The sequence below is a fragment of the Lysinibacillus sp. CD3-6 genome, from assembly GCF_006351725.2.
In the GTDB taxonomy this organism is placed as follows: domain Bacteria; phylum Bacillota; class Bacilli; order Bacillales_A; family Planococcaceae; genus Lysinibacillus.
Genome location: NZ_CP085880.1, coordinates 2998424 through 3056094, shown reverse-complemented (window position 1 = coordinate 3056094; position 57671 = coordinate 2998424). Strand labels below are relative to the sequence as shown.

The window sequence follows — 57671 nt, the reverse complement described above, 5'->3', positions numbered from 1 at the left end:
TATGAAAAGGGCCTGGTATAAAGAGAAAGGTTCAGCTGCACATCATATTGTAGCTGGAGATGATGCAAGGGCACAACCTGCAAGGGATATCTTATCTCATTATAAAATCGATGTAAATTCAGCTGACAATGGTATTTATTTGAAACACATTGATCCTAATAGTAAACAACCTGGCGCATATCATAGGGTGATTCATACAAATAAATATTATGAAGATGTAAACAAACGAATAATCAGTGCTAGTAAAGCGGGAGGAAAATCCGCCGTTGAAAAAGAGTTAGAGCAAATTAGAAATGAATTATTATTTGACAAGAAGGTGTATTAATATTGAATATTTATGAAATTAAAAGTGACCATGATGTTTTTAAATTTTTTGTATTTAAACCAGGAAGTACTTCTAACTATTTAAATTTTGAAGGTCAAAAATTAGGAGATAGTTGGGTTCCTTTAGAGTTAGAAATTTTTGAAGAGAAGGGGAAGAAAAAAGATAAACGATTTGAAGATTTTGATGCTTCTTGCTATTATGATGGTATCTTAATCGTGAATAATAACCTAAAAGTGATATTTGAGAATAATTTTAATAAAAAAATAGAAGTTTTGCCAGTTAATACAGATACAGGACAATATTATTATATAAATGTGATGAATAAAATTAAATCTATTAAAAATGTAGATAAAATGTCTTTAGATGAAATAATGGAAATGGTAAGAAATAACACTTATATATTCGATATCCACATCGTAAAAAATCAAGATATATTTAGAGATACTAAAATGTCAGCAAGTTATTTTGTTACAGAATCTTTTATAAATCTAATGAATAATAATCAAATCAAAGGATTACGTTATGAGAAAGTTGGACATGCAGAATAGTATAAATTGCATTGTTTTTTAATTATGAAACGAAAAAGTATGTAAAATAAAGGGTGTTACTTAATTTTCTATACTCCCTGGTCAATAAGTTTAACAAAAACTATGCACTGAAGAACTATACAATGCAATCAAATTAATTACTATTGTAATTGATGAGATGACAGTAGTTGGAAATCTATAGCAAGAGGATTACATCTGATGGTTAAAACATAATACACGAAAGATAGTATCGACCTGAATGGGGTTAGTAACAAAGGATGCTACCATATTGGCATCTACACTCACGTCAACTGCATATGATCTTTAATGATGAGAAGTGATTTTTAAAATTGATAAGTGGCAATAAATCCTTAAAATAAGGGTCTATTGCCACTTATTTTTAAGCTTGTAATTAAGAAACAAGTATTTACAAAATGTTTCTGTTATAAGATTTAACTTATAAACAAAGACAAGAAGATCTTTCAATTATGACGCACAAAGTAGGTGGAAAGAGAAGTGTTCTAGTGAAAAAACAATGAGATCATGTAGGATGGGAATACTATCCTACATGAATGGGTTGAATGTAGCTATTACTAGTAAACATACATCTTTAAGCACAGATAATAGTAATAATAGTCTTATAACTTGGATTTTCAATGAAGGTACATTTGTTCCTTCTGCAAAAATTACAAGTGAAGGGATTTATAGTATTATTAGTGATTATCTAGGTACACCTTCTGAAGCCTACGATTCTGACGGTAATAAGGTTTGGTCCAATGAGTTAGATATTTATGGTCAATCAAAAGAGTTTACCTGTGACAAGGATTTTATACCATTCCGATATCAAGGGCAATACGACGATGAAGAAACTGGCCTTTACTACAACAGATTTAGATATTACTTACCAATTGAGAGTATGTATACGCAAAAGGATCCAATTTGGCTTAATGGTGGTTTTGTCTTATATGGATATGTACAAGATACAAATAACTCAATAGATATTTTTGGTCTTTCTTGTACTAAAGAGTTAAGAAAAAATATGAACAAAGCTAATCGTGAGTTAAGAAAGAATGAAGGGTACATGAAACGTGCTTGGTATAAATATAAAGGTTCCGCAGCTCATCATATTGTAGCGGGGGATCATTCAAATCCAGATGCTCAAAGAGCTAGTGATATCTTGGAAAGCCTTAAGATTAATGTAAATAGTGCAGATAATGGGATTTATTTAAAACATGTGGATCCAAATAGTATACAACCTGGTGCTTATCATAGAATAATCCATACTAATGATTATTTTAGAAATGTTGCTGATAGGTTGGAAGCAGCTGAACGTTTTGGTGGAGCAAAGGCGAGAGAAGCAGTATTAGCTGAACTGGAGAATATTAGGACTGATTTATTATTTAAAGTCAAAATTTGGTGAAGGGAGTTTTGTTAATGAATGTATATAGATTTGTAAATGATGATGATTTTAAAGATTTAACCTTTTTGGATAAGGATTATGTTCGTCGATTTTCAACTTTTACAGGACAAAAGATTACTCTAGATTGGAATGAAGAGATATTTGGTATTTTAGAAGATAAACTTAATAGAGGGAAATTGTTAGATTTTGATTCACGTTGTTATGGATCTACATTAATAGTAAAAAAGAAATTTGAAAAGCTTTTTATTGATGAATTTTCCGAAATTATAGAAACCTTCTCGATAAAAATCCAAGGTATTTCAGAGGAATATATATATATATATATATATATAAATGTAACAAATGTTGTAACAGCAATTAATTTTGATGGATTAGATATGCAAGAATCTCTTGCAATGTTGCGAGGTGAAAACATCAGATTTAATATAGAAAAAATAGAAAATGAAACTATATTTAGAGATACTAGAATTAATAACTTTTATTTCTGTACACAAAATTTTAAAGATTTTATTAGGAAAAATAGCATTAATGGATTACGTTTTATGAAAGTAGGGACAGGAGAAGATGTATAGTCTCTTTACATCTTTTTTAAATAAGTTATAGATGGGTGGATTTTAATTGTTTGCTCAATGTATTCCTTTTGATGATAATGTGAGAGGTAGAATAGGTGGTAATCCTCCAAAATTGATTGAAGAACAAATACCAGATGATTACAGGTTTTATGCAACTCTAGTTCATTCAGAAAAGGAGGATGTTATGCTTTCTATTATTATCCATAAAGATTTTGATACTTTATTGGAAAATAATATTTATCCTTCAATAGAAGTAAGGGTTATAGAGCATAAATACTCCGAAATTGGAAGCAATCCTGATAAAAGTATTTTAGATTTAGGGATGAACTCAATCAGCGATTATTCGGAAAACCAAGGGAATAATTTTTTGTTTATTAAAGTTTTTGGTGAACCACGTCTTATTCAACCTAAAAGTTATTATTTTGAAGAGTTAGGAAATAAAAATTATTCCTTTTTTCTGCAAATAGAAGAGGAAGGCTATATTGATAATATGGATTATGTGTTTATGTACGGTGCATTATATTTATATAAACATAATGAAACAGGACAGGTCATTGCTGGTTTCTGGCAATGCTCTTAAACAACCTATCTTATATGAAAACGAAGAAAATTAATAACCTACTTTGACAAAAAAAACTTAAAATTTTAAAATTTTAATATAGGAGGTTGTTACAAATGAAGAAAAAAATAAATTTTATTATGGCTTTCTTTTTAATAGCAATGGTCTCACTATATTTTTTTAATGAATACAAGACAAAAAATCTTGTACAAGATTTTTTCGATACAGATTCTTTAGCAGAAGAAACCCATGATATTAGTATAATAGATACTGAGCGCAACGTTAAAACTATCAAGAAAGATAGTACGGTATTCACAAATTTCATAAATTCACTTGAACAACTAGAAATAAAACGAACTAGCTCAAATTTTACTTACACAGGGTTCTCTCTGATTATTTATCACAACAACGATTTGCATGTTATTTATCTCAGTGAAAACGGACTATTAACTTTTAATCACAACAATTATGAAATACAAAATAAACAGGCATTTGACAAATTCTTTGAAATAGTGAAAAGCACCCAATAAAGGGTGCTTTTTTTACAAAGGAATAGAACCACCACTTGATGTAATAACTAAATTCAATAGAAACATAAGTTTTATTATCAATGAAAATTCGTAATAGTTTAGTTATTTGATCATAGCCTTCTTCTGCTACTCGTAAGACTTCATTTTTTTCCCACTCATTCGCACTTGTTAATGCAGATACAAGAAGGGATGGAATAGCTGTATAAGCTGATTTATTAAAAACCTTTTCTAAAGCAGCAGTAGCTAGTCCACCTAGGAATGTTGTTGTTGCTGCCGATGAAACCTTACCGTTCCAATAATTGATGAATGCCTCTTGAGCTCGATGCATATCAGTAACATTTGCTCGAGAAATAGAAGTAGTTACATTGTACTCATAACGTGAATATTTAGCTGTTGCCATAATTAACTTCCTCCATTTTAATAATAGATTTTGTTTTGTTAGCACTAACACTCTATAAAGGGAAATTTTTATTAGATTTACAACTTCTTTTTTTAAAAAATTTATGTATAAGCTCATACATTTTGACTTTATATAACAATAGAATTTATGTATTAGTAACGAGAACAAACTCTTGATAAGAATTTTAAATGCATCAACTTTAGAAAATAACTGAAATGAAGTACTAGAATTTCCTTTAGCAATTGCTGATAAATAAGTGTTAGATTTAAAGCAGGTTCTTTCTGCCAGGATGCAATCCAAATAAAGAAATAGCATTAAAGTGAGGGAGGTAAATAATGGATATATGTAATAATAAAGAAATCGAATTGAAGAGATCAGAGCTATCGAAACACTTTACAGATTATTCAAATGATATTTATCAACATTATCTTAAGTTAAAGAGCACGATTACTAATTGGTCGTATTCTTTAGGTGTTACTGAAGATTTAATGCCATATGAGGAATTAATCCCTTCAGTTATTTCTACGAAAAAAGGGAAGCCTCTCCCAAAACCTAGTAGGGCTAACTTTGAGTCGAAAAATTTAGTTACCTATGGCATGGATCTTGAAGGTAATGTTCTTTTAGAGAGTAGAAAATATAATAAAGATATCGCGAAATTTGGAGAAAACATTAGATATGTAGATTTTATAAACGGCGAAAAAGTAATTGTTAATGCGCATATTTATGAGTCTAATCCTTCTAGCTCTAGATTAACTTCTCTTTGCCATGTTTTTGAGAAAAAAGGGTTAGTGTACTATGTTTCTATTACACCACCCCATAACTGGTATGTTAGAGTGGATTACATGCAAGATAATAAAATCGAAAAAATATCAACATACGCTACAAGTTGGTATAAACAAATGGATTACAGCCTTTATTATGATGACAGCTCCATGTTATCAAAAATAATGATTGATGAGCATTTACATTGGGAAAATCGAAAATAAGTCCTAATAGTTTGCGAGACTAACTACGGTTCCACTTGGAGGAAATAAATGATTTTAAATTTTAAGTCGACACCTTTAATCACTAGAACAGGAAGAAACATTGAGGCATATGAAATCCATAGTCATTTTCAAACTATCATACCTTCAAGAATGATTGAGTTTTGGAAATCGTATAGTGAAGTTTCATTTGAAAACGGAGTAAATATTTATGGCCTTGATATCGCAATTGAAAGAAATAGGTTGTATGAAGTAAGTACTTATGCACCAGAATATATTTTAATAGGGGATGATGGAGGGGGGCAAGGATTGTTTATAAAGAAGAATGGCGACTTAAACGTTTACTATCAAGATTTGGGGGCTTTGTCATTGACATTTTATTCTTTAAATATTGATTTTTTAAGTTGGCTAGAAAATGATCCTGTAATAGATGAAGATAATTGGACTTCAGACGAACTTGATTTGATAGATAAGGTAAAAGTTTATGTTGTCAGAAAACCAATTGAAGCAAATAAATTTATGATGGAAATAAGAAAACTTTTTAATTTGAAACTTTCGATTCGCGATATGAGAGAAAAATTGAATAGTTTACCTTATTTGATGATCCAAGATATCACACTTATGAAGTATGGCCAAACAATTGAGGGTTTAAATCAAAAATACAATTGTTTAGAGGTTCGCAATTCAAAGAATGTTATTTTAATTAGTCCAGAAATAAATTAGCAAGTAAAGATTGAGTTAATATCGAGCAATGTATAAAGTGAAATGATATTAATTTTATGGTAAAATTAGGATGAAATTTCAGGGCATATGTAAAGAAAACGCTAAATAACGCTTTCATTACATATGTTTTTATTTATTAAAAAGGCTTTTGTAATGGGCTTGGAAAGTATTAAAGCGTGTTATGCTCATAGATCGCGTCAAATGAGGCAGCTAATCAAAAAAACGAGGAGATAGAATTATTTATGAAACAACTAGAAAATTCAGTATTAAAATTCATACAGGCAATGGATGAATATCCAAAAGAAGAAGCTCCAGTTAACAAAAATGGTGGAGTACGATATAGGACAAAATTAGCAAATCTTCATGTCGATGAAAAAATCTCTCTTTCTCCGGAATTAATATTCTTTTATCAACATTGTGAAATAATTTGTAAAATCCGTCCTGATGGCTATCAATTAGATTGTACAGATATTGATTTAGGGAATAGCCTACTTTATTTGTATCCAGCAGATAAATTGGTTCGAAGGCAAGAAGGATTTCGATGGATTGGAACCGAAAAAAGAGATAATCCGAATTGGGATCCCAATTGGCTGGTAGTTGCTGATAAGGATGATGATCCAATTGTAGTAGTCATAAACCAAGAAAATTCACCTGTTTTTGCAAGTTATGAAACAAGTCCTTTATTTCCAATTGCAGATTCTTTTTCGGCCTTTCTAGATGCACTTGCGGTGACATTAGAAATAATACATAAAAAATTCAAAGGAGAAATAATGGATGAAGAAACTTTCGATATCTACGATGATTTTATTGATATGTTAAAGTCATCTTTGAGTAGTATTTTGAAAAAAGAGGAATACGCTGATAATTTTATTGATTACTTATATGGTTAATAAATTATAAATAAATTGTCTAATCCATTTTGATAGAAGAAACTAACCAAAATTAATGCACATGTAAGAAGGTTTTTTACATGTGCTTAATATTTATAGTCATTCAGTTAAGTGATGTACTCGGTTCCTAATTTTAAAAGTGTCCGATTTTTAATGCCAAAACACATGTAGTGATTTCATTACATGTGTTTTTTTATTAAAAATAAAAACTGCATGTGGTAAAACTTTTTACATGAGAAACAAAAGGAAATTTATACAAAAATCATGTTTATAAGGAGGGCAGCAGGTTACTTAAGTATTATTTTTTCTAAATTATGTTGAATAATAGGAGGGAAAATAATATGGTTAAAAGAAATAATGGTAATAAGTGTAATTTTGTGTATTTGGTTTAGTAATTACAACATACATGTCTGTCCAGATACAACATCCTGATTGAGGATTATTAGAAACAAAAACTATTGGGATATATAGGCTCATCAAAGTATTCCATAAATCAAAAATTGGATTCGAAAAAATACATAAGCATTCCAAAAAGTGTAGTGAGGTTGATTATAAAGTCCATTGTTTGATACATACGGACAACCTAAAAAGTGAGTTATAAAAAGGCATTGGTATCCAAATTTTCTTGTTGTGCCGACAAGGATGAAGTCCCAATTGTAAGTGTAACAAACAAAGAGAATAGCATTGTTAATAAAGGAAGTGAATTATTTTGAATAATACGTTATTAAATATTGAGGAAATAAGGATAATTTTAGATAGAGATTTTATTCCTTTAGAGTCCTTTGTTACAGGGTTAAGATTAAAGAAACAAGTTGAAATGGAAACAAATGTTGAGCAGATAGAGCGGAGACTTAAGGTGAAACTCCCTGTTGATTTTGTTAATTTAATTTTAAATTACGATTTTGGGGATTTTAGTATTTTAGGTGTACATTTTGGTAGTAATACAAATTATATAGATAAGCTAATAAGTTACCATGAACATTTATCTAATGAAGAAATAAAGAATTTTTCCAATCAATTTATAACTATAGCTATGGGAGATTACTTTACATTTATTATGGATGTTAATTGTGGGAGTATTTACGTTTATGGCTCAGAGACATCATTTAATAAAAAAATAAAAGTGGCTGAAACTTTCACAAAACTAATTCAAACATTAGGAACAGCGTATTTTCATAGTTCTCAAAACACCCAAACTGAGTTTTTAGATATTGTAATAAAGAAATTTGACGAAGAATGCATAAACTTTTGGAAAGAAATCATTAATTAAACACTATGTTAAGCAGTTGTGGCAGTAACTAAAAGTAGAGATTTTTTTCATATTCCACTACTAGAAGATGAGGATGGTTGTACATATACAACATCTATTGGAGCAAAAGATAGAAGGATAGACTATTCCGAGGAATTCGAGAATTTTCTTCTATTTCATATCCCTTTTGCAGATAATGATTTTTGGATTGATATTCAAACAGGTGAAACCAAATATATAGATTATGAAGAAAGTTACGATCCTGATGATGATGCAATTTTTGTAAATGATGAAGAAATGAAAACATTATGCAAGTACCTTCCTATTGCGAAATCGAAAGTGAATTTTGCCCCAATTGAGCAACGAATTATAGAAAACGTGAAAAAAATTATGTGTATCTTGAAAATCCAGGTGAAAATAAAGCAAAAGTAATTCTAGCATTAAAAAAAGAAACAGGACTTTCATTTGAGGAAATACGAAACCGATTAGATAGTAATAAGTTTCTAATAGCTGAGCGGTATGGTGAAAATACTAAAGTTTTAGCTGATTATTTTATTTCTGTGGGGGCGATTGTAAAAATAGAACAAAAGTAAAATATATTAGCACATTCAACTTTAAACGATTGGGGTAACATTATGAAATACTTTATGTTAGTCAATGATAGAGATATTTCTCCCATTTATTTAGATGGGGTTTTGCACGAAAGCTTTACTGAAGATAAATATGCAGAAGGAATGAACTATGAATGGAATCGACCATTTATTGAACAAGTGAAGTTTCCAAAAGATCTTTGGTTAATAACGAGAAGCAAAGTTCAATTTGATTATTATGAAAATTTCTTCGGTCATATAATTTCTGGGGAGTTTTTATCTTCAATGGAACAAGTGAATGCATTACAGGATTATGTTATAGCTAATTTGGAAGTGGTGAGTACTAAAGGTAAACCAAAAGTAAATGGTTTATTTTTCTTTATAAAATGTATTAGACGACAATCATTAGTAGATTATGAAAGCTCTAAGTTTCTTACAAGAAAAGTGCCAAGCAATGCAAAATTAAAAGTTGATGGAAGTTTTGTTGATAAGTATATAAATTTGGTGTTAAAAGACACTGATTGTGATGTATTTCAATTAAATGATTTAAAACTGGGAAGATACTTGTTTTGTTCGCAAAGATTTAAATCATTGTGTGAAGAGGATGCTATTAAAGGTATTCAATTTATAGATTTAGAGTCAGTGCCTAACTATCTACAATCTATAGTGTAAGTAAGGAAAATATTCTATTAACGACATCATTTGTAAGGGGGAAATACCCATTGAAAAATAAAAATGAAATATTAATAGAACGAAAAGAAAGTATTATATATCAGTTAGACAGGAATTTGGATTTTGGTAATGGATGGATTGGTGGAAATGCGCCAGCTTTTTTTGATGATAAAAGTGACCTACTTAGTAAAAGTGGAAAGGATTATCAATTCTATCTGTGCTTTGTAAATCCTCTAGATAAAAATAACATGATATCTATCTTTATACCAAGTGAATATGAAAATCGTGTTTCAAACAATATTTATCCAAACTGTTCATTGTATATGTTTGAGCATCCGATTTCGAAAGAAAGTTTGGATTCAACTTATACTGAAGTTGGAATAGTTAAACACTATATTTCAGAAGGAATCATGGTTAGTGAAGAACAAGCATTTGAAACACCTTTTTTTATTAAATTTGGAGGTAAACCCTTTCATATCCAAGAGGAGAAGTACTATTACACAGAATTAAGAAAAGATGGATATAGTTTTTTCTGTCAAATTGACGAGGATGGTTATCCAGGTGGATTATTCCATTCAAGCACAAGCTTACCGTTTGGCTTTGGGGCTGTATATTTGTATGCAAACATAATAGAGGATTCTATTAAAAATCCCATAGTAGGATACTGGCAATATTCTTAGGGAAGGTGTTAATAATGGCAGAGAGAAGTTTAAATAGAAAAGAGCTCATAGAATTGGTAACTAAGATAATGAATGCTGAAGGTAAGAATGAAGAGGAAAATAATCAGTTATTAGTAAGGCTTCTTGATAACGTACTGGATCCAGAAGTAGCTAATTACATTTTCTACGATGATTTACTCCCAGAAGAAGTAGTTGATAAAGTATTGAGTTATAAGCCCATTCAATTATAAGGCTATTCATTGAAATGTCAGGATTTTTTTTTAGAAGAAAATCCTAAAATGTGATTCGTGCAATTTAAAAGGAAGTGACTTTACTAAATATTCTTATCAAATAGTAGAAAGAGGAAGATATGGTGGAAAAAATTTTGGATACTGCAAGTTACGGAATTTGTTTATTTTCCTTAGACGTATTAGGAGATTTTTTGAAAAAAGAAAAAGTGAGGTCGAAAAAACTTTTAAAAAATTTTCAGGATAATCATAAACGTTATTTAACTTCCCTAGCAGAAGGGATTTGGATTCCTGTCTTACCAATAGATTCTATTGAATACGTAATCAAAGTTGAAAATTTTAATCAGTCGTTTGACAATGAATGGGATGAAAAACTAGTCCATCATAGCTTCAATATTGAAATTAAAGATTCTTTATGGATTGTTGATATTGGTTCGTTTTATACATTCGATAATAATAAATATTTAGATCAAGATAAAGTATCATATCAAACGTTAGATGGAGAGACATTGTATTCTGGATTTAAATATAAAGTTTCTTCTGGGAAATATTTAGTATCCATAAAGGGCTATGCACGTAAGAAAAGATTAGAATATCCTCATCCGAATTTTGGGTATTTATTTACACTTGTTAAAGTAAGTTTAATGATCCACGTGAAGATGAAATATATAACTTTAATGTGGCGAATATGGATTAATTCTTGCAAAAAACCTATTTTAGCATTTTAAAAGCATAGCAGCAAGAATCCTAATAATTGGAGATTTTTGCGACACATTTCTGTAGAATATTTATTCATGTTTTCAATGTTATGGGCAGGTTAAATTGGCAAAATATTATTCAATACGTTAGAGATAGGGGTAAATATTTTGAATAATTTTATGATTTTAAATGACAAACTTACGTCACCTACTTTCTTAGATGGGGTAATACATGAACATTTTGATGAAACAAAGTATTACGAAGGAATGGGTTATAATTGGAATCGTCATTTTTTTAACAAAGATGAATTTCCTAAAGAGTTGTGGCTGATAACAACAAGTAAAATTGAATTTGACTATTATGAAAGTTTTTTAGGTCATATTGTTGAAGAACAGTTCTTAAATCTAATGGTTGAGTCGAAATCGCAACAAGAGTACGTCTTAGCAAAACTAAATATAGTTAACACCAAGGGAAAGGCAAAAGTAAAGAAAAACAAAAACTATTATTTTATTAAATATTACGATGGTATTTCATTAGTGGATTATGAGAGATCGGAGTTTATCTCTAGAGATGTACCTAAAAATAAAATTTTTAAATCGGAAGGTTCCTTTGTTGAAAAATATCAGAAAATAGTTTTCAAAAATACTGATTTTGATGTCTTTCGTTTAAAAGATCTAAGATTAAGTTCATACATATTTTGTTCAGAAAAATTTAAGCAACAATGCATTGCACTAAAATTAAAAGGTTTGAAATTTATTGAATTAAATGACGTGGCAAAACATATTAACGCTCATTTGGCAACAAATATAGAAAAAAGAGAACGGGTGATAATTGGAACTCCTCTGAGTTAGAAATGTTCAGAGAGAAAGGAAAGAAGGAGGAATTTGATGCACCTTGTTATACGTGGTGTTCTAGAAAAAGTACAAGGTGGGAATACGTTACAATCTAAACTGACAGGACAAGACTACATTGTTAAGGGGGGGTTACAAGATGAGTTATTTTAGATTATTGACATCGTATGAACGAGATGTATATTTCTTTTTTTCTGATGAAAATCCATACAATCGATTTGATTTGGAAAAAGGTATGTCTTATGCTCAGAATGAAAAATTACGTTACGTGGTCGATAGGTTTGATTCTTATTTAGATAAGTATGATATTTTACCAACAGTGGGTGGCAAGTTAGTAAGCGCAAAGCTAAAAAAGCTAATAGAAAGCTTAGGTTCAGATTGTGAGTTTATTCCTGCAATTATCAAATCTACAGAAACGGGAGAAATAAACGATTCCTTTTTTGTTATGAATGTATTAAATGTAATTCCTTGTTTAGACTATAAAAAGTCAGATTACGAACCATTAGTTAAATCTATACCTAATGGGCCAATTAGTTTAAATTATATTGCTCTTATTCCAGAATCCCTAAATAGCTATCATGTCGTAAGAATGAAAGAATCAAAAGAAGAGATAGTAGTAGATAGAGTTTTCGTGGATGCGTGCAAAAAAGAAAAAATTAAAGGTGTCTTGTTAGTTAAAGAAGGAAATGTACGTAGTCCAGAATTTGTTGAACTTAGATAACAATGAGGCTGATGTGTATAAATCTTCATATGGAACACATTACTTCAGTAAATTGTAGTAAATTTGATTTTTTTTCATACTTAAAAGAGTAGCATCAAACTTTCATAATCAAAATCAAAGGAGGAACCATTGTGAAAAAACTTGATTCGGAATTCAAATATTTATCGGATATGTACGAAGATTCTTATTATCCATCGTTTTTAGTAGATAAAATTAAATCAAACATTATTAAAGTAGTTCATTTTATTGAAGATGGCAATCATTCGGTTGAGGAGGTTCAGGAAAAGTTAGATGAAATGACTGTAGCAATCAATGAACTACAGGATGAGTTTTATCAAAATGATAGTGAAATTGAAACTGTTGCACGAGATTCTATCGCAATAACCGTAGAAGAAATTTTACAATATTTTGAGGTTGATATAGATATTGAAGAAGCTTTAAGAGAAAGAGATTGGTGAAAAACTTATAAATTCCATTGTTAGAAATAATTTGATCAACCGATATACTTGTAGGTATATGAAGGGGGTGCTATGTTGGATAACATTTTAACTGTCTCAAGTTATGGTATTTGTTTATTTTCTTTAGATATATTAAAAGACTTTTTAATCAAAGAAAAAGTTAGGTCAAAAAGGATATTAAAGAATTTTCAAGATAATCATAATCGATATTTAAATGCACTTACTGAGGGTGTTTGGACCCCTTTTGTCCTAATTAATTCTATAAAATATGTTATCAAACTTGGTAACTATAAAGAGTCGTTTGGCGATGAATGGGAAGAAAAATTTGTTTATCATGGCTTCAATATTGAAGTAAAGGATTCATTATGGATTGGTAGTATAGGTTTATTTTATGATTTCGACATTAACAAATTTTTAGGGAATGATGACGTTTCATATCAAACGTTAGATGGAATAACCTTATATTCTGGTTTTAAATATGAGGTTCCCACTGGTAAATACTTAGTGTCTATAAAGGGCTATGCACGTAGAAAGAAATTAGATTATCCTAATGCAAATTTTGGTTATTTATTTACTCTTGATAAAGTGAATGATTTTGAAGGTTTTAATGATCCGCGTGAAGATGGAAAATATAACTTTAATGTGGCGAATATGCATGTTTAAGGGTAGCACCTCTATCTCGGGTGTATTTAAACCTTAGCTTTATAGCAACGAGTCATAAAAACTGAGTATTTATCCAGATATAGGGGTGAACCATAGTTTATGAAAGAATTTTTTGATGCGTTTGGAAAAAGATTGGTCAAGGCAGTCAGAAACGACTTTAAAAAATTGTCAAAAAATATTGGGGACGAGAGAATATATGCTGTTTGTTTGGTAACTGACAGTAATGCTATGACACTATTTTTAGCGATAAATACATATGAAAAGGTTGAAACAAAATATCAAAAATACCTGCAGGGAAAGTCAGTGCAGTTAAAAGACGAAATTTTATACAAAACTGTTAAATGGATTCCTGCTGAATGGGAATATGATGATAGTGATCTTGAGCAGAGCGAGATAGAATTAGTTTCAGACTATTTGGCTGAGAAAAGAGAGGCTATTGAAGAAAGTAACTTTATGCAGTTTGAAGAGAAACTTTATGAAACAATGACTGAAACATTACTTACATTACAAGATGAAAGATGGTTTTGTTCCAAACATGACGACATAACAGTGTTTATTTCTATTTCTGATGATGACAGAGCAGAAATGGTTGAGAATTATTCTGCTGGTTTGTTGAACTCAGAAAATATAAAAAATAAATTTGTGAGTAGATGGAATTGAAGGAGAAATGGAAAAGTTAATTTCCACTGTTTCGTAAATCTAGAGCTTCAATGATAATTATGACTGAAATTTTTGATAAGGATAAAATAATTTTTTCTTTGAAAGAAGGAATAATCAATGAAATTTTCTTTTATTAAAAATAATACTAACCTTCAGTTTACCCCAATAAATAGTGGTGAAGTTGAACAAGTGGAAGAGGACCTAGACATTGCATTTCCAAATGAACTAAAGGTTTTTTTGAAGGAGATTGGTTATGGTTCATTTATAGGTGAAGAAGAACTAGACGAAAATTGTATATTAAGTCCATCTTTGATTAGAGATTTTCGTTTAAGAAAAGGCTATTTTGAGACTTATCCAAATTACGATGAAAAAAATAAATTAATCTTCTTTATTGGATGGGAATCAGTGCCTTTTTCAATTGAATTAACAGAAGAAGAACATAGTCCTATTTATAATAACCAAAAACAGGTTGCAAATTCTCTTGAAGAATTTCTATTGAATATTAGTGAAGTTCCCGAATACTACCAGCCTGATTAGTATATAGGTTTCTACATCATTAAATTTTTTTAAGTAAATAAGAAAACTTAAAGGAAATTAATCCACTTTGTACATTTTAATGTTTTTGACTGAAGAGGGGCTCCTACTAAACAGATTGCATAATATCTTCGTTTAGTAGGGGGTCCCTCTAACTAATGCTAAAGAATTTGTTGAAAAGCGAACCTAGTGAATGAAATATCAATATATTACTATTTAGTAATGTTTAATAAGGAGTATTTACACCTTTTAGAAATATTCAATAAAACGAAAGAAATTATTGAAATATGACCGATATACATAATAGATGTATGAAGGAGGTATAAAATTGAATAAAAAATTATTTATCACAGTAGCAGCTATTCCTGCAGTTCTTATTGTCCCAACAATTGCGGGAGCGGCGGAATCAGAAGTGACAGTGACAGGTCAAAATATGGTGAATGAAGTTTTAAAAGCTTCAATAGAAAATTTACCAGCCAATACAATTGTTAAAGGTTACCAATGGTATTATGTTGAAAAGACTTCGGGCGAAAATGGAACGACAAATGTTACGAATAAACCGATTTCTGGTGCAACTACTTCATCATTCACAGTACCAGTAGATGCTGCAGGGAAAACAATTTTTGTAGAAGCAATCACAACGACAGATAATAGATATAAAAGTGCAACACGAACTATAAATACACTACAACTTGCGATTACAAAACCAGAATTCTTAATTGCTTCAAAATATATCGTACCTGGCGAAGAAGTAAAAGTGACAGTCGATGTTACTGATAGTGCAGGAGCAAAATTACAAAGTAGTCAAATTACATATAGCTACCAATGGTTTTATAAAGTTGGTGATTCTTTCACAATTATTGATGGAGCAACTAGCGGTACATATACAGTTCCAAAAAATGCATTAGAAGAAAATATAAAAGATATTATGGTTAGGGTAAAAGCAAAAGTTGGTCCTGCAATTGTAGAATCAGATTTTTCTGATGAGATTACTGTATCCAATGAACCAACTAACACAATGATTAATGAGATTAAAACGTTGCTTAAAAATGACCATCAATATAATATCTCAAGTCTAGCTTCATTTAAAGCGGATGTTACAGCGTTAGAGGCGAAGTACCAGGCCTTAACAGCACCTGCAAAGGCCAATGTGACAAATTATGATGTTTTAAAGCGAGCTATAGCTGATATAGAGACATTGAGTAAGTTAAATGAGAAAGTAGATAAAGTGAGTGAGGTTGAAGAAAAGAACCTATCACAATATTTAAAAGAAATTGAAGAGGCTTATGATAAGTTGGATTTATTACAACGCAGCTTAGATATCAATGATGCTTTATATAATAGTATTAAAACTATATTGAAAAATCCAACTGATATCGATGAATTTAAGGAAGTTAGACGATTAAATCAGGAAATTGTGGCATTATTAGCATATGAAAATTCCCTTGTGAAATATGTACCAACTAACATTAAAGCATTACAAACAGCAGTGGAAGCAATAGAAAAAGATATAGCCAAATTATCTCAAAATTATCGTTCAGCTGTTCAAAATCAAACCATTTTAAGTGATGCGAAGCAGGATATTAAAAAGGTTGAGCAATTTATTAAACTATTTGATAAGCTGTCACCCAATAATACACCTAGCAAGCAAGTGACGACAGCAAAATCAATACGTACAGCTTATGAAAAGCTAACATATAAACAATTACAGTTAGTACCAGCCAATTATGTCACGACATTACTTGAAGCGGAAAACGCAGAAGACAGTCAAATTGATAGATTAAATGCAGAAATCGACACCTACGTTGGTGATGCAGAAGACATGTACCCAATCGATCCGTCCGTACATTCTTGGCAAAGTCATGTTACGAATGTAAACCGAATTATTAATGAATATAAAGGGCTAACGAAAACTTCTGCTGCAAAAATTATTGGTTATGACCGCATTGTTACGTTGCAGAAGGATTTAAAAACAGCTGAAAAAGTAATAAAAGAAATGGATGCTTATAAAAAGCTTTCCGAAGTTTCTGGTGTTGCCGAAAACAAGCTTAATTCAAGCTATACTAGTACGTTGAAAGCTTATAATAAGTTAACTAGCTTGCAACAATCACTCGTTTATAGTGCAGATGATTTTTTATTAAATTCGCCTAATGTTACGGTTGATGGAAATGGTAAGGTGCCTGCTGATAAGGATGCTGCAGAAGCTTTAAAAGCAAACGTTGCAAAGCTTGCTGACGTTACAAGCTTTACATTTGCCCAATTTGAATCGGCTGTCAATGCAGCGACAGTGACATATAAGAGTCTATCTTCGCCAGCACGAAAGTATGTCACAAACTATTATTTATTAACTGCTGCTAGCAAAGATCTTTCTGGAGTTAAGTCATTCCATAAAAAAGTTCAAACAGCACGAGAAGAAACAGATGTTACAAAACAAGCAAAAAAAATTCAAACCGTACAAACTGCTTACGCTAAACTCCCTGCCAATCAGCAGCATTTAGCGAAACAGCAATACGAAGATTTACTTAACAATCGCTTAGTGGATGGTAATGCACCAGACATAGTTGCTTTGAATAATACAATTGCGACTATTATCTCAAATGATATGTATACCGTTACAAAAGAGAAAATAATGGAGCTTTCCGCACAATATAATAAGTTAAGCGCTAATGATAAAAAACGTATTACGAATGCTTCTATTTTAACTGCGGCAGTTTCTGACGTGAAAAAGGTTGATACCTTCCTAAAGCAGTATGAAAAATCATTTATTAGTAATCCAACAACAGTGATTAAAGCTTTTGCAAAGCTATCTTCCAAACAAATGAGTTTAGTTAGCTCAGAGATCCGACAAGCTATTATTGAGAAGGAACAAGGACAGCAGCAATCGAATGAAATTGCTTTGAAATTAATTGAATCCATTAATTCGTTGCTTATTCAAGGCGAATATATTGATGATTTAGAAACGAAAGTAAAAGAAATTCGTGCAACATATGACGCTCTAGGTACTTCTGAAAAAAGTATTGTGAAAAATTATTCAAAACTGACACAAGCAGAGAGTGACTTGAAAAAAGTTGCAGATGTTCATGCGCTCTATGTACCTGCTACAGAAGGCAACGAAGCGGCTCGTAAAGCATGGCAAAATGCCTATGCCAAGCTTTCAAAGAAATTAGAAATCCTTTATAATAAAATGTATACAACTGATAAATAATAACAATGTCCCCGAATAATTTTCTATTATTCGGGGTTTTCGTATAGTTGAAAATCTGCTGAATAAATGAAAAATATCGCTTTCATTTGTCCAGACAATCTAATTTTCGCTATACTATTTACAGTTAATTGATTAAAAAAGTGAGAATTCCTTAAAAAACAGTGCAGTTTGATAATAGAAGGTAGGAAGTTATGATGTATAAAATAGGTGTTGTTGGACCGATTAAATCTGTTGAAAAAATCATCGAAATGGCACAGGAAATAGAACAGGATATGGAGTTTATTCCATATATTTATGGCGTTGCTTCAGAAACAAGGCACATTGTGGAGACGCATAATCAAGATGTTGATTTTTGGCTATTTTCAGGATACATACCTTATACAATTGCGAATCAGTCAAGTATTTCAAAGGATAAGCTTGCGCATATTATTTTTTCTGAGGCAGCCATCTATAAAGGCTTTTTAGAGCAAACTTATAAAATGAAGAAATTTATTGAGCGTGTAAGTATAGATATTATCCCTTCCCCTGCACAAATGGCATCAGAAGGATTAGCAGAAATTGAAAAAAGCGTGAAGAAAATGTATGTAAAAGAATTTGATGTCGCCATTGATCCAAAGGAATTATTTAATTTCCATTATGAGCTTTGGAAGGATGGTAAAGTTGATTTTGTCATTACGTGTTATCCATCGGTAGATGAGCAATTAAAAAAAATGGGTGTTCCTTCGCATTGGGTTTCGCCAACAAAGACCGAGATTTATCATACAGTACAGTTATTCACTGAAAAAATCAAAACGTCGTATTATAAAGAAACGCAAATTGGTGCAGTGATGCTCGAAATTAAAGACTTCGATTCATTGAAGGAACGAATGAAACAAGGGTATCGTATACAGTATCTAGAATTACGGATGAAGGAAAATTTTCTGCAATTATGTGAACAAATTGATGGCTCCTTAATTGAAGAAGGGAATGGAAGGTATACGATTTTTAGTACGAGGGGTGCAATTGAAGGGCACATACAATTCATCACTGAAAAAATGTATCAATTATCTATTGAATTGGATGCCAAGGTTACAGCGGGCATAGGTTTTGCGCAAACTGTCTTTAATGCGGAATTAAATGCACACCGCGCTGTCCGACAGACGAAAGTCAATGATTCCATCGATGTTGTGATGATTCAAGAAGATGGTACTATTATCGAATCTGTCGGAAATACAGAACAGCTCACTTATTCTTATCGAGCCGATGATCCTGAAATACTCGAAAAATTAAAAAGAGGTGGAGTCGGTATTAAAACCTATACAAAAATATTGGCTCTCGTCCAGAAAATGCGATGGAAGCATTTCACAACAAAAGATTTAGCTACCCAGCTTCAAATGAGTGAACGAAATGCACAGCGTATCGTTGCTGATTTATGTAATGTCGGTTTAGCAAAAATGTGCGGTGAGGAATTACAGCATACACGTGGTAGACCAATTAAAATCTATCAGCTTGTGTTGCAACATTCGACTAATTAAAATGAACAATGTCCCAAACCAATTATTGGTTTTTGGGGCATTTTTTATTTTGTGAGTAGAAAATAGAAGCGTAATTACCATTAAAAAATTTCAACTAGTTTTATAAACAGGGATTAATCTAAAAATGCAGGAACATCAACGATTTTTTTGTTTCGACCAACATATTTGGAAGCTATTTCCCCTCGACTATCTATTAAAAATTTTCAAAAAAATATTGTCATATTTAAATAATTTGATTATTATACGAATATATAACGAAATTGTCGTTATATAAAGGGGATATTTATTTACTAGATAGGGAGAGGTGGAAAAGTAGTGATAGTTGTAAAAAATGGTAGTATGGGAAATTTTAAAAAATTACTCACCTTTGCCTATACTATCAATTGCAGCATTATTGGTGATAGACGTTTCATGAAACATGGGAGGGATATGGATGACAGCAAATGAAATGACAAAAAAATCTAGAAATATAATTCTTGCACTATTATTTTTAGGATGGTCGTTAGGGAATTTAGATCGTTACATTATGAACTATGCAGTTGTAGCAATTACAGGAGATTTAAGCTTAGATGCGTCTTCTACAGGTATTATTTTAAGCGCTTTCTTTCTAGGCTATGCCATTATGCAAATTCCTGGTGGATGGTTAGCAGATAAATTTGGAGCGAAACGAATTTTATTAATAGCAGTTATTATGTGGTCCATCTTTACGGGCTTAACTGCGGTAGCGTGGTCTTTAGCAGCAATGATTGTCATTCGTTTTTTATTCGGAATTGGTGAAGGTGGGTTCCAGCCTTCTAGCTCAAAAATTATTGCAACCGTTTTCCCTAAAGAAGAAAGAGGAAGAGCAATGTCGATTATGCTTACCTCTGGAGGAATTGTATCGCTAATCGTTCCTCTACTTTCGGCTTATTTATTAGGAACGATTGGCTGGCGTATGATGTTCATTATTATCGGGTTAATAGGCGCAATTATCGCCATTTTGTACTGGAAATATATTAAACTTCCACAAGAGCAAACCGAATCAACAGGTAATGTTGGTGAAGGAAAAGTCACTACTAAAGTTAGCTTCAAGGAGCTATTTAAGACGCCACTTATGTGGAATTTAATTATCGCTTATTTTTGTATTTATGCAGTGAACTGGGGATTAGTATCATGGATTCCAACGTATCTACAAAAAAATCGTGGTCTTGATTTAATGTCAATCGGCTGGGCACAAACAATACCAGCAATTACAACAATTATTGGTGTTTATGGTAGTGGTTATATTATTGATAAGCTACCACGCGGGATGGACAAAATTTTAGGTGCAATTTCTTGTGCAGTGATTGGGATTTTATTGTATTTAATGTTTACAGCAGAATCTGTGACATTATTTATCGGTTATCAAACAGTTGTTTCGATCTTTATTGCATTTGTTATTACATTACTACCTGCCATTGTCTTAAAAAAGTTACCATCATCTATTACAGGTTCAGCAATGGGGATTGCCAATACTGGCGGTCAATTAGCAGGGTTTGTAACACCAATGGCTATCGGCTTTATGGTCGATGCGTTTGATGGTTCTTTTGACGCAGCCTTTTGGATGCTAATAGCATTTGCGGGTATTTGTATTATTTCATTACTAACATTAAATGATCAAAAAGGAAAACTATTAAATTTATAAACGTCATTGGAGGAGAAAATATGAGTATTTATGAAAAAATATCTTCGTTAATTGAAGCAAAAAGTGAAGCAAGTGTAGCATTAAGTAATACAATTTGGGCGGTGCCTGAACTGCACTTTCAAGAGAAAAAATCGGTTCAGTATATGAAAGCAGCATTAGAAAAAGAGGGCTTTGCGACAGAAGTTGGCGTTGCTGGGCTTGAAACGGCACTCGTAGGAACATTCGGTTCTGGAAAGCCTGTTATTGCTTTTTTAGGTGAGTATGATGCACTTCCTGGCTTGAGTCAAAAGGGTGGTGCTACCCATTATGAACCATTAGAGAATGGAGGAAGTGGTCATGGTTGTGGACATAACTTATTAGGAACAGGCGCATTTGCTGCTGCTGTTGCGGTGAAGGATTACTTAGAACAACATAATCAGTCGGCGACGATTCGATTCTATGGTTGTCCAGCTGAGGAAAATGGTTCAGGGAAAGCTTATATGGCGAAGGCGGGTATTTTTGATGATGTCGATATTGCAATATCTTGGCACCCAGGCACATTTACATCGGTCATGACTTGTAGCTCTCTAGCAAACTATGCAGTAACTTTTAAGTTTACTGGGAAGAGTGCACATGCTGCCGCTGCACCACATCTTGGCAGAAGTGCGTTAGATGCTGTTGAGCTCATGAATGTTGGGGTAAACTATTTACGCGAACACATTATTCCAGAGGCGCGCTTGCATTATGCGGTTACAGATTCGGGCGGAACATCTCCGAATGTTGTCCAACCATATGCGGAAGTAACTTACTTAGTAAGAGCACCTAAAAAACAACAAGTACAAGAGATATATCAACGTGTTGAAAATATTGCGAAAGGTGCAACGTTGATGACGGGAACTTCGGTGGAGATTGCCTTTGAGGGAGCTGCATCCAATCTTATTCCAAACAAAACACTGTATGACGCAATGCAAAAACAAATACTTGAAATTGGGATGCCAACTTATACAATAGAAGATGAGCAGCATGCACAAGCTATTTTTAATACGTTTAGCCCTGAAATTCAAGCTTCCTCTTTCGTTGGTCTAAAAAAAGAGGATGCGATGCAATTAAAAGATAAAGTAATTGCTGATCACATTCCAAGTGTGCTGCCTGAATTTATTATGGGCGGATCAACAGATGTAGGAGATGTTAGCTGGATTGTTCCAACTGTTCAATGTACAACTGTTTGTATGGCACTCGGTACACCGCTTCATACTTGGCAGGTTGTATCACAGGGCGTCATGCCGATTGCACACAAAGGAATGCTACAGGCTGCCAACATTATGGCTTGCATGGCAGTTGAATTAATAAATAATCCTACGCTTATTGCAGAAGCTAAAAAAGAATGGAAGGAACGTCTAGATGGGGAAACTTATGTGTCATTAATCCCAGAAGGAACAATGCCTCCAAAGCGTTAAATGAAAAAGGAGTCTTCGTAGATGAACTATGAGGGCTCTATTTTTCCCTAGTTAGAAAAAATGATGGCATTCATCTAAGAGAGGAGAATAGTATAATGCTTACCAATCATACTAACAACGATTACGATAATCCGCATCAACTTCTTGTAGCTGAGTGGGTAAAGGAGTTTCGACCATTTGCACAAGAGGGTAAATGTGCAAGCTATATTCCAGCATTGGCTCAAAAAGATCCTCATCAATTGGCCATTTCAATTATCGGACCAAATAATGACGAAATCAATGGAGGGGAGACAACTGAACTTTTTACGCTTCAAAGTGTTTCGAAAGTTGTAACATTTATTTTAGCGTGTATGGATCGAGGGTTGCCTTATGTGTTAGAGCGTGTAGATGTGGAGCCTACAGGTGATACTTTCAATTCAATTATTCGTTTGGAAAGTCATCAGCCTGGAAAACCGTTTAATCCGATGATTAATGCAGGAGCCATTACAGTTTCCTCGATGCTTGCGGGTAATTCCCCACAGGAGAAAGTTTCAAAAATCCTCTATTTTTTAGAGAAAATTGTTGGGAAGAAATTAAAGGTAAATGAAGAAGTTTTTCAATCTGAATGGCACACCGCCAATCGCAATCGGTCATTAGCGTATTATTTAATGGATTCGGGCTTTTTAGATTGCCCTGTAGAAGAGGCATTGGAAGTGTATTTGAAGCAATGTGCAATTGAAGTAAATGTTTCGGATTTAGCGATGATCGGTTTAATCATTGCCAATGATGGCTATCATCCACTATTACAAACACAGCTGTTTCCTAAGCAGGTGGCAAAACTAGCGAAGGCATTGATGGTGACATGCGGTATGTATAATGCATCAGGTAAATTCGCTGCATTTATTGGATTACCCGCTAAAAGCGGTGTCTCGGGCGCCATTGTTGCGGCAGTTCCAAGTCACGCAAGCTTAGGTTCACCTTTCCCTGCAGGTTGTGGTATTGGCATTTATGGACCTGCTATAGATGAAATCGGCAATAGTGTCGCAGGAGTAAAATTACTAAAGCATGTGGCAGCTGAGTGGGATATGAATATTTTTTAATGATAAAAGACTGTAGGTTAGCATGAAGCCTTATCTACAGTCTTTTTTTATAAAATTTAAAAGGAAAGGACTACTGCCATTGATTTCCGCTACGTTCGGGCGCTTTCTGCGGGCACACAAGTAAGCCGCAAGAGTCTATTTTTTGAAAATAGCTTTAATTGATTAACAATAGAAATGAATTGCCATGCTTTTAGTTGTACTAGAGGGATGGTACTTTTAAAGAAGTCTTGTTTGATCAATGACTTTTTTTGTAGTGTTTCATTGAGTTATGCCAAACTTGATTTGAATGCGTGCGGAGTGAAAGTTTTCACTAAAAAGCACCAGAATTGAAACATAGTTTCACAATCTACTAAAAGGCTATTATATTAATTTAAACATCCACCTGCTGCGGAGGCTCCTAACCACACTGCTCCAATAGCAGCACCGAGAGCCCATCCTACTGGACCGCTAACACCTGCAAGTGTCATAAGTCCTGTAAATGCTGTTGTATGTGCTGTAGCTGCAAGAGCGGCTGCCCCACATCCACTAATTCTTGCCATCACAACAGTTGTATTTGCTTGATTTAGCATATCATCCTTCAGCTTTTTACCTTCTGGACTAGCGATAACTTGATTTAGTTTTTCCATGGTTTGAACCAATTCATTAAAATAATAATCACCGATTCGTGCTTTTAATTCTTGCTCTCTTTCAATGAAAACTTTTTCGCTAATTTCATCTAGTTTTAAATATTCAGTAACTATATAACTTACATCGTCTAATGTTAAATTTGTAGCTACTGCAGTATTGTGTGGCAAAATTATTATACTAAACATTAATAGTAAAGTAGTTAATATAAAAGATAGTTTTTTCTTCAACATTAAAATCTCTCCTATTCATGAAATAATTTTACTCAAATTAATACTCACTACAAAATGAATGGACTTTAAATATGAAACTTATAAACACCCTTTAATATTTACTGTATTTTTTCCTTTTCAGACAATAAAGACATACATAGATTGATAATAAAACCGATGATCATTAATATTTGTAGTAATGGCCATGTTATTCTTGCTTGGACTAAGCTTATTATGAAAAATACAATGACAACACTAAGTAATGTAATCAATAGATTTTTCATTTTCATTGTCTTTACCCCTTTGTATTAATAGTGGATGTTTGAATATCAAATTCGCATAATTTTGCACCACACCTACATAAATCAACTATTCAAACATGTGCTACCAATTTCTTAGTGACATTATAAAAAAATAACTAAAGATTTTCAATATAAAAATAAATGAAATTATACTGTTTTTTCTTCCTATTAATCAGTCTAAAAAGGAAGTTACTTTTTGATAAATAATAGTATAGGGAAACATTAAGTATGCAAGAGAGAAGACTACTACAAATTGTAGAGCTAGATAAAATTGGGGAACTGTAATAATGAAAGCAAAGACGTAATGGTTAGATTGCGTCTTTGCTGTGGATATGTGGTTTATTGTTGGCGATTTTTGCGTTTGTATAGAATGAAAAGACCGATAAACCAGATAGGTGTTAGTAAAAGAGCGGTTCTTGTTTCTTCGGAAATCAACATAACAACTAATAAAAACGCGAAGAAAGCGAGTACTAAATAGTTCACAAATGGTGTTAATGGTGCTTTGAAAATTGACGCTTCATGTAGGGCGCGATTTTTACGTTTATAAATGATATGAGAGATTAAAATAATACTCCATACCCAAATAAAACAAATTGCACTAATTGTTGTCACGACGCTAAAGGCGTTTTCTGGCATGAACTTACTTAGTAATGCACCCACTGATACAACGATAGCAGAAATGATAAGTGCATTACTTGGTACACTATTTTTATTTAGCTTTGCAAATGAAGCGGATGCTTGTTTATTGCGACCAAGATTATACAGCATGCGACTTGTCGAAAATAAACCACTATTGCCTGCTGATGCGGCAGATGTCAATACGACAAAATTAATAATACCTGCTGCAATAGGTATACCAGCTAATGTAAAAACTTGTACGAAGGGACTGCTTGTTCCAGACATTTCATACCAAGGGTTGATGCATAAGATGATTACTAATGCCCCTACATAAAACAATAAAATTCGGAGTGGAATTTTATTGATTGCAGATGGAATGTTTTTTTGAGGATCTGCGGTTTCAGCAGCAGAAACACCAACTAATTCTACCCCAACAAAAGCGAAGACAACCATTTGGAATGCCATTAGGAAGCCATATATACCGTTAGGGAAGAGCCCACCATGTGCCCAGAGGTTTTCCACGGATACTGTTCCAGAGCTTGTTTGGAATCCAGTAAATAGCATGAATAATCCAATAATTATAAGCGCAACAATTGTAACCACTTTAATAAGAGCAAACCAAAATTCGAGTTCCCCAAATAGTTTTACAGTCAATAAATTTAAAAATAATAAAAGGACTAAACAGCCAATTGCAGGCACCCATTGAGGGATATTAAACCAATATTGTATGTAGACACCGACGGCAATAATATCAGCCATTGCAGTCATAATCCAGCAAAACCAATAGGTCCAGCCAGTGACATATCCTGCCCAAGAGCCGATGTACTCTGTAGCGAAATCTGTAAATGACGTATAGCCAGCATTCGATAATAACAGTTCTCCTAGCGCTCGCATAACGAAAAATAAAGCAGTGCCGACGATAAGATAGGCTAAAATAATAGATGGTCCTGCTAAAGCAATCGCTTTACCTGCTCCTAAAAATAAACCTGTACCAATTGTACCGCCAATCGCAATAAGCTGCACATGGCGATTTTTTAATTCACGTTTTAATTGTTGTTGTTCCACGTTCATTCCCCCATAAGATGCGTAGAAGCTGTGACTGGAAAATAAAAAGAGACTAGTAGCGACACTAGTCTCGTAAACGTCAGAATAACAATTACCATGTTCGAAAGTTCGGTTAGTTTAAAATAAATTCAACATTCGTGTGGTATAGCTTTCGTGATGAAAGTTTATATTACTCCTCTGTCCTTTTGCCTGAGATAGTGAACCCTTCGGCGACGCAAATTGCGCTCTCTCCAGAAATGCTCCTGCTATAGTTTGATCCATAGCATTCATAGCTTTAATCTATACATTATTTTAAGATATTATTTATCCTATCAATGCCTAGCAATTAATTCAAGGGAAAATTTCAGTAGTTTTCTTCAAAAAAGAAGAATTAAGTTTATGCTGATAAATTTGTTACGAAAGTTAGTTATTTTGGACATACTGTTTTTTGTAATGGGGAAGGGTATAGCAAGTATGGAGGGGGCAGAAAATTCATATATACGCCAAAAATCTCTTTTTGCTATATGGACGGGACACTGCATTAGAGCAGTTTAACATGCTACTATTTATATTGTGATAAAGAAAATGAGAAAGCTAAACAATATGATTAGTCGTTAGACAACTACTATTATATAGAAGAAACTCTGGATATTAGCAAAAAGAATCCATTACCAATGCAATTGGAATGGATTCTTTTTGTGCGAAAATAAGTATTGCTGTCGATTTATACAACATACTTGCTTTACGGAGAATGGTACTATTGAAAATAGTCACTTTTACCTTATAAAGTTCGCAGTGATTATTATTTTTTTGTTTTAATTTTACCAGTCCAATTACGGAAGCCGCCATCAAGCTGGTAGATTTGATTGTAACCACGTTTTTTTAGGAAAAGAGCAGCACGCGCACTACGACCTGTATTTTGACAGTATAAGTATACTGGTAAATCTGGGCGGATTTCTTTATGACGTTGACGTAATGCTGTAGAAGGAACGTTACGAGCACCAAGAATATGACCTGCATCAAATTCTTTTTGTTCACGCACATCGATTAGTTGCGCTTTACGGTAGCCTTCAATAAATTGTTCTTGAGTTAAGTTGGTTACGGCTTTTTTTAGACGCATTGCATTAATAGCGATATATGCAATTAGAACTACTAAAATAACACCAATTGTGATAAGTATATCCAATTTCTTCTTACCCCTTTCTATCTTCTTTATTATTATAAAAGATGCGCTAGCGATAGTCCAATGAGTTTGATAAAATTAACTAGATTGTGGCTAGAAATGATCTATAGATGTAGGAGATGACGTAATGACAACTTGGTATTTTCTAAATTCAGGAAAATGTAGTCCTTCTTTTAATATGGCACTAGATGAGGCATTGCTTGATTGGCATAGTGAGGGATTAATTCCTCCTGTCATTCGTTTTTACGAGTGGGAGCCAGCGACATTGTCGATTGGTTATTTTCAACAAGCGAAGAGAGATATTAATTTAGATGCGTTACGTGAACAAGGAATAGGTTTTGTTCGTCGACCAACAGGCGGTCGAGCAGTTTTACATGAACATGAATTGACATATAGCGTAATTGTTACTGAAAGCTATCCTAATATGCCTGAATCAGTGACAGAAGCGTATCGCGTACTAAGTGAAGGTATATTAGAGGGCTTTCATAATTTAGGAATGGATGCGTATTTTAGCGTACCTGATACAGAAGAAAAGAAGGCAGATTTGAAACAGCCAAAAAGTGCCGTATGCTTTGATGCACCAAGTTGGTATGAGCTTGTCGTAGAAGGCAAAAAAATAGCAGGTAGTGCACAAACGCGTCAAAAAGGTGTTATTTTACAGCATGGTGCGATTTTACTTGATTTAGATGAAGAGAAATTATTATCTGTATTTAATTTTTCTAGTGAAGAAGCAAAAGAGCGTATGCGAAAAAAACTACCAGAGAAGGCGGTTGCTATTAATAGTCTTGTTCAAAAACCTGTTTCTATTGAACAATGTGTAACTGCTTTCCGAGATGGCTTTGCAAAATCGTTGCAAATTGAATTAAAACCATTTACACTTTCTGAGGAGCAATTAAATTATGTGCGTGATTTAGAGGAAAAAAAATATGCACATGATGATTGGAACTTTAAAAAGTAAAATATGGTATAAGAAAAATATTTTTTTATCGTTTAAACCTTGTAATGGCAAGCAGTAACCATTCTACTTAAAATTGCAAGAGTTGAATTAAAAAACTATATATAGTATCTTTTTAAAAGCAACATACACAATATGTAGTGTTTACCAACACATGATATTGTGTATTTATTATTGTAAGGCTTAAAATAAGGGAGGCAAAACGATGGTACTCACAAATCATCAACCCGATGTAAACAAACAAATTGAACAGTTAAACAAAGATATTGAGCAATTCCCACAGGTTCACCCTGTTACGCCTGATATGCACATTACGCATAAAGGTGTATCAAGACTTGTAATGATCGATCGCTACTCGTTTAAAGATACGGAAAAGAAAACATTAAAAGCTGGTGATTTCGTCGTATTAACGGTGAAGGCAGATCCAAAATTCCCTGCTCGTGGTTTAGGAACAATACAACATATTGATATGTCTACAAAAACAGCAGACATTTTGATTGAGGAAGACTACCGTAGCGCATTAGATGATCCAAAAGAGCAAGAAACAGGTGTGATCACACGTTCAATTGACGTGCTAGAAAAGCCTCTTGAAATTTTTTATGAGCAAATCGCAAAACGAAATGCAACAGGGCTTGCTTCAGTTGAAAAAACAGCCGAAAAACGCCAAGAATGGTTTGAGAAATTTTATAAACAGCTTGTATCATTGAAATTTGTACCAGCTGGCCGTGTCATTTATGGAGCAGGTTCTGAAACAGATGTAACCTTCTTCAATTGCTATGTAATGCCGTTCGTTGCGGATTCACGCGAAGGGATTAGTGATCACCGTAAGCAAGTAATGGAAATTATGAGCCGTGGTGGTGGTGTAGGAACGAATGGTTCAACACTACGCCCTCGCAATACGTTAGCACGTGGTGTGAACGGTAAATCTTCAGGTTCCGTATCATGGCTAGATGACATTGCAAAACTGACTCACCTTGTCGAGCAAGGTGGATCCCGTTAACCAAAACGGCGGGATTAAAATCTCGTGAATTGCTGGAACACCCTGAGAGCTTTTCTTGCTACAACGTAAACTGTGAAGTTAAACGTGAATGCTAAAAAAAGAAAAGATTGGGCAATCAGCAGCGAAGCATCTGTGGAAATGCAGATGAACGTTCAACGACTATTGAACCTTCCTAAACTTATATGCCACTTTGGAGGTGGGAGCATGGAAGAAGTAAATCGTAATGTACGGAGACGTCCTTACGAGGCGCGAGACAAAGAACGATTGATTAAAGAGATAATTGAGTTACATGAGCATGGAATGAGCCAAGTAGATATTGCGAAAACGCTTTGTATAGGAAGAGGAACGATTCTTAGATGGAATAAAGAATTAGAACTTTTTAAACCGAGAACACCTGGTGAAGCTGGTAAGCTGAAAAATAAGAAATATCGTTATAATGAACACTACTTTAAACAAGTAGATACAGCGAATAAGGCTTATTTAGTAGGTTATATTACAGGTGATGGAACGATTTTTGATCGTGGGAAATCTAAACGCCTTGTGTTATCACTCGCAGAGCAAGATCGACAACTACTAGATGATATCGCTAAAGAATTATGTATGTTGGAAGCAATGAAATTCCGACCAAGCACAGCGCCAAATGAGCAAAATAAATATGCTTTACCAATCAATTCAACAGAAATGTGTAATGATTTAATTAAATTAGGGATTACACCACGAAAAACAGGTTTTGAACGTTGGATTAATTTTGGAAGAGAAGATTTACAGTGGGCGTATTTAAGAGTTTTTTTTGATGCAGATGGTCATATATCAAATCGTGGAAGACTGGGGTTTACAGGAAATAGTCATATGCTCCTGTCATTGCTACAATTTCTTCATAATAACCAGCTAGCTTTATCAGTCCATAAACTTTATCCGAAACAAGGTTGTGTAGACTTATACATTACTCGTAAAGATGATGTGAAAAAGATTGCGCAACAGTTATATAAGTATGGCTCTATACGACTCAATCGCAAATATGAAAAAATCAAATCCTTCTTTGATGATATAGTCTGATCTTATGTGAAAGCATAAGAATGTGGCAGAAATGACCACATCATAAAAGTATTTTAATATACTTTTTTGTAACAAAAAGCGTGGGGCACAAATGATTATGCTGGCAGATTGGCATCCTGATATCGTGGAATTTATTATTTCAAAAATGCAAAATCCACGTATTCTACGATACTTAATGGAAAATACAGCAGATGAGACGATTATTCGTCTAGCGAAAGAAAAATTAAACTTTAAGCCGCTTACAACGCAAGAAGAAGCGATGTATCAGGGCATTGTTAATTATAAAGGTATAGAGGGATTAGGCGGATTCGACAGTGGAATTATCCGTGAAGCAGAAAATAAATTACGTGATGGTGGTACGTACACAGTTCATAACCCAGAGTTTTTAACAGGTGCGAACATCTCTGTAACGTTAACAAAAGAATTTATGGCAGCTGTTGAAGCAGATGCTGACTTCGAGCTTCGTTTCCCAGCCGTTGAAGAATATTCAAAAGAAGAAATGGCTATTTACAACAGTGAATGGCATAAAGTTGGAGATGTACGTGAATGGGAGAAGATGGGTTACAAAGTACGCACATATCGTACGATTAAGGCAAAAGAGCTTTGGAACCTCATCAACGTCTGTGCAACATACTCTGCAGAGCCAGGTATTTTCTTTATCGACAATGCTAACGATATGACAAATGCTAAAGCTTATGGTCAAAGTGTTGTAGCAACTAACCCATGTGGGGAACAACCACTAGCACCATATTCAGTTTGTAACTTAGCTGCTGTCAACTTAGCTCAGTTTGCGGATAAAGAACACCAAACAGTCGATTATGAAGCATTACGTGAAACAGTTCGTGTTGGTGTTCGTATGCAGGATAATGTTATTGATGCAACACCTTACTTCCTAGAAGAAAACCGAGTACAAGCTCTTGGTGAGCGCCGTGTCGGTTTAGGGGTAATGGGCTTAGCGGATTTACTTATTTATTGTGAAAAAGAATATGGCTCAGATGCGGGTAATGCACTTGTAGATGAAATCTTTAAAACAATTGCAGAAACGGCATATGAAGCTTCGACAGAGCTTGCAAAAGAACGTGGTAGCTTCCCATTCTTAGTTGGAGCGACAGAGGAAGAAACGGCCCGTTTACGCAAAGCGTTCACTGAAACAGGCTTCATGCAAAAAATGCCTGCACACATCAAAGAGCAAATTTTAGCAACAGGTATTCGTAACTCACATTTACTAACGGTTGCGCCAACAGGATCTACAGGAACAATGGTAGGCGTAGCTACAGGTCTAGAACCGTATTTCTCATTTACTTATTATCGTTCTGGCCGATTAGGTAAATTTATTGAAGTAAAAGCGGAAATTGTTCAAGAATACTTAGACCGCCATCCAGAAGCTTCAGAAGATAAATTGCCTGAATGGTTTGTTACGGCAATGGAATTAAAACCAGAAGCGCATGCAGATGTGCAATGCATTATTCAAAAATGGATTGACTCATCAATTTCTAAAACAGTGAATGCTCCAAAAGGCTATACAGTTGAACAAGTAGAAAAAGTGTACGAGCGCTTATATAAAGGTGGCGCTAAAGGCGGGACGGTCTATGTTGATGGTAGCCGTGATTCACAAGTGCTTACACTAAAAGCAGAAGAAAATGATATGGATCAGTTATCATTTGAAGAAGAATTAGTCGAAGAGCACACAAAACGTCCAGTTGTATTAGTTGATACGATTCAAGCGCTTGAGTCTACAACTGTAATTGGCTCGGATGTAGGAAACACATGCCCAGTATGTCGAAAAGGAACAGTCGAAGAAATGGGTGGCTGTAACACATGTACAAACTGTGGTGCACAATTAAAATGCGGTTTGTAAATTGAAGAATTGATATAAAAGCTTTGTGGAATCATCTTACCTCTAAACATAATTAGGGGTGAGGTGATTTTTTTATTGGTAATTAATGTTATGATTATAGACAGAACTAAGAAACTAGGTTTCTACATAGTTGAGGGGCGAAGACATGAAGCGTTCGTTGTGTAATATAACTAGGATAATGGGTATCGCATGCGCTATTTCAGCAATTTTTTATATTCGTAAGTGTATGTCTTGTAAAGCTCTCTTTGTTTCTAGTGGAATAAAAGTAGAGTACCCTCTTATTAATTTGGAAAACAGTCAGGTCACTGCTTATGTTACATATGATGGAAAGACATATATGCGTGTTCAATATAATGTATTAACAGAAGAAACAAAAGTCATTGGAAGTATAGAATCAATAAAATTAAATCGTTTGATAAAAAATAACATTACATTAACCGATGCTGACTTTATAGAAATGATTCAAAGCTCAGCGCGATTTTTTGTTGAAAATGAAATTGCTCATCCTGACGAATTTTACAGACAAAACCCCTCATAAAAAACTGCATCCAGTTAGATGCAGTTTTATTTTTTTCTAATCAGTGTATCGCCAAGCGGTATTCCAATCACTACAACCAAAACCGTTAAAACTAACAAGGCTTGAAATATAAAATACGCAATTTGATCAAACATCGTATCTCTCCTTCCTTTTATTCTTATAGTACCCAACTGTTGCAGAGCCAAACTAATGTAATAAAGCATAAAATCATTTGAGCCTTTTATAATATAGTTTACTGCAAACCAACGTATGTATGCAGTCGACTTAAATTTTTTGAAATTCCATAATAGCGCACAATGTATTAATAAGCATTGCTGTTCTTCTTATACTTTTGGGGAAGGGTAGTTGTACAAAGTTCGATAACAATTTTAAATTATTGTGGTGGATATTTATACGTCTTTAGGTGGGTGTGTTTTATCAATGTAATTTCTGGTCCAGCAGAAATTTCATAGGTCATTCGATCTTTCCCAACTGGAATCTACTGGCCACCATCGGTTGGTTCGATTTCAAATGTAATTTGCAATTTAAATCCTCGGAAACCATTTACTCTACTCGTTTCTAACACTTCGATTTTCCAAGGAGTGACAGCAGGTGAAAAATCCTTTAAAATTTTTGGATAATAATAGCGATTTAAATCTTTTTCAATATAAGGACTAAGCATTAACATGAGCATATCCTGTAATCTTAGCTGATCAGAATCTTGCGTTGGTTCTGCTGATGAAACGGTTGTTGTTTGAAAAGAAGTAATGAGAACAAGTGAGAGTATAAAAACAAGTACTATCTTTTTCATTTTCTTCAATACACCTCTCTACGATTTTTCCCTAATTAAAGTGTATTGTTAACTTATATTAAATAAAGTATGTACTTTTTGAATTAACGAGTGCGATGATTTAAAAGGGGTGAAATAGCATGAGTCGTGATAAGAGATATAAGAAAATAAAAGGCAAAGTAATATACGGTAAGACGACCGAAGAACGATTTCAAGAAGTACATGGGATTACAATTGAGGAATGGGAAGCAAAAGGAGAAGAAGAATTTAAAGCAAAAATGGGAATGAGCTCCGACGAATGGTATATAAAACAGGTTAAATCGTTGACACCAATTGAGTATCTTAAACATAAAGGTGTTGTTGTTTCTAAAGATGATGTAGATTTAGTTATGGATTTACAAGAGTTGGGATTAAATGATGGTGTTATAAATGTATTACTGGATTATGTAATAATTGTTAGTAAAATTGGGTTTATTCACTCATTGGTAAGAGAAATGGGTGAAAGTTGGCACAATAAGAATATCTCAACTATTGAGCGTGCAATGGCCTTCGTAAGGGAAGTGTGGAAAAACTAAAGTCCTCGATTGTTTAGTACGCATCGCTGTAGATTTAGAATAGTGATGTATGGAAGATAAAAATATTATAGTATCAACTATTAGTATCTAGTGATAAAATTAATGTTTAGGATATGAATTACATTGTGATGGGGGATTTAATAATGTACGATACTCAAAAAATAAAAGAAATTATTAAACATCGTTATCCATTTCTTTTAGTTGATAGGATTTTGGAATTAGAAGAAGGAAAACGTGCCGTTGGAATGAAAAATGTAACTATAAATGAGAATTTTTTTAATGGGCACTTCCCTCATTACCCTGTTATGCCTGGTGTTTTAATTGTAGAAGCATTAGCTCAGGTAAGTGCTGTTGTAATGTTAACTAAAGCAGGCAATCAAGGACGATTAGGGCTGTTAGCAGGAGTAGATAACTGTCGTTTCAAACGGCAAGTAAAGCCTGGAGATCAACTCCGTCTCGAGGTTGAAATCACGCGATTAAAAGGTCCTATTGGAAAAGCAAAAGGTATCGCTACAGTGGACGGGGAGCTGGCATGTGAAGCAGAAATTCTATTTGCTTTTGGTGATTGAAAGCAATTAGTAAAAAGTTACTCAAAATCTAAAACGAACAGTTAGCATATGCAACTCAATGTTCTTTGGTAAATTACAAGGAACTCTTATAGATAAAAGAATAGGATAAACAATTTGCTTGTGTCTATGATTTGTAATCTAAGATACAAGTTTTTTTATGTCAGTTATAATTATAAGGAAGTTTTTCAAGAAAAAGAAAAAGCTTATAAAATAAATATTTTTTTGGAAATTGAACCTATTTAAATTTGTTAGTCGTCTAATAGCAGAATTTGAAGTTAGTTGAAAGGGAGGGTAGTAGAGTGGAGAAAGATGAAAAAGATTTTTTACTAGAAAAAGTAATGATTGAGTATGGGAATGAGCTGGTACGATTGGCATTTTCTTATGTGAAAGATTCGGAGACTGCTAAGGATTTAGTGCAAAATACGTTTATTAAATGCTACAAAAATTTAGATTCCTTTCGATTTGATTCACAAATAAAAACATGGCTCTATCGTATAACAATTAACGAATGTAAAGATTATTTAAAAAGTTGGCATTGTAAAATGGTGCAAGTAAAAAGTTTTATACAAGAAACTGCAAAGTCAATATACCCATCTACCGAAAAAACTGTTATTGATAAATATCATAATGAGGAAATTAAAGATACAATCTTTTCTCTTCCGAAAGTGTATCGTGAAGTCGTTTATTTATACTATTATGAGTCGTTAAAGACAGAGGAAATTGCTGATATTTTAGATATTCCAGTAAATACAGTAAAAACGAGATTAAGACGGGCAAAACAGAGGTTAGAGACGATGATAAAGGAGGCAGAGTTGAATGGAAGATAAACATGTAAGAGAAAAATTTTATAAGACTTCCGAAAAAGAATTAATATTTACACAAGAAGACCGACATGTAGTATTTGAACAAATTCGTACACTGGAGAAGAAAGATAAAATGCAAAAGAAATCTCTTTTTTCTTCCGCAAAAAGACTCGCGCCACTTACAGTTTCATTATTAGCAATAGGCTTATGTTTATTTTTATTTATTCCATCGATTTTTGTTGGAACTGGAAATGTTCAAAACGAGCTTAACAAAAGTGATATTAGTGGGGATGCCTATCAGGATGATGCCATTTTAACTACGCTCATTACTGTGAAGGCAAAAACGGAGGATAACAGAATACCACTTAATCTGTTACTTACATATAGTAAAAATAAAAAGATGATGAAAGTTTTATCTATTCCAAGCGCTACGTATGCACCGATAAAAAACATGGATGGAACAACTTCGAACGATAAATTGTTATTTGCGTATGCCTACGGTTTGGGAGGGGCAGAAAATGTAAAAGCAACAGTGTCAAAACTATTTAATTTACCAATTGATTATTATGCTGTTATAGATTTAGAAACCTTTTCCACATTCATACATGATGTGAATGGTATAGATTACGACTTACAGGAAGATACTCGAGTACGAGCTATAACGAGTGTGGCATTTGATTTTCAAAAAGGAACCAATCGGTTAAATGGGGAAGAGGTTGTGGCATTAATGATGGCGGCTACAGATGGAAGAAATTTAAGTGAAGAAAACCTCTTGCATCTCATTCATGCAGTTAGTAATAAAATGGAAAATGAAATGCCAGAAGAACAATTAAAAGAACTGCTATCTCAAATTGAAACTAATCTACCACTCGATCAATTGTTAGAGCAAAACATAGAAATTAAATCAATTGAATCTTTATCTTTAAGTGCTGGAACTAGAGATGACATGATAGATGGAAAATATTATGTGATGTTTGAGGAAGAATATTTAAAAACTGTTGCAGAAGAGTTACTTATATTTAACTAACTTAAAGTGTCTATCCGTCAAATGAGGTGGATAGGCATTTTTTTATGTACACGACTTATTCTTATAACGGATCAATTTTCGAAAAGGAAGATTTATAAAATTAGTTCGTAAAGTAGGGATTTTATGATATTAATAGAATATTTAATAAAAAGGGGGAGAGTATATGTCACGATTACCAATTATTGTAGCACCGATGTTTTTAGTATCAAATCCAGCGATGGTCATTGAGGCTAGTCGAGCGGGGGCTATTGGCTCGTTTCCGTTATTAAATGCAAGACCTGCGTCAACTTGCGCCGAATGGTTACAAGAAATTAAAGAAGCATTACCAACGGAGCTGTGGGCAGTCAATTTTATTTGTCATCCAGTAGCGAATGCACGTTTTGAGGAAGATTTGCAGTTAATTGAGGAATTTGAGCCGCCGATTGTTATTACATCACTTGGTAATCCGAAAAGGGTCATCGACATTGTCCATCGCTATGGCGGTAAAGTATATGCTGATGTAGCAAACGTTAAGCATGCGGAGAAATCAGCCGCTACAGGTGTGGACGGCTTAATTCTTGTCTGTGCAGGGGCAGGTGGACATGGTGGGCAATTAAATCCATTTGGCTTTGTGTCGGCCGTTAAGAAATTCTTTAATGGAACAATTATATTATCAGGGTCTCTTTCAAGTGGTGCCGATGTTTTGGCAGCGCAAATTATTGGTGCGGACTATGCATATTTAGGAACGCGATTTATCGCTTGTCATGAAGGGAATGCTCCAGAGGATTATAAAAAGATGATTATCGACAGCAAAACAGATGATGTTTTATATACAGATGCGTTCAGTGGGGTTCATGTGAATGTGTTAATTCCATCTTTATTAAAGGAAGGGATTGACCCGACGACCTTAAAGCCGAGGGAAGATATTGATTTAACACACCTTGTAAATGTGAAGGCTTGGCGTGATATTTGGTCAGCAGGGCATGGTGTCACAAATATTGAAAAACGCGAGTCAGTCCTTGAAATTATTACGACATTACAAGAGGAATATGAATGTGCAAAGCAGCAATTAAATGCTGTTCAGTCTTTATAAAAGGCATTTAAGGTATAAAAAATGTAAAACGCACAATGCTATAGAAATCAGCGCATTGTGCGTTTTTATTATGCTAGTCGTGATTTAATGTAGCAGCAATTTCAGGTTGCTGTTCGACTTGGAGTAACATATTGAAAGATGCAATTGCTACTTCCACTTGTTCGTCCTGAGGCTCTCTTGTTGTTAATAATTGTAGCCATAGGCCAGGATAGCCTAAGTATCGTAACAAAGGAATGTTACGGCATGCATTTGTTGCCTGTAATACTTCAAATGATACCCCTAAAACAACGGGAATTAATAAAATACGGTCTACAATTCGTAACCACAGAGGATCTGTTGGTACGAAGAAATACAAAAACATACCAACGAATACAGTGAATAACATAAAGCTACTACCACAACGATAATGTAAACGAGATTGCGCTTGTACATTTTTTACAGTAATATCCATACCTGCTTCATAGCAATTGATTACTTTATGCTCGGCACCGTGATATTGGAAAACGCGTTTAATAATCGGTGTTAAAGAAATAAAGTATAAATAGGTAAGCAAAAGAAGTAGTTTAATGCCACTTTCCAGAAGGACTTGGCCTACTTTACCATCAATCCATCTAGAAAAGAAATCGGCAATAAATACTGGAATTAAAGTAAAGGCGAATTTTCCAAATAGAAAGGAAAGAATGCCGACAACGGCAACGCCTAAAATCATTTGTAACTTTGAGCCGCCTTCTTCTACATTTTCAGCTTCTTCGCCTGGTGTAACGTCATAACGATCCCCTGAAAATTGCATATGGCGTGAACCTAAACCTGCTGATTCGATAAGTGCAACAACACCACGTACGAATGGGATTTTTTTTAGCTTTTGCAGAATCGGTTTTTGAACCTTTTTATAATGATAATAATCAATGGAATCATCGTTACGGCGAATGGCAGTAATCGTATGTTCCTTTCCTCCGAACATCACACCTTCTAATTGTGCTTGTCCCCCGTAAACAGGTGAATTGCTCAAGGCTAACACCACTCTCTTTATATATTTCAACTGTACCATTGTACTAAATTTAGCGAAAAACCTCTAGAGGTACGCATAGTAAATTTTCTATATGGTTACACTTATTGTGTAATTTTGTATTTTCAGAAAGATTGCTTTGTATGTGTACAATGATATAACACTACGAGCCATTGTGTTAAGGATCATGCTGCAATGCTCGCATGCACAAAGGTCAAAATAGGAGGTATTAATATGAAGGTAGGCTTAATTACTTCAGTTGTTTATGCGATTGTTTTAGCGATAAGTTTAAAAGGACTTCATTTTTTTCATTTAATTTCTTGGAATCCAATAGGTTTTTATAAGAAGTGGGAATTGTTTGAGGATAGCTCCAAATTATTTCATTGGAGTTTTCTAACATTAGCACTATTTGTAGTAGGTTTCTTTTTATATATGACTTTACGATATACGCATATTATACCAGCAGTATTGACTTCTTTTTTACTAGGACTAATTGTAACAATCACATTAGAATGGTTCTTGTTGGATTTACCAATGCAATCGACATCGTTTAAAAAAGTATCTATTCCTTTCATCGTTGTCGTAATTTGTCTTCTTCGCTTTTTACTTGAAACAGCTAATTTTCATCAGAAAGAGCATACAGCACAAAAAGGAAATTAGTTGCTGTATGCATTTGGTATGATAAAATAAAAAACAAGTACATAGAAAGAGGCGAATACTGCGTGAAGTTATTATGTTTGAATGGACCAAACTTAAATCGTCTAGGGAAACGTGAGCCCCATATATACGGTCATGAAACACTAGAAGATGTAAAGAATAATGTTCAAAATCTCGCGGCTTCTCTTGGTGCGACAGTCGAGTTTCGTCAATCGAATCACGAGGGTGTTCTTGTTGATTGGGTACACGAAGCAGAGGATGAAAAGTATGATGGTATTATCTTTAATCCAGGTGCATATACCCATACAAGTGTAGCATTACATGATGCAATTGCAGGAGTTGCCGTACCAGTTATTGAAGTACATATTTCCAATATTCACAAACGTGAGGCTTTTCGCCATCATTCCTATCTTGCACCAGCCTGCCTTGGCCAAATTAGTGGACTTGGTACGAAAGGCTATGAACTAGCATTACGCACTTTTATTGAGAGGGAGAAATAATTATGTTGAAATTACAAAAGCTTCGTAAAACACTTCAAGAAAAAAACATCGATGGCATTTTAATTACAAACGAGTACAACCGTCGATACATGACAGGGTTTACAGGTACAGCAGGAGTGGCAATCGTGTCACAAAATGATGCTGTATTTATTACTGACTTCCGATATACTGAGCAAGCAGCTGCGCAAATACAAGATTTCCGTATTGTACAACACGAAGTAACGCTCCTAGAAGAAATTGCGACACAAGTCAAAGCAATGAGTATTAAATCATTGGGATTTGAGAAAGATACTGTAAGCTTTGGAACATATGAGTTATATAAAAATGTGATTCAAGCTGATTTAATACCCGTTTCTGGATTAATTGAAAAAATTCGCTTGATTAAGACTGAACAAGAGATTAATATTATTAAGGTTGCGTGTGAAATTGCAGATCACGCATTTACACATATTTTAGACTTCATCAAGCCAGGTAAAACAGAGCTTGAAGTTTCGAATGAATTAGAGTTTTTCATGCGACAACAAGGAGCAACACAGTCCTCATTTGATACAATTGTAGCGTCTGGTCTTCGCTCAGCACTACCACATGGTGTTGCTACGAATAAGGTTATTGAAAAAGGCGACTTTGTCACATTAGATTTTGGTGCACTATACAATGGCTATATTTCGGATATAACACGTACAGTGGCAGTTGGTGAGCCATCTGAAAAATTAGTAGAAATGTATAATACAGTACTTGCATCGCAACTTTTATCACTTGAAAAAGTTGGACCTGGTTTAACGGGTATTCAGGCAGATGCAATTGCACGTGACTATTTAACAGAAAAAGGCTATGGTGAGGCATTTGGTCATTCTTTAGGACATGGTATTGGTCTTGAAGTACATGAAGGCCCTGGCTTATCGAAGCGTTCTGAAACGGTATTAGAACCGGGGATGGCTGTAACGATAGAACCAGGTGTTTATGTACCAGGAGTTGGTGGTGTACGTATCGAGGACGATATTTTAATCACTGAGTCAGGTAATGAACTGCTAACACATTCGACTAAAGAACTCATCATTTTATAAACAATGGAGGAACACAAATGATTTCAGTAAACGATTTCCGTACAGGTCTAACAATTATTGTTGATGGCCAATTATACCGCGTGTTAGATTTCCAACACGTTAAGCCAGGTAAAGGTGCTGCATTCGTGCGTTCTAAATTACGTAACTTACGTAACGGTTCTGTGAATGAGAAAACATTCCGTGCTGGTGAAAAAGTAGAAAAAGCACAAATTGATAACCGTAAAATGCAATATTTATATGCTCAAGGTGATGAGCATGTATTTATGGATTTAGAATCATATGAGCAAACTGAACTAGCTTCAGCTGCGATTGAATATGAATTAAAATTCCTAAAAGAAAACATGGAAGTACACATCCAATCTTACCAAGGCGAAATGCTAGGTGTAGAATTACCAAACACGGTTGAATTAGAAGTAACAGAAACAGAACCAGGTATTAAAGGTGATACAGCTTCAGGTGGTACAAAACCTGCAACACTTCAAACTGGTCTTATTGTTCAAGTTCCATTTTTCGTTAACCAAGGTGATGTGTTAATTATCAACACTACAGAAGCTTCATACGTATCACGCGCATAAGTGCTATTTATTGAACCTACTCTTTTCATAAAGAGTAGGTTTTTTTCATCTATTATCACAAAATACAAAAATATGTAAAAAATTTGCAGGTCTTCTGGCTAAATAACGTTTACAATACAGATAAGAGGTGAAAGCAATGTTAAAAAAATTTGAGATGCAATATCCAATAATTCAAGCACCGATGGCAGGCGTGACGACACCGAAATTTGTTGCAGCTTGTGCAGAGGAAGGTATTTTAGGGTCCATTGGAGCGGGCTATTTAAATGGAGAGCAAACTAGAGACTTTATAAAAGAAGTGAAAAAGCTTACCAATAAACCTTTTGCGGTCAATTTATTTGTTCAGGAAGAGCCACGTATTGATATAGAAGTGCTCCACAAAGCACGTATGGCGTTGCAGCCATACTATGATGAGTTAGGATTATCACCTGTACAAAGCGTGACGTCTAACGAAGTGTTTGAAGGGCAATTACAGGCAGTACTGGAAGAGCAGGTAGCCGTTTGTTCATTTACATTTGGCATCCCATCGTCAGCGGTTATTCAACGTCTAAAAGACAACGGTGTATATGTCATTGGCACTGCTACTACGTTAGAAGAAGCTATTCATGTTGAACAAGCGGGTATGGATGCAGTCGTATTACAAGGTGGCGAGGCTGGTGGCCACCGCGGGTCTTTCATTGAACCACTCCAATTAATTGCTCGGGAAGATTTATTACAGCAAGTAGCGGGCAAAATTGCAATTCCAATCATAGTAGCTGGTGGCATTATCTCAAAAGAAGATGTAAAGCGCGCATTAGCAGGTGGTGCACAGGCGGTACAAATAGGTACAGCATTATTAGTTGCCGATGAATGTGAAATATCACCGCTATATAAAAATGCTATATTACAGTCGAAGGCACATCAGACGACTATAACGTATGCATTTACTGGCAAAGCGGCACGTGGCTTAGCCAATCATTTTACAGAACAAATGAAGGGTGCTGTCGTAGCTCCATATCCATTACAACATTATTTAACATCTACTATTCGTAAAGAAAGTACATTGCAAGGAAATGCTCAATATTTATCGATGTGGATGGGTGAAAATAGTCATCTAGTGGAACCAGGTACAGTGAAAGCTATCATTGAAAAATTAGTATAGGTGCCAGTCACTCAAACAATTCTGAATTGTTTGAGTGACTGGCACTGTTCTTTTTTTTGGGAGAGCGACATATATTGCTGTACACGAGGGGGCGTATGAATGGAATTACAGGACGTATTAAGAGTCGCTGGAGTGGGACTAGTAGTAGCGCTTCTTCATGTTTTTTTTGATCAAACAGGGAAGAAAGAATTTTCATTTTTCTTATTTTTCATTGCCTACTTATATATGACAGCAGAATTACTCAGATTTCTACGTCTATTTTTCACTGAAATATTAACATTCTTCCAGTGGTTGACCTCATCTGGGTAAGTAAATGGAAATTGTCATTGTTGCTGTTGTCATGCTGCTTTTATTGTTGCTTATAAAAGAAGTCATACAGCCACTCCACGCGCTAATAAGTGTTATGTTTTCGTTTTTGTTGTTCAGTCTTTTGTTTACGACACTCCTGTTGCCATTTATTAAACAATTACTCGGAATGCTTACATTTTTGCCATATGCAAAAGCCATAGTGATGAGTGCTAGCCTTTTTTATGTAGGGCAATGGGTGTCTATGTTATTAGTGGAGAATAGCTATAAAATTCTCGGCAGTATTGTTTTCGATGCTGTAAAAATTGTTATTTTGTTGTATTGGTTTAAAGAATTTTTGGATGTTTTACAGGGGGTGTCCGCTATTTTACAAAGGTTAAACTAAGGGGCGAGGCTGGTGCAGGAGCAACTCATTTCATTTTTAATCGATCCATTTTTTCTCTTGCTCAAGATGACGCTTATATTGTGTGGCTATGTCATCATTTTTTTGATTGTTAACATGATCATACCAGAATTTGAAAAAGGGACAAGAATACTTTTTTTTCTTATTGTGTTAGCAACTATAGGGCCTGTAGTCGTCAATTCATTTCAACTAATTGATGAAATTGCAAAAGGACTTTCACATATATTTACGGCATTTTATCCCATTCTTACTTCAAGTTTTTTGTTATCTAGCAGCATCACTGCTATTGCTTCTTGGCAGCCTTTTTTGCTTTTTTTTGTACAAGTCCTCACGATTATTAGTAGTAAATGGCTTATCCCAGGTGTGCTTTTTGCCATCGTTTTTGATGTATGTAGTGTCATTGTCAAAGAAATATCTTTTACAAGAATTGCAGAGTTAATCCGTTTTACCATTATGAGTATCGTTTCAGCATCCGTTATTTGCTACATCATTTTAATGTCGGCAAGCGGAGTTGCAGCATTTAGTGTTAATAAAGCTGTTGCTGAGCCAGTAAAAAAATTAATTGAAGAAAATATTCCAGTAGTCGGTTCCTTTATTGTTGATAGTTTTTCGATGTTTCAGCATATGACTCAATTTTCTACATCCATTAGTAGTATCAGTGCCTTTATAGCAGTTATTACAGTATCGTTTATTCCCACTGTCCAGCTCGTAGTGAGTGCATACTCGTTGAAACTATTAGCAGCTATTTTAGAACCGATTGCTTTTGATGATATTTGTAAATTACTCGATCATGTTAGTAAATCTCTATTTACTTTATGTGCAGTATCATTTCTAATTGCTTTTTCATTTATGTTTTCTTGTTTTTTCCTTATCGTTTTCGTGCAAGTGATGGTTGGGGGGAGATAGATTGATTCTTTTATTGGCGTTGCTCTTTATTTGTCAATTATTCGTATTTCTAACTGATGACCAACAAATAATTTCGCTAACAAAACTTGTCATTACGTTAGTATTTTTGCAAATGCTATTAAAGATTCCATTTATCAATTCATAGGAGGAAACAAGCGTACATACACTTGAAAAAGAGATGATGAAAGGAGGCAATGTAGAAGTGATGTGGAAAAGGTACGAAAAAAAACAACGTCATTTATTGTATTAATGCTTATTGCTGCCTCCGTAGGAATTTTCATCGTGTTACCTATGTATCAAACGAATTCAACAAATGACCAAGTAACACCGAATACGAATGAAGAAAAACTTGAGCAAACGCTTAAGGCTATGCAAGGCGTTGGGGAGGTAAAAGTATATTTTTATTACGGAGAGATGACAGATGCGAAGGATGAAAATAAACTATTTAGCCAGTATTTTCGAGGGACTGACCAAAGTACGAAGGATGTAACAGGAATGCTAATTGTTTCAGAAGGTGCATCAGATATTTTTGTCAAAAATGAAATACGTGCTGTCGTCAGTCAAGTGATGCAATTACCTATTCATCGAATTATTATCGTTCCAATGGAAAATAAGGAGGAAAAGTAAATGCGCGTACGTAGAAGAACAGTTTGGTTTATGACATTATTAAGTCTAGTAGCAGTAATTTCAGTTTATTATTTGGTTGATCCTGCAAAACAATTTAATGGCTTAACAATTTTTACAGATGATACATTACAGCAAACAGCGATTACAGGTGTTACAGATCAGGAGGCAACGAATCAAGATGCAACGCAAGAAGTATTGTCTCCAAGTCACTTATTTGAAGAAATGCGTATGCAAGTTAGTGATGAAAGAAGTCAATTACGTCAACAGCTAACACAAAAAATTGGTTCAGAAGAATATACTGCTGAAGAAAAAAATGAAGCCTTTAATGAAATTGACGGTTTAATTAAACAGGAATCGGCAGAGGCAATGCTTGAAATGCTTATTAAATCATTAGGCTATTCCGATGCTTTTGTTAGAGCGGAAGGTGAGAAAGTTTCTGTCACAGTTATGGCGGAAGAGTTATCAAAATCACAAGCAAATGAGATTATTTATCTAGTAAAAACAGAGTGGGAAGGCGCAAATGACGTGCAAGTTAAATTCAGCGCAAACAACTACTAGAAAATTTAAAGAAAAAAAGGAATATTCCGTTTATTAACTCATCGTTGTTATATATCAGCATAATGAAAAGGCTTTCGTTTAGTAAAAGAAAGCCTTTTATTATGTTTATATTTACTTAATTTTCATTTAAGTGTTTCAAATTGTGTCAAAAAAATATAGAATAGTGATTGTAGTAGATTTTATTTCATAAGGAGAGTTAGAAATGTTCAAAATTCAAGAAATTCGTGAAATTATTAAATTAGTAGATTCTTCTTCAATCGACGAGTTCGTTTATGAAGTAGATGGCGCAAAAGTTAAATTAAAAAAGAATGGTGTTGTTGTTACTGAAACTGTGGCACCTAAAAAAGTAGAAACAGCCCCTGTTGTACAACAATCTGCACCAGCTACACCTGTAGCAGCTCCAGCTCCAGCAAAAGTTGAAGAAGCACCCGCAACACCTGCAAGTAACGACCCATCGTTACATAAAATTGTATCACCAATGGTAGGTACGTTCTATGCAGCTCCAAACCCAGATTCACCAGCATACGTAAAAGTGGGCGACAAAGTAGGCGACGAAACAATTGTTTGTATCGTAGAAGCGATGAAGCTATTCAACGAAATCGAAGCAGAAGTTAAAGGTGAAATCGTTGAAGTACTAGCTAAAGATGGCGATTTAGTAGAATACGGTCAACCATTATTCCTTGTAAAAGCTGAGTAAGGAGTGCAAACCATGAAAAAAGTTTTAATCGCAAACCGCGGCGAAATCGCTGTACGTATTATTCGTGCTTGTAAAGAGTTAGGCATCAAATCAGTTGCCGTATTTTCTGAAGCAGATGCAGATGCATTACATGTGAAGTTAGCAGACGAAGCTTATTGTATCGGTCCGAAGCTATCAAAAGATTCTTATTTAAGCTTCCCAGCATTATTAAGCGTGGCAGAAAAAACAGGAGCAGACGGTATCCATCCTGGTTACGGTTTCGTTTCTGAAAATGCTGATTTTGCTGAGGCGTGTGAAAATGCGGGCATTAAATTTATTGGTCCTTCATCTGATTCAATTAAAATCATGGGGATTAAAGACGTTGCTCGTACAACAATGGAAGCTGCAGGTGTTCCACTTGTTCCAGGTACTGGTATTGTACCAGATATCGAAACAGGTAAAGAGTGGGCTGCGAAAATCGGTTACCCTGTAATTATTAAAGCAACTGCTGGGGGTGGCGGTAAAGGTATCCGTGTAGCTCGTACAGAAGAAGATCTTGTAAAAGGCATTGATATTACGCAAAAAGAGGCTGCTGCAGCGTTCGGTAACCCTGGCGTATATTTAGAAAAATTCATCGAATACTTCCGTCACTGTGAAATTCAAGTGTTAGCTGATAGTTTCGGTAATGTCGTACATTTAGGCGAACGTGACTGTACAGTACAACGTCGTATGCAGAAGTTAGTAGAGGAAGCTCCATCTCCTGCACTATCATCTGAACGTCGTGCAGAAATGGGTGCAGCAGCGGTGAAAGCAGCCGAAGCCTGTAACTATGAAGGTGCTGGTACAATCGAGTTCATCTACGACTATCAAGAGGACAAGTTCTACTTCATGGAAATGAATACGCGTATCCAAGTAGAACACCCAGTAACAGAAATGATTTCTGGTGTCGATCTTGTGCAACAACAATTAAAAATTGCATCTGGTGAGAAACTTCCATTCACACAAGATGATATTAAAATAAATGGTTGGGCAATTGAATGCCGTATTAACGCAGAAAATGCATACAAAAACTTCATGCCATCAGCTGGTACTGTAGACACTTACATCACACCAGGTGGCTATGGTGTACGTATCGATTCTGCTGTTTATGCAGGTTATACAATTCCTCCATACTACGATTCAATGGTAGCAAAACTTATTGTTCATGCTGATACGCGTGAAGAAGCCATTGCAAAAATGAATCGCGCGCTTGGCGAATTTGAAGTAGCTGGTCCTGGTATCAATACGACAATTCCATTCCACCAAGCACTAATGAACAATGACGTTTTCAAATCTGCGCAATTCAACACGAAATTCTTGGAAGAGAACGACGTATTAGGCGTTGGAAAGTAGACGTAGCTTGATTTAGCGCTACTCTAACCGTTCATTGATTGGTGAAGGTTGCGGAATCAATTTACCGATATTTATTTGACGGTGGAATAGAATTAAGAATAAAACAAAACGGAATATCGTATATGTTTTACCCTCTAACGAATATTTGTTAGGGGGTTTTTTGCGTGGCTAGAAAAGGTCAACGTTCTGGCGTTTTCGATTTAGAGTATTCGCCGCCTATTAAATTGGTCAAGGAATCGCAAGAATACACAGAGTCATTAGGACAAGCTAAACCACGGATTATGATTGACGTTAATGCAACAAATCAGACAAATAATCGCATTAGCGCGCGTACAGCATTCTTAATTGTTAAAGAACAGATGCGCCTTGCGAATATTAGGCAACAGACGATTAAAGAGTACGAATATGTTTATAATCGGCTATTAAAAACGATGCAAATTAACTATTTAGACGAGCTAACACTCGAAAGTTTATACGGATTTTTGGACGCTTTAGGTGACGTTAAGGATATAACAAAACAAAGTAAATTGCGGGTCCTTAAAGCTGTATTGAATCGCTTTTATGATAACGGGTGGTTGAATCGGAATTTCTGGAGAGAAGTAAAAATTAAAGTGGACAACAAAATTAAGTCGCCAGCAAACGAAAATAATTTAGCAATTCTATTGTCGTTATTAGACATGTCGAATTTTATTCATTTCCGCGATGCAGTCGCAGTTTTAACAATTTATAAGTGCGGTTTACGTATGAGTACGTTAGTTCAATTAGAAGAAAAGCATATCGACTTTAATAATCGGATTTTAGTTATACAAGGAGACATTATGAAAGGTCGCGAAGCTGTGAAGTTACCTTTTGATGATGAATTAGATACGTTCTTTAAACGATTGATTAGGCAGAATGATATTATTCGCAAACATTACCGTAAACAAAACGAATATTTATTTGTTAGCAAATTCGGTGATCGTATTTTTTCCGATAAAACTCCTAACGCCATTACGAAGAGACTTTCTTACTATGCAAAGAGATTCGGATTAGAGCAAATAAATCCTCACGCAATCAGACGATTGTATGCCGTCAATCTATTAAAGAAAGGCGCGAATGTCGCTTTAATCAGCAAAGCATTGTCGCATAAGTCACTTGCCACAACAACCGTTTATCTCGGATTAACTACCGACGAGGTTGCGAATAACTTACGGGACTATTTGTAAACAGAAAAAAGCCGCTGGTGTTGACGCACTAACGACTTCTAACTTAATATCTACGCTAAAAATTGCCTGGCAGCAATAGCGTTTCTTAGGGTTCATTATATCGAAATTTTTTCGATGGTGCAACTTCTATTAAGTGCATCCTTTTTTAGCAGTAGCGACGAGGTAGCCCACTAATTCGTCGATAATCTAACCTGGTCAGAGCCGTCCGTCTCACTGCAAACTACGGAATATATCGCAGATACACGTTTCCCTGTTAACTTAGCGACGAATAGCGAGCACGGCTTTACGGTGCGGTGGTTTACTGGCTCTTTGCGGAGAGGGTAACTATGACCATGCGTTAATACGCGCATACAGGACAGTAATTGTATGAGGTCATAGCGGAAGAAATTCCGATACGAACAGGGCAACGGGACAACCTCAGACGTCACATGACGCTAGTTATTGCGTATTTACTTTATGTCGCTTACTACGTTATATTCTGTGGTTTGCAACATAAGGTAACTACGTTTCTGCCGATTTCCTAGAGCGAGCGCCATTCTGCTAGTTATTGGGTGCGGGTGTCAATACATAAAAAATATTATAGAAATTTGTAAGGTTAATATATAATGTATAAAGAGAGGTGGTTGGTGTTATTTGTACAATTTAGATAATTTTACATTAAGTGATTTACATAAGGAATATGATGGTCTAGATGTAGTAGAGAATTGTCCTCACTGTAATATATCAATATCCCCAATATTAATATCACATCATAAATTTTATGATGAAGCTATGAATTTACCGATGCATACACTAGTTTTACAATGTAATAGAAACAAATGCTCAAGAATATACTTGGCTGATATATGGCTACAATCTGTATTTCCCGGCAATGATGTGGTAGTAATAGATCATCTTATATTACCTAAAGTAAATGTAGTTTTCAATGACCCAAAAATTGCAGAAATATCCCCGGAGTTTATTAGTATTTACAACGAATCACTGAAAGCAGAAAGTATGGGGTTGCTAAAAATATGTGGATGCGGGTATAGAAAAGCCATTGAGTTCTTAGTGAAGGACTATATAATTAGCTCCAATAGTGAGAACGAAGATTTTGATATTAATGATATTAAAAAGTCTACAAGAGTGATTAAGCTGATTGAAAAATATTTTGATGATCCAATATTGATAAGTGTTGCAAAAAAATTATTTTGGTTAGGTAACGATGAAACTCATTATGAGAGAAAATGGGAATCTAAAGATATAAAAGATATGAAAAATTTAATCGAAGTATTCTTATATAAAATCAAAATGGATTTATCTATTCAAAAGTATAATAATGAGATGGGTATATAAAACAATAATATTGAGAAGCAAAGCAACCAATTAGTTGGCAAGTCACTTTTCTAGGATTTAATTAATAATAGTCTATTAATAATTGACTTATTTTTCATAAAGAGGTATTCTATATATAGAATAAAATAACATATTTGATGTTTTGGTACTACTATATGTAGTTTAATAGGGAAGTTCGGTATTATTCCGACGCTGTCCCCGCAACTGTGAGGCTGACATTGATTAATATCCACTGTGCTTTTTGAGTACGGGAAGGTAATCAGCGGAAGAAGCTAAGCCAGGAGACCTGCCAAACACTAATTTTCTCTAAGACTTTTAGTGTTTAGCTAGTTTCGAGGTTTACTTTTTCCGCTTTTTTGTTCTCGAAATTTTGCTTGCTAATTTTATTAGAGGTTTTATTCTTAAACTTTTATAATTGGCAGGTGATAAAATAATGGAATTTGCAAAATTAATTGTTGATGTTGTATCTTGTGTTTGTATGATTATTTTTGGGATATTAAGTGTATCTAAAACGAAAAATGAATAATTTTATGATAATGAAAATAAGAAAAGACGATAGCCGTTATTGGCCGTCGTCTTTTTTGTCGTCTACTATTTCAATAAGATCACTAATTTCACAATTCAAAGCTTTACAAACCTTCTCTAATGTATCGAACTTTATTCCATCAGTTTCCTCATTATATAAACGTGAAAGGCCATTTCTATGTAATCCAGTTTCTTGCGCTAATTCAGAAATCTTCATTCTTTTTTCGCCTAATAAACGAGATAAATGTACTTTAATCATATGTAATCACATTCCTTTTTTATTTTATTTTACACTGTAGTGTTCGTAATATCAAATTAACGTTGACAATGAACACTGTAGTGTATATTATATTAACTATAAAGCACACTGTGGTGTGCAAAAATAACACTATGGAAGGCGGAATGTGAAATGTTTACGACGTTAGACGAAGGCAAATGGTTAACAGACAATGAAGTTTGGTCAGTAGAGTATCAAATTGTATCGTTTGAAAAAGAAGGCGTATTCTCAACGTCTTATCGAGTGTATGTGAAGCGACGTAATTATAGATGGAATTACACAATTCCCACGATTCCAGTTCCGTTATATGTACAGGAAATGATTGACGACACTATTCGTAAGTGCAAGCGTTTAATAGCAGAGTATACGAAAAAAGTAGCCGACCAAGCTACAGAAATTGTTATCGCAGATAGTAGTGACTACTTAGATAACTACGAGGCTGTATCCACAGAGAATGGCGCATGGCGAACGATTGTTATGCGTTTATCAAATAAAGCACTTAAAACAATTCCGATTTTCGATCATATGCATGTAGTTTGTTCTGATTTCTATCGTGCCTTAATAGTTGATGGGCAGGAGTTAGTAATAGGGGGGATTTCGGCTTGAAACAAGGAGTTGAGTGTAAAGATAAGAAGGTGTACATTAAGTTACTAGCGAAAGCAGCAGTCGATTTAGTTAAAAGGGTAGACGCATATTTTTTCGGTGAAGATGGCGAAGATGGTGAATTGAGAGTGTGGTATTACGGTACGACAGCATTTTCTATCGGAGTAGCTTTTTTTATATATGTAATGATGTAATTAACGGCAATTTAAATTTGGCTAGGTGAGGTTCCAGACGTTTCTAGCCTTTTGTTTTCCCTTCGATAGATACTATGACCTAATTCGGACAAATCGGCATAAAAGTAGTGCATAATTCGGACACCTAAAAAGTGGATTGGCGCTTAGAGTCGCAAGGGATAGCTCGATTTTAGGCGTCAAATTATTTCTTAGTCTTTAATTACGTTGTAACGAGAACCTTCGCCAATATAGATATTAGATGATATTTACTTGGCGTTAATATTTATTGATCTCACATTGATAATCATGGGACGGCTTGCCGGCACATGGGGCGAAGCCCGAAGATGATTTAACTCGTTACGAGTCTTTGCTGACGCAAATTCTCTACGTCGGCTAAAGCCTCCGTCTCATAACATTATTGATGATATCTAGCGATTGTAATAATATCATTGTAATAGATGGACGCGGACTTATTTTGCGTTCTTTGCAAAATGAGGACGCAAAGTGTTTAAGGAAGTTGTTACAACTTCTCGGACACCTTCGGTATTAGCGCACAATATCGGCATATCAATACATATTTAGCGTAATTCTTTTCGTGTGCGGATGGTAAGATAAGATAGATAAGAAGCCCGTGCAAGTAGTGTTAGTCTTACGGAGAGTAAGCGTGAATGCAGTTTTTAAGTGGGACGTAAAGGGATGGTAATTCCGACTATTCGGGACATAAAGGGCATGTAATTTCAAAAAGTAAAGGATGATGACTATGACGAATGATTTCAGAGAACGAATCAGAAACTACCAAAACAGTGGTGATAGATTAGTAATTGATGAAATTTTGTACGGAACTACATTTGATTTTATGAACGATCCAACACGCCAGCATCAAATAGAAGGAAATGCATTGAAAGTGCGAATCGACTTACCGCGCCATGAATATTACATTTCATATCGCATTAGAGTGTTACGTGACTTTGCGTTACAGGAATACATCGGTGTTCTAAGAGGAGCAGAATATGAGGATTTTTGCTATTATATAACCGCTTTGAAGTATGAGTATGGGATCGACTTCGGTGCAGAAGTAATTAAACATAACGAGGAACTTGAATATTATCGTCTAACTATGGCTCTATTTGAAAAAATCGATGCCAGACGTGATGAAATCCTCGAAAATGTTTATGACCATCATTTCACGGGATTTTACCGAGGTTATCATAACTTCCGCGATAAAATCATCGAACAAGAAAGTGCAGCAGTTGTAGCTGCGGAGCAAGTAGATAAAAACATCGTACAAGCGTTAGAGCGCGCTTTAGGCTATGTTGATACAGCGAAATCGGAGCGAGAAATTGTGCGTTATGTGAACTCGGCATTTTCCACTAAATTTGGTGAGTTAGAACTTGAACGCAAAGGCATGAAGCGCATCTATCGAGTAAACGGCCAAGATAAAACAGTTAAGCTATTTGTTAAGAAACATTTTCCTGCTAATCTTTACGGAGTTATTTTGCCAGGAATAAAGGAAAGACATTTAGATGAATTATCAAAACAACAAGTCGAATTTATTCAACAGGCACACGATATTATACTTGCAGATAGAAATGTACAAGATTTAACAAATTACAGTTGTCGTGCGAACGGTGCAGCACTTATAAAACGTGATTATTTAGCAGAAAAATTAGAGAAAAGTCCGGAAAGTGTAAGAAAAATGCTCTCACGTATCAAAAAAAGAGTCACAAACTGACGTATTAATAATTATTAGGGAAGAAGAAATAATAATTCAAGCTATTTAATCAAATATCTAACGACTACTACCAAAATAACCGCTTAGTTGGCTATATAGGTGAGGAAAGGCGTTATGTATCACTCCGAAGTCACATTTACGGGCATTAGTTGGTTTATATATTGAGGAAGTAAATTCATAAAATCTAGGCGTCCATTTACGGGCGTCTTTTTTAATTGGCTTTCTTGTGGTGTTAAAAATACTACGAAGTCAGAAAGGAGCGTCTTACCGTGAAATTAAACGCACATCAAATCAAGCAGTACCGTGAGGCACTAGGAATTACGCAAGGAGAATTATCGAGAAAACTCGGAATATCGTCGTCAACACTAGGCGCAATAGAACGTGAAGAACGTCGCCTTTCTGACGCAGTAGCAAGTAGAGCCAGTTCCGCATTGCGCGAAGCAAGTCGCAGGGTTATGGCAGCCACCGAAGAAATTCAATCGCTTGCCCACGCATTACAAAAATAATAGATGAAAAGGAAGATGACTATGACAACAGCAATTACAGGAAAAGAATTCGTACAGCTACACCCGAATACACGACAACAGGTATTAGCTCAAAAGCTAGATTACGTGGTAGTTGACGGAAAGCCTTATGCTACAGAAACTGGCGAATACTTAGGAGATAAGTATGTTCACGATTTAGTCCCGCGTCGCACAGAAGCGCAATCAAAAGTAATTCAATCTAAGCAAATCCTCGGAAGTCACGAAAAAGAAAACGGAGGCTTCGTATTCACCTTCTTTAAACAGTCACGCATGATAAGCGAACGATTCCCAACACTCAACAATTCCGATATTGCACGCCTAATGTACCTCGGTACTTACATCGCATGGAATACAGGGCGCTTGCAGTACGATAATGGACGAGTGATTGACCGCGAAGGCTTTGAAAAGTTGATGGGATTAAGTACAAAACGCTCACGCGAACTATTAAAACGCTACGTAGAGGCGGAGATTTTAGCAGAACGAGATGATTGTATCTTTATGAATCCAACGGTATTTTATCGAGGAAATGTAAAGACAATCAGCCACGCAGTATCAGATATGCAACACACGCGATTGTTCAAGAAAACGATACGTGACTTATATGAGAAAACAAACGGCAAAACGGTTGGACAGCTTGCGCTAGTCTACTCAGTTATGCCTTTTTTAAATTTCGAAACAAATACAATCTGCTTCAATCCAGACGAAACGGACCTGGATCGTCTACGCCCGATGGGACTAGAGAAACTTGCGGTTCTATTGGAATATGCAAACGCAGGTAAGTTAAAAACGGCATTAAATCGCGTTCAGATAGATGGACAAGTAGTATTTAGCTTCTATGAAAATCCGCGAGACAGACGTGAGAAACGTATCACAGTCAATCCTCGAACAATCTTCGCAGGAACTGGTGAGCAATTAGCTGCGATTATGGTGCAGTTCAATTAAACAAAGGAAAAGGAGAAAGATTATGACACTAACCATTAAACAAACAGTAACAGAGACAGGTCCTGGGACAGTAGAGGTCGTTATAGAATTGCCTAACGAAAGTACATTCCGCGAGGTTTACCATAATGGAAATCTCGTATTCCCTGCGTTTGTTTCACTGCGTAAAGTTTTGCAGCATTATAAAAAAGCAGAAATTTTAGTGACTACAACGAGTGAGCCACTGGCAATGGAGTACAACGACGAGTACCAAAACCCTAATGCTCGCTTATTAATGGAATTAGTAAATGTAATCGTGCGAAACGGCTTGACCGTTAGTATTGAATATATTCAGTAAAAATTAACAGATGAAAAGGATGATGACTATGACAAAGAAAACAGAACAACAAACAGATGCTAAAACGATGGAGATGCTATACGCTATCAGTCTTTCATTAACACGCTTAGAGGGCAAGTTAGATGTAATTGTTGCTCAAAGTAAAGGCGGTGCATGCTAATGAAGGTTTGCACTAAATGTGGTACTAAAACCAAACATTTTTACAGTATGAAGCGAACACACTGCATTGAATGTGAACGGAAGGACGCTCGGTATCGTATGGCATCGCTTGAAAATAGAGCTCGAGGTGCTTTCCGACATGCAAATAGAAAAGCTAAGCAATTCGGGGTTGCAAACGATTTAACTTACGACGATGTTATGTACTTGTTTAAGTTAGCTGGCGGAAGATGTGCATATACAGGTAGATTTAGCAACGATTTATCTCTCGAGCATGTCATTCCGATGTCAGCAGGTGGTGCGAATACGATAGGCAACATTATTGTCGTTGATGTCAGCGTAAATCGAAAGAAAAATGATCGTAGTTTCCTCGAGTTTATCGAGACAAAATATAATCCATACGATGTTGCGCCCCTCGTAAAACTGCTGGCAGCGAGAGGTAACCGTGATTATGAGGTGCTATATGACGAGTTATATGAGTTCCAACGAGAAGAATGCAACGCGTGGTACAGACGACTTATAGACAAGCACAAGCAGGCTGCAGTATGACGAAAATAAATAGAGAATTTGAGGCGTGGAGATTGGATGACGATTTCTACGCCTTATATGTTGGCGCGGGATACCCTTCCGCAATCAAGCGTATCAGAGCCAGGAAGGATTACGCGGTCATGGCAACCTATCACACTCGCGAGGGTAAATTACACGCAATACAATTCAAAATTCCAGTTAGACTGCGGAGGGGCTTGAAATCTGTATTAAAACGACTAGAGAACGTTTCCTACGTATAAACTATCAACCAACTTATTTTAGCGTGCTAGAAATAAAGAATCATCGAAAATCGTTACCCATGACCGCCGAAACTGGAAGGGCGGTGAGTGTTCCATAAACACACCATAGTATCCCACATTAAAAACTTAGGAGGAAATAGAAAATGACAAATGAAACAACAGAACAGTCAGAAAAAGAAGTAATTGAGGAACAAGTAACCGATCAATCGCCAGAGCAAACGGAAATTGACGAGTTACGAGCGCAAGTAGTCGAGTATGAAGCGTTAAAAGCGCAAATAGCAGAGCAAGAGGCGACTCAAAAAGCCGAGATATTCGCACAGAAGGTCGAACAATCTGGCGTTAAAGACTTCGATAAATTACAGCCGTTCCTTGACGCTACAAAGCTAGAAGGTGATGCACTCGACGAACTGCTCGGCATCTTGCAGGGTATAAAGCCAAAGCAGACACCGATTGGCGCAGCGACTAATGGCGGTAATGATACAAAAACAGTTCATCAAACGATGCTAGCGAACGCAGAGGCAGTAGCCAAACGCACAGGATCAGCAGAAGATATTGCCGCATTTAGCGGACTAAAACAAAAAATTAAACAATTTGGAGGACGACGATAATGACAAACGCAATTAATACAACAAACTTAGTAGGTAAGAAAGAATCTGTAGTGGACGAGGTACTTTTACTTAATCCAAACCAAACACCTTTAATCAATTTACTCGGTTTTAGTCAGCCAGTAACGAATACCATTCATCAGTGGTATGAGGATAGTGTATTCGCAACAAAAACAAAAGTAACGGCGGTAGCAACTGCAGTAGCGACTGAATTAGCAGTAGAAAGCGTAGAGCCGTTTGTAGTTGATTCGGTTGCACAGATTGACGAGGAGTTAGTTCTTGTTACTGCGATTGATAAATCAGCTAAAAAGCTGACAGTTGAGCGAGGATATGCGGACACTACTGCGGCAGCTATCGTAAAGGACGCTGTTATCGAGTTCCAATATGATATGACTCCGGAGGGAGCAGACGCACCTAAATCACGATACAAAGCACGAACTCCGCAAAATAATGTATCGCAAATTTTTATGGAGACGGTAGAGGTAACGGGAACGGCACAAGAAGTTGATCAGTACGGTATTAATGATCTATATAACTACGAAAAAGCGAAGAAACAAGAAGAAGTAGCGCTACAACTTGAAAAATCGCTTATCAACGGTATCAAGCTGGATAACGGCATTGTGCGTCAC

Annotated in this window: 65 protein-coding genes, 2 pseudogenes and 2 riboswitches (2 of these 69 running past the window's edge); of the genes and pseudogenes, 60 read left to right on the top strand and 7 right to left on the bottom strand. The window is 34.9% G+C overall.

The window, feature by feature from the left end; all coding sequences use genetic code 11:
* The 5 genes from FH508_RS15215 to FH508_RS15190 all read left to right on the top strand — a co-directional run.
* Positions 1 to 325 carry the 3' end of an RHS repeat-associated core domain-containing protein gene (locus FH508_RS15215; RefSeq protein WP_228134090.1) on the top strand. It extends 515 nt beyond the left edge of the window, so only the last 325 of its 840 coding nucleotides appear in the window; its start codon lies off the left edge, out of view; it ends in the stop codon at positions 323 to 325.
* Between the two features lie 2 nt (positions 326 to 327).
* Positions 328 to 873: an imm11 family protein gene (locus tag FH508_RS15210; protein WP_173479107.1), complete on the top strand. Its 546-nt coding sequence runs from the start codon at positions 328 to 330 to the stop codon at positions 871 to 873.
* Positions 874 to 1420: 547 nt separating this feature from the next.
* Positions 1421 to 2272: an RHS repeat-associated core domain-containing protein gene (locus FH508_RS24050; RefSeq protein ID WP_305068692.1), complete on the top strand. Its 852-nt coding sequence runs from the start codon at positions 1421 to 1423 to the stop codon at positions 2270 to 2272.
* Positions 2273 to 2286: 14 nt separating this feature from the next.
* Positions 2287 to 2844, top strand: a complete 558-nt coding sequence (locus FH508_RS15195) for an imm11 family protein (RefSeq protein ID WP_173479106.1) — start codon at positions 2287 to 2289, stop codon at positions 2842 to 2844.
* 46 nt (positions 2845 to 2890) lie between these two features.
* A complete protein-coding gene (locus FH508_RS15190; protein WP_173479105.1) occupies positions 2891 to 3424 on the top strand; it encodes a hypothetical protein in 534 nt (177 codons plus the stop codon).
* A 432-nt stretch (positions 3425 to 3856) separates the two neighbouring features.
* Here FH508_RS15190 and FH508_RS15185 read toward each other — a convergent pair whose 3' ends face one another.
* Entirely contained in the window at positions 3857 to 4333 is a 477-nt protein-coding gene (locus FH508_RS15185; RefSeq protein ID WP_173479104.1) for a hypothetical protein, read from the bottom strand.
* 335 nt (positions 4334 to 4668) lie between these two features.
* Here FH508_RS15185 and FH508_RS15180 point away from each other — a divergent pair, with 335 nt between their 5' ends.
* From FH508_RS15180 to FH508_RS15085, 20 genes are all read left to right on the top strand, one after another.
* A complete protein-coding gene (locus FH508_RS15180; protein ID WP_173479103.1) occupies positions 4669 to 5319 on the top strand; it encodes a hypothetical protein in 651 nt (216 codons plus the stop codon).
* A gap of 48 nt (positions 5320 to 5367) precedes the next feature.
* Complete coding sequence (locus FH508_RS15175; protein ID WP_173479102.1) at positions 5368 to 6039, top strand: hypothetical protein; 672 nt, start codon at positions 5368 to 5370, stop codon at positions 6037 to 6039.
* A 242-nt stretch (positions 6040 to 6281) separates the two neighbouring features.
* Positions 6282 to 6929 (top strand): SMI1/KNR4 family protein, encoded by a 648-nt coding sequence (locus FH508_RS15170; protein ID WP_173479101.1) that lies wholly within the window; start codon positions 6282 to 6284, stop codon positions 6927 to 6929.
* A 709-nt stretch (positions 6930 to 7638) separates the two neighbouring features.
* A complete protein-coding gene (locus FH508_RS15165; RefSeq protein WP_173479100.1) occupies positions 7639 to 8199 on the top strand; it encodes an SMI1/KNR4 family protein in 561 nt (186 codons plus the stop codon).
* An 18-nt stretch (positions 8200 to 8217) separates the two neighbouring features.
* Positions 8218 to 8610 (top strand): hypothetical protein, encoded by a 393-nt coding sequence (locus tag FH508_RS15160; protein ID WP_217270311.1) that lies wholly within the window; start codon positions 8218 to 8220, stop codon positions 8608 to 8610.
* Positions 8611 to 8813: 203 nt separating this feature from the next.
* Positions 8814 to 9440 carry an Imm43 family immunity protein gene (locus FH508_RS15155; RefSeq protein WP_173479099.1) on the top strand — a complete coding sequence of 209 codons (627 nt, stop codon included), beginning with the start codon at positions 8814 to 8816 and terminating at the stop codon, positions 9438 to 9440.
* A 50-nt stretch (positions 9441 to 9490) separates the two neighbouring features.
* On the top strand, positions 9491 to 10120 hold the full coding sequence (locus tag FH508_RS15150) for a hypothetical protein (RefSeq protein WP_173479098.1): 630 nt from the start codon (positions 9491 to 9493) through the stop codon (positions 10118 to 10120).
* Positions 10121 to 10134: 14 nt separating this feature from the next.
* Complete coding sequence (locus FH508_RS15145; protein WP_173479097.1) at positions 10135 to 10350, top strand: bacteriocin immunity protein; 216 nt, start codon at positions 10135 to 10137, stop codon at positions 10348 to 10350.
* A 119-nt stretch (positions 10351 to 10469) separates the two neighbouring features.
* Positions 10470 to 11075, top strand: a complete 606-nt coding sequence (locus FH508_RS15140; protein ID WP_217270310.1) for a hypothetical protein — start codon at positions 10470 to 10472, stop codon at positions 11073 to 11075.
* 138 nt (positions 11076 to 11213) lie between these two features.
* Positions 11214 to 11897 carry an Imm43 family immunity protein gene (locus FH508_RS15135; protein ID WP_173479096.1) on the top strand — a complete coding sequence of 228 codons (684 nt, stop codon included), beginning with the start codon at positions 11214 to 11216 and terminating at the stop codon, positions 11895 to 11897.
* Positions 11898 to 12036: 139 nt separating this feature from the next.
* Positions 12037 to 12618 (top strand): imm11 family protein, encoded by a 582-nt coding sequence (locus FH508_RS15130; RefSeq protein WP_173479095.1) that lies wholly within the window; start codon positions 12037 to 12039, stop codon positions 12616 to 12618.
* Between the two features lie 131 nt (positions 12619 to 12749).
* Positions 12750 to 13076, top strand: a complete 327-nt coding sequence (locus FH508_RS15125; protein ID WP_228134089.1) for a DUF5713 family protein — start codon at positions 12750 to 12752, stop codon at positions 13074 to 13076.
* 72 nt (positions 13077 to 13148) lie between these two features.
* Entirely contained in the window at positions 13149 to 13739 is a 591-nt protein-coding gene (locus FH508_RS15120; protein ID WP_173479094.1) for a hypothetical protein, read from the top strand.
* Between the two features lie 99 nt (positions 13740 to 13838).
* Positions 13839 to 14399, top strand: coding sequence for a DUF4303 domain-containing protein (locus FH508_RS15115; RefSeq protein WP_173479093.1), 561 nt, complete (start codon positions 13839 to 13841; stop codon positions 14397 to 14399).
* Between the two features lie 117 nt (positions 14400 to 14516).
* Positions 14517 to 14936 (top strand): SMI1/KNR4 family protein, encoded by a 420-nt coding sequence (locus FH508_RS15110; RefSeq protein WP_173479092.1) that lies wholly within the window; start codon positions 14517 to 14519, stop codon positions 14934 to 14936.
* 325 nt (positions 14937 to 15261) lie between these two features.
* A complete protein-coding gene (locus FH508_RS15105) occupies positions 15262 to 18138 on the top strand; it encodes a hypothetical protein (protein WP_173479091.1) in 2877 nt (958 codons plus the stop codon).
* Between the two features lie 191 nt (positions 18139 to 18329).
* A complete protein-coding gene (locus tag FH508_RS15100; RefSeq protein ID WP_228134088.1) occupies positions 18330 to 19652 on the top strand; it encodes a hypothetical protein in 1323 nt (440 codons plus the stop codon).
* Positions 19653 to 20085: 433 nt separating this feature from the next.
* Positions 20086 to 21315, top strand: a complete 1230-nt coding sequence (locus FH508_RS15095) for an MFS transporter (protein WP_173479090.1) — start codon at positions 20086 to 20088, stop codon at positions 21313 to 21315.
* 20 nt (positions 21316 to 21335) lie between these two features.
* Complete coding sequence (locus FH508_RS15090; protein WP_173479089.1) at positions 21336 to 22751, top strand: M20 family metallopeptidase; 1416 nt, start codon at positions 21336 to 21338, stop codon at positions 22749 to 22751.
* Positions 22752 to 22846: 95 nt separating this feature from the next.
* Positions 22847 to 23830: a glutaminase gene (locus FH508_RS15085; RefSeq protein WP_173479088.1), complete on the top strand. Its 984-nt coding sequence runs from the start codon at positions 22847 to 22849 to the stop codon at positions 23828 to 23830.
* A 365-nt stretch (positions 23831 to 24195) separates the two neighbouring features.
* On the opposite strand, the gene FH508_RS15080 is transcribed toward FH508_RS15085, so the two are convergent.
* From FH508_RS15080 to FH508_RS15070, 3 genes are all read right to left on the bottom strand, one after another.
* Positions 24196 to 24687, bottom strand: coding sequence for a hypothetical protein (locus FH508_RS15080; protein ID WP_228134087.1), 492 nt, complete (start codon positions 24685 to 24687; stop codon positions 24196 to 24198).
* A gap of 620 nt (positions 24688 to 25307) precedes the next feature.
* Positions 25308 to 26651, bottom strand: a complete 1344-nt coding sequence (locus FH508_RS15075) for an amino acid permease (RefSeq protein WP_173479085.1) — start codon at positions 26649 to 26651, stop codon at positions 25308 to 25310.
* A gap of 167 nt (positions 26652 to 26818) precedes the next feature.
* Positions 26819 to 26895, bottom strand: a riboswitch (glycine riboswitch).
* 537 nt (positions 26896 to 27432) lie between these two features.
* The gene (locus tag FH508_RS15070; protein WP_173479084.1) at positions 27433 to 27816 is read right to left on the bottom strand and encodes a rhodanese-like domain-containing protein; all 384 of its coding nucleotides are present in this window, start codon (positions 27814 to 27816) and stop codon (positions 27433 to 27435) included.
* Positions 27817 to 27940: 124 nt separating this feature from the next.
* Here FH508_RS15070 and FH508_RS15065 point away from each other — a divergent pair, with 124 nt between their 5' ends.
* From FH508_RS15065 to FH508_RS15045, 5 genes and pseudogenes are all read left to right on the top strand, one after another.
* On the top strand, positions 27941 to 28771 hold the full coding sequence (locus FH508_RS15065) for a lipoate--protein ligase family protein (protein WP_173479083.1): 831 nt from the start codon (positions 27941 to 27943) through the stop codon (positions 28769 to 28771).
* Positions 28772 to 28973: 202 nt separating this feature from the next.
* A pseudogene (locus FH508_RS15060) lies at positions 28974 to 29765 on the top strand (ribonucleotide reductase N-terminal alpha domain-containing protein); the annotation flags it as partial.
* A gap of 207 nt (positions 29766 to 29972) precedes the next feature.
* Positions 29973 to 30824: a helix-turn-helix domain-containing protein gene (locus FH508_RS15055; RefSeq protein WP_173479081.1), complete on the top strand. Its 852-nt coding sequence runs from the start codon at positions 29973 to 29975 to the stop codon at positions 30822 to 30824.
* A gap of 76 nt (positions 30825 to 30900) precedes the next feature.
* Positions 30901 to 32682 (top strand): annotated as a pseudogene (locus FH508_RS15050) (vitamin B12-dependent ribonucleotide reductase); the annotation flags it as partial.
* Positions 32683 to 32827: 145 nt separating this feature from the next.
* Positions 32828 to 33220, top strand: coding sequence for a hypothetical protein (locus tag FH508_RS15045; protein WP_173479079.1), 393 nt, complete (start codon positions 32828 to 32830; stop codon positions 33218 to 33220).
* Between the two features lie 478 nt (positions 33221 to 33698).
* On the opposite strand, the gene FH508_RS15040 is transcribed toward FH508_RS15045, so the two are convergent.
* Positions 33699 to 34010, bottom strand: coding sequence for a DUF3888 domain-containing protein (locus FH508_RS15040; protein WP_228134086.1), 312 nt, complete (start codon positions 34008 to 34010; stop codon positions 33699 to 33701).
* Positions 34011 to 34129: 119 nt separating this feature from the next.
* Between FH508_RS15040 and FH508_RS15035 the strand changes: the two genes are divergently transcribed.
* The 5 genes from FH508_RS15035 (at position 34130) to FH508_RS15015 (ending at position 38035) form a co-directional block, all read left to right on the top strand.
* The gene (locus FH508_RS15035; RefSeq protein ID WP_173479078.1) at positions 34130 to 34564 is read left to right on the top strand and encodes a DnaD domain protein; all 435 of its coding nucleotides are present in this window, start codon (positions 34130 to 34132) and stop codon (positions 34562 to 34564) included.
* A gap of 143 nt (positions 34565 to 34707) precedes the next feature.
* Positions 34708 to 35133, top strand: a complete 426-nt coding sequence (fabZ, locus tag FH508_RS15030) for a 3-hydroxyacyl-ACP dehydratase FabZ (protein ID WP_173479077.1) — start codon at positions 34708 to 34710, stop codon at positions 35131 to 35133.
* A 299-nt stretch (positions 35134 to 35432) separates the two neighbouring features.
* Positions 35433 to 35960: a sigma-70 family RNA polymerase sigma factor gene (locus FH508_RS15025; protein ID WP_173479076.1), complete on the top strand. Its 528-nt coding sequence runs from the start codon at positions 35433 to 35435 to the stop codon at positions 35958 to 35960.
* Positions 35950 to 36963 carry an LCP family protein gene (locus FH508_RS15020; RefSeq protein WP_173479075.1) on the top strand — a complete coding sequence of 338 codons (1014 nt, stop codon included), beginning with the start codon at positions 35950 to 35952 and terminating at the stop codon, positions 36961 to 36963. The genes FH508_RS15025 and FH508_RS15020 overlap by 11 nt, the downstream gene beginning before the upstream one ends.
* A gap of 163 nt (positions 36964 to 37126) precedes the next feature.
* Positions 37127 to 38035 carry an NAD(P)H-dependent flavin oxidoreductase gene (locus tag FH508_RS15015; RefSeq protein WP_173479074.1) on the top strand — a complete coding sequence of 303 codons (909 nt, stop codon included), beginning with the start codon at positions 37127 to 37129 and terminating at the stop codon, positions 38033 to 38035.
* A 73-nt stretch (positions 38036 to 38108) separates the two neighbouring features.
* Here the strand turns inward: FH508_RS15015 and FH508_RS15010 are convergent, their stop codons facing one another.
* A complete protein-coding gene (locus FH508_RS15010) occupies positions 38109 to 39083 on the bottom strand; it encodes a DUF1385 domain-containing protein (protein ID WP_173479073.1) in 975 nt (324 codons plus the stop codon).
* Positions 39084 to 39275: 192 nt separating this feature from the next.
* Between FH508_RS15010 and FH508_RS15005 the strand changes: the two genes are divergently transcribed.
* The 15 genes from FH508_RS15005 (at position 39276) to FH508_RS14935 (ending at position 50383) form a co-directional block, all read left to right on the top strand.
* Positions 39276 to 39701: a hypothetical protein gene (locus FH508_RS15005; RefSeq protein WP_173479072.1), complete on the top strand. Its 426-nt coding sequence runs from the start codon at positions 39276 to 39278 to the stop codon at positions 39699 to 39701.
* 62 nt (positions 39702 to 39763) lie between these two features.
* On the top strand, positions 39764 to 40198 hold the full coding sequence (gene aroQ, locus FH508_RS15000) for a type II 3-dehydroquinate dehydratase (RefSeq protein WP_173479071.1): 435 nt from the start codon (positions 39764 to 39766) through the stop codon (positions 40196 to 40198).
* Between the two features lie 2 nt (positions 40199 to 40200).
* A complete protein-coding gene (locus FH508_RS14995) occupies positions 40201 to 41262 on the top strand; it encodes a M24 family metallopeptidase (protein WP_173479070.1) in 1062 nt (353 codons plus the stop codon).
* 17 nt (positions 41263 to 41279) lie between these two features.
* The gene (gene efp / locus FH508_RS14990; protein WP_173479069.1) at positions 41280 to 41837 is read left to right on the top strand and encodes an elongation factor P; all 558 of its coding nucleotides are present in this window, start codon (positions 41280 to 41282) and stop codon (positions 41835 to 41837) included.
* A 136-nt stretch (positions 41838 to 41973) separates the two neighbouring features.
* Complete coding sequence (locus tag FH508_RS14985) at positions 41974 to 42975, top strand: NAD(P)H-dependent flavin oxidoreductase (RefSeq protein WP_173479068.1); 1002 nt, start codon at positions 41974 to 41976, stop codon at positions 42973 to 42975.
* Between the two features lie 99 nt (positions 42976 to 43074).
* A complete protein-coding gene (locus FH508_RS14980; protein ID WP_008179863.1) occupies positions 43075 to 43284 on the top strand; it encodes a hypothetical protein in 210 nt (69 codons plus the stop codon).
* 4 nt (positions 43285 to 43288) lie between these two features.
* On the top strand, positions 43289 to 43666 hold the full coding sequence (locus FH508_RS14975) for a hypothetical protein (protein ID WP_173479067.1): 378 nt from the start codon (positions 43289 to 43291) through the stop codon (positions 43664 to 43666).
* Positions 43667 to 43678: 12 nt separating this feature from the next.
* The gene (locus FH508_RS14970) at positions 43679 to 44590 is read left to right on the top strand and encodes a stage III sporulation protein AE (RefSeq protein ID WP_173479066.1); all 912 of its coding nucleotides are present in this window, start codon (positions 43679 to 43681) and stop codon (positions 44588 to 44590) included.
* 1 nt (position 44591) lies between these two features.
* A complete protein-coding gene (locus FH508_RS14965) occupies positions 44592 to 44735 on the top strand; it encodes a hypothetical protein (protein WP_173479065.1) in 144 nt (47 codons plus the stop codon).
* A 62-nt stretch (positions 44736 to 44797) separates the two neighbouring features.
* The gene (locus FH508_RS14960; protein ID WP_173479064.1) at positions 44798 to 45217 is read left to right on the top strand and encodes a hypothetical protein; all 420 of its coding nucleotides are present in this window, start codon (positions 44798 to 44800) and stop codon (positions 45215 to 45217) included.
* Complete coding sequence (locus tag FH508_RS14955; protein ID WP_173479063.1) at positions 45218 to 45775, top strand: SpoIIIAH-like family protein; 558 nt, start codon at positions 45218 to 45220, stop codon at positions 45773 to 45775.
* 202 nt (positions 45776 to 45977) lie between these two features.
* The gene (accB, locus tag FH508_RS14950; RefSeq protein ID WP_173479062.1) at positions 45978 to 46472 is read left to right on the top strand and encodes an acetyl-CoA carboxylase biotin carboxyl carrier protein; all 495 of its coding nucleotides are present in this window, start codon (positions 45978 to 45980) and stop codon (positions 46470 to 46472) included.
* 12 nt (positions 46473 to 46484) lie between these two features.
* Positions 46485 to 47843 (top strand): acetyl-CoA carboxylase biotin carboxylase subunit, encoded by a 1359-nt coding sequence (gene accC / locus FH508_RS14945; RefSeq protein ID WP_173479061.1) that lies wholly within the window; start codon positions 46485 to 46487, stop codon positions 47841 to 47843.
* 164 nt (positions 47844 to 48007) lie between these two features.
* Positions 48008 to 49048, top strand: a complete 1041-nt coding sequence (locus FH508_RS14940) for a tyrosine-type recombinase/integrase (RefSeq protein ID WP_173479060.1) — start codon at positions 48008 to 48010, stop codon at positions 49046 to 49048.
* Between the two features lie 633 nt (positions 49049 to 49681).
* Positions 49682 to 50383 (top strand): DUF4145 domain-containing protein, encoded by a 702-nt coding sequence (locus tag FH508_RS14935; protein ID WP_173479059.1) that lies wholly within the window; start codon positions 49682 to 49684, stop codon positions 50381 to 50383.
* A 126-nt stretch (positions 50384 to 50509) separates the two neighbouring features.
* Positions 50510 to 50692: riboswitch (cobalamin riboswitch) on the top strand.
* A 253-nt stretch (positions 50693 to 50945) separates the two neighbouring features.
* Here the strand turns inward: FH508_RS14935 and FH508_RS14930 are convergent.
* A complete protein-coding gene (locus FH508_RS14930) occupies positions 50946 to 51167 on the bottom strand; it encodes a helix-turn-helix domain-containing protein (protein ID WP_173479058.1) in 222 nt (73 codons plus the stop codon).
* A gap of 150 nt (positions 51168 to 51317) precedes the next feature.
* Here FH508_RS14930 and FH508_RS14925 point away from each other — a divergent pair, with 150 nt between their 5' ends.
* From FH508_RS14925 to FH508_RS14885, 10 genes are all read left to right on the top strand, one after another.
* Entirely contained in the window at positions 51318 to 51791 is a 474-nt protein-coding gene (locus FH508_RS14925; RefSeq protein ID WP_173479057.1) for a hypothetical protein, read from the top strand.
* Positions 51788 to 51982, top strand: a complete 195-nt coding sequence (locus FH508_RS14920; RefSeq protein ID WP_173479056.1) for a hypothetical protein — start codon at positions 51788 to 51790, stop codon at positions 51980 to 51982. Before FH508_RS14925 ends, FH508_RS14920 begins: the two co-directional genes overlap by 4 nt.
* Positions 51983 to 52721: 739 nt before the next feature.
* The gene (locus FH508_RS14915; RefSeq protein ID WP_228134085.1) at positions 52722 to 53693 is read left to right on the top strand and encodes a hypothetical protein; all 972 of its coding nucleotides are present in this window, start codon (positions 52722 to 52724) and stop codon (positions 53691 to 53693) included.
* 269 nt (positions 53694 to 53962) lie between these two features.
* The gene (locus FH508_RS14910) at positions 53963 to 54199 is read left to right on the top strand and encodes a helix-turn-helix transcriptional regulator (protein ID WP_173479054.1); all 237 of its coding nucleotides are present in this window, start codon (positions 53963 to 53965) and stop codon (positions 54197 to 54199) included.
* 21 nt (positions 54200 to 54220) lie between these two features.
* Positions 54221 to 55159, top strand: a complete 939-nt coding sequence (locus FH508_RS14905) for a hypothetical protein (RefSeq protein ID WP_173479053.1) — start codon at positions 54221 to 54223, stop codon at positions 55157 to 55159.
* Between the two features lie 22 nt (positions 55160 to 55181).
* Complete coding sequence (locus FH508_RS14900; protein WP_173479052.1) at positions 55182 to 55493, top strand: hypothetical protein; 312 nt, start codon at positions 55182 to 55184, stop codon at positions 55491 to 55493.
* A gap of 28 nt (positions 55494 to 55521) precedes the next feature.
* Complete coding sequence (locus FH508_RS23955; protein WP_255639585.1) at positions 55522 to 55653, top strand: hypothetical protein; 132 nt, start codon at positions 55522 to 55524, stop codon at positions 55651 to 55653.
* Between the two features lie 98 nt (positions 55654 to 55751).
* Positions 55752 to 56198 (top strand): HNH endonuclease signature motif containing protein, encoded by a 447-nt coding sequence (locus tag FH508_RS14895; RefSeq protein ID WP_228134084.1) that lies wholly within the window; start codon positions 55752 to 55754, stop codon positions 56196 to 56198.
* A 382-nt stretch (positions 56199 to 56580) separates the two neighbouring features.
* Positions 56581 to 57045 carry a hypothetical protein gene (locus FH508_RS14890; protein ID WP_173479050.1) on the top strand — a complete coding sequence of 155 codons (465 nt, stop codon included), beginning with the start codon at positions 56581 to 56583 and terminating at the stop codon, positions 57043 to 57045.
* Positions 57045 to 57671, top strand: partial view of an SU10 major capsid protein gene (locus FH508_RS14885; protein ID WP_173479049.1) — the 5' portion only. 468 nt of this gene lie beyond the right edge of the window; 627 of the gene's 1095 nt are visible here — the first part of the coding sequence; the start codon lies at positions 57045 to 57047; its stop codon lies beyond the right edge, outside the window. Before FH508_RS14890 ends, FH508_RS14885 begins: the two co-directional genes overlap by 1 nt.

Coding starts and splice junctions, on each gene's coding strand:
- FH508_RS14975 (WP_173479067.1), top strand. CDS start 43,289: ATGGAAATTGTCATTGTTGCTGTTGTCATGCTGCTTTTATTGTTGCTT.
- FH508_RS15170 (WP_173479101.1), top strand. CDS start 6,282: ATGAAACAACTAGAAAATTCAGTATTAAAATTCATACAGGCAATGGAT.
- FH508_RS15100 (WP_228134088.1), top strand. CDS start 18,330: ATGATGTATAAAATAGGTGTTGTTGGACCGATTAAATCTGTTGAAAAA.
- FH508_RS14905 (WP_173479053.1), top strand. CDS start 54,221: ATGACAACAGCAATTACAGGAAAAGAATTCGTACAGCTACACCCGAAT.
- FH508_RS14980 (WP_008179863.1), top strand. CDS start 43,075: ATGGAATTACAGGACGTATTAAGAGTCGCTGGAGTGGGACTAGTAGTA.
- FH508_RS15035 (WP_173479078.1), top strand. CDS start 34,130: ATGAGTCGTGATAAGAGATATAAGAAAATAAAAGGCAAAGTAATATAC.
- FH508_RS15180 (WP_173479103.1), top strand. CDS start 4,669: ATGGATATATGTAATAATAAAGAAATCGAATTGAAGAGATCAGAGCTA.
- FH508_RS14915 (WP_228134085.1), top strand. CDS start 52,722: ATGACGAATGATTTCAGAGAACGAATCAGAAACTACCAAAACAGTGGT.
- FH508_RS14895 (WP_228134084.1), top strand. CDS start 55,752: ATGGCATCGCTTGAAAATAGAGCTCGAGGTGCTTTCCGACATGCAAAT.
- accC (WP_173479061.1), top strand. CDS start 46,485: ATGAAAAAAGTTTTAATCGCAAACCGCGGCGAAATCGCTGTACGTATT.
- FH508_RS14925 (WP_173479057.1), top strand. CDS start 51,318: ATGTTTACGACGTTAGACGAAGGCAAATGGTTAACAGACAATGAAGTT.
- FH508_RS15045 (WP_173479079.1), top strand. CDS start 32,828: ATGAAGCGTTCGTTGTGTAATATAACTAGGATAATGGGTATCGCATGC.
- FH508_RS15065 (WP_173479083.1), top strand. CDS start 27,941: ATGACAACTTGGTATTTTCTAAATTCAGGAAAATGTAGTCCTTCTTTT.
- FH508_RS15010 (WP_173479073.1), bottom strand. CDS start 39,083: ATGGTACAGTTGAAATATATAAAGAGAGTGGTGTTAGCCTTGAGCAAT.
- FH508_RS14890 (WP_173479050.1), top strand. CDS start 56,581: ATGACAAATGAAACAACAGAACAGTCAGAAAAAGAAGTAATTGAGGAA.
- FH508_RS15155 (WP_173479099.1), top strand. CDS start 8,814: ATGAAATACTTTATGTTAGTCAATGATAGAGATATTTCTCCCATTTAT.
- FH508_RS14985 (WP_173479068.1), top strand. CDS start 41,974: ATGTTAAAAAAATTTGAGATGCAATATCCAATAATTCAAGCACCGATG.
- FH508_RS15055 (WP_173479081.1), top strand. CDS start 29,973: ATGGAAGAAGTAAATCGTAATGTACGGAGACGTCCTTACGAGGCGCGA.
- fabZ (WP_173479077.1), top strand. CDS start 34,708: ATGTACGATACTCAAAAAATAAAAGAAATTATTAAACATCGTTATCCA.
- FH508_RS15140 (WP_217270310.1), top strand. CDS start 10,470: ATGGTGGAAAAAATTTTGGATACTGCAAGTTACGGAATTTGTTTATTT.
- FH508_RS14900 (WP_173479052.1), top strand. CDS start 55,182: ATGACACTAACCATTAAACAAACAGTAACAGAGACAGGTCCTGGGACA.
- FH508_RS23955 (WP_255639585.1), top strand. CDS start 55,522: ATGACAAAGAAAACAGAACAACAAACAGATGCTAAAACGATGGAGATG.
- FH508_RS14955 (WP_173479063.1), top strand. CDS start 45,218: ATGCGCGTACGTAGAAGAACAGTTTGGTTTATGACATTATTAAGTCTA.
- FH508_RS24050 (WP_305068692.1), top strand. CDS start 1,421: ATGAATGGGTTGAATGTAGCTATTACTAGTAAACATACATCTTTAAGC.
- FH508_RS14995 (WP_173479070.1), top strand. CDS start 40,201: ATGTTGAAATTACAAAAGCTTCGTAAAACACTTCAAGAAAAAAACATC.
- FH508_RS15080 (WP_228134087.1), bottom strand. CDS start 24,687: ATGTTGAAGAAAAAACTATCTTTTATATTAACTACTTTACTATTAATG.
- FH508_RS15015 (WP_173479074.1), top strand. CDS start 37,127: ATGTCACGATTACCAATTATTGTAGCACCGATGTTTTTAGTATCAAAT.
- accB (WP_173479062.1), top strand. CDS start 45,978: ATGTTCAAAATTCAAGAAATTCGTGAAATTATTAAATTAGTAGATTCT.
- FH508_RS15195 (WP_173479106.1), top strand. CDS start 2,287: ATGAATGTATATAGATTTGTAAATGATGATGATTTTAAAGATTTAACC.
- FH508_RS15130 (WP_173479095.1), top strand. CDS start 12,037: ATGAGTTATTTTAGATTATTGACATCGTATGAACGAGATGTATATTTC.
- FH508_RS15120 (WP_173479094.1), top strand. CDS start 13,149: ATGTTGGATAACATTTTAACTGTCTCAAGTTATGGTATTTGTTTATTT.
- FH508_RS15005 (WP_173479072.1), top strand. CDS start 39,276: ATGAAGGTAGGCTTAATTACTTCAGTTGTTTATGCGATTGTTTTAGCG.
- FH508_RS15145 (WP_173479097.1), top strand. CDS start 10,135: ATGGCAGAGAGAAGTTTAAATAGAAAAGAGCTCATAGAATTGGTAACT.
- FH508_RS15115 (WP_173479093.1), top strand. CDS start 13,839: ATGAAAGAATTTTTTGATGCGTTTGGAAAAAGATTGGTCAAGGCAGTC.
- FH508_RS15085 (WP_173479088.1), top strand. CDS start 22,847: ATGCTTACCAATCATACTAACAACGATTACGATAATCCGCATCAACTT.
- FH508_RS15020 (WP_173479075.1), top strand. CDS start 35,950: ATGGAAGATAAACATGTAAGAGAAAAATTTTATAAGACTTCCGAAAAA.
- efp (WP_173479069.1), top strand. CDS start 41,280: ATGATTTCAGTAAACGATTTCCGTACAGGTCTAACAATTATTGTTGAT.
- FH508_RS15095 (WP_173479090.1), top strand. CDS start 20,086: ATGACAGCAAATGAAATGACAAAAAAATCTAGAAATATAATTCTTGCA.
- FH508_RS15110 (WP_173479092.1), top strand. CDS start 14,517: ATGAAATTTTCTTTTATTAAAAATAATACTAACCTTCAGTTTACCCCA.
- FH508_RS15175 (WP_173479102.1), top strand. CDS start 5,368: ATGATTTTAAATTTTAAGTCGACACCTTTAATCACTAGAACAGGAAGA.
- FH508_RS15185 (WP_173479104.1), bottom strand. CDS start 4,333: ATGGCAACAGCTAAATATTCACGTTATGAGTACAATGTAACTACTTCT.
- FH508_RS15040 (WP_228134086.1), bottom strand. CDS start 34,010: ATGAAAAAGATAGTACTTGTTTTTATACTCTCACTTGTTCTCATTACT.
- FH508_RS15090 (WP_173479089.1), top strand. CDS start 21,336: ATGAGTATTTATGAAAAAATATCTTCGTTAATTGAAGCAAAAAGTGAA.
- FH508_RS14930 (WP_173479058.1), bottom strand. CDS start 51,167: ATGATTAAAGTACATTTATCTCGTTTATTAGGCGAAAAAAGAATGAAG.